At 61.2% G+C, this 54,437-nt stretch carries 60 protein-coding genes and 1 other RNA gene (2 of these 61 cut by a window edge); 35 read left to right on the top strand and 26 right to left on the bottom strand.

Annotation, left to right across the window (positions count from 1 at the left end; genetic code table 11):
• Positions 1–198, bottom strand: partial view of a YdcH family protein gene (locus AC1DLT_RS10640; RefSeq protein ID WP_037077103.1) — the 5' portion only. The gene continues 6 nt to the left of window position 1, outside the view; the window shows 198 of its 204 coding nt (coding positions 1–198); it begins with the start codon at positions 196–198; its stop codon lies beyond the left edge, outside the window.
• Positions 199–428: 230 nt separating this feature from the next.
• Between AC1DLT_RS10640 and AC1DLT_RS10645 the strand changes: the two genes are divergently transcribed.
• Positions 429–605: a YdcH family protein gene (locus AC1DLT_RS10645; protein WP_038544999.1), complete on the top strand. Its 177-nt coding sequence runs from the start codon at positions 429–431 to the stop codon at positions 603–605.
• Positions 606–757: 152 nt separating this feature from the next.
• Here the strand turns inward: AC1DLT_RS10645 and AC1DLT_RS10650 are convergent, their stop codons facing one another.
• Together AC1DLT_RS10650 and AC1DLT_RS10655 are read right to left on the bottom strand one after the other, a co-directional pair.
• Positions 758–1,018 (bottom strand): ArsR/SmtB family transcription factor, encoded by a 261-nt coding sequence (locus AC1DLT_RS10650; RefSeq protein WP_038544997.1) that lies wholly within the window; start codon positions 1,016–1,018, stop codon positions 758–760.
• A gap of 114 nt (positions 1,019–1,132) precedes the next feature.
• Positions 1,133–1,903, bottom strand: a complete 771-nt coding sequence (locus AC1DLT_RS10655; protein WP_477486711.1) for a sulfite exporter TauE/SafE family protein — start codon at positions 1,901–1,903, stop codon at positions 1,133–1,135.
• A 117-nt stretch (positions 1,904–2,020) separates the two neighbouring features.
• Here AC1DLT_RS10655 and AC1DLT_RS10660 point away from each other — a divergent pair, with 117 nt between their 5' ends.
• Positions 2,021–2,674, top strand: coding sequence for a thiamine phosphate synthase (locus AC1DLT_RS10660; RefSeq protein ID WP_247036103.1), 654 nt, complete (start codon positions 2,021–2,023; stop codon positions 2,672–2,674).
• Complete coding sequence (locus tag AC1DLT_RS10665) at positions 2,674–3,819, top strand: tetratricopeptide repeat protein (protein WP_477483249.1); 1,146 nt, start codon at positions 2,674–2,676, stop codon at positions 3,817–3,819. Before AC1DLT_RS10660 ends, AC1DLT_RS10665 begins: the two co-directional genes overlap by 1 nt.
• Positions 3,820–3,930: 111 nt before the next feature.
• On the opposite strand, the gene AC1DLT_RS10670 is transcribed toward AC1DLT_RS10665, so the two are convergent.
• The gene (locus AC1DLT_RS10670) at positions 3,931–4,266 is read right to left on the bottom strand and encodes a hypothetical protein (RefSeq protein ID WP_477486712.1); all 336 of its coding nucleotides are present in this window, start codon (positions 4,264–4,266) and stop codon (positions 3,931–3,933) included.
• 198 nt (positions 4,267–4,464) lie between these two features.
• Between AC1DLT_RS10670 and AC1DLT_RS10675 the strand changes: the two genes are divergently transcribed.
• The 4 genes from AC1DLT_RS10675 (at position 4,465) to AC1DLT_RS10690 (ending at position 7,771) form a co-directional block, all read left to right on the top strand.
• The gene (locus AC1DLT_RS10675; protein ID WP_038544985.1) at positions 4,465–5,265 is read left to right on the top strand and encodes an inositol monophosphatase family protein; all 801 of its coding nucleotides are present in this window, start codon (positions 4,465–4,467) and stop codon (positions 5,263–5,265) included.
• Between the two features lie 136 nt (positions 5,266–5,401).
• The gene (locus AC1DLT_RS10680; RefSeq protein WP_247137427.1) at positions 5,402–6,454 is read left to right on the top strand and encodes a flagellar motor protein MotA; all 1,053 of its coding nucleotides are present in this window, start codon (positions 5,402–5,404) and stop codon (positions 6,452–6,454) included.
• Between the two features lie 3 nt (positions 6,455–6,457).
• Positions 6,458–7,489 carry a peptidoglycan -binding protein gene (locus tag AC1DLT_RS10685; RefSeq protein ID WP_038544979.1) on the top strand — a complete coding sequence of 344 codons (1,032 nt, stop codon included), beginning with the start codon at positions 6,458–6,460 and terminating at the stop codon, positions 7,487–7,489.
• 63 nt (positions 7,490–7,552) lie between these two features.
• Positions 7,553–7,771, top strand: a complete 219-nt coding sequence (locus AC1DLT_RS10690) for a hypothetical protein (protein ID WP_477483095.1) — start codon at positions 7,553–7,555, stop codon at positions 7,769–7,771.
• On the opposite strand, the gene AC1DLT_RS10695 is transcribed toward AC1DLT_RS10690, so the two are convergent.
• Together AC1DLT_RS10695 and AC1DLT_RS10700 are read right to left on the bottom strand one after the other, a co-directional pair.
• A complete protein-coding gene (locus AC1DLT_RS10695) occupies positions 7,768–9,039 on the bottom strand; it encodes a glucoamylase family protein (RefSeq protein ID WP_477486713.1) in 1,272 nt (423 codons plus the stop codon). The genes AC1DLT_RS10690 and AC1DLT_RS10695 overlap by 4 nt on opposite strands.
• A gap of 108 nt (positions 9,040–9,147) precedes the next feature.
• Positions 9,148–10,944: an ABC transporter transmembrane domain-containing protein gene (locus AC1DLT_RS10700; protein WP_477486714.1), complete on the bottom strand. Its 1,797-nt coding sequence runs from the start codon at positions 10,942–10,944 to the stop codon at positions 9,148–9,150.
• A gap of 187 nt (positions 10,945–11,131) precedes the next feature.
• Between AC1DLT_RS10700 and rpmE the strand changes: the two genes are divergently transcribed.
• Positions 11,132–11,353 carry a 50S ribosomal protein L31 gene (gene rpmE / locus AC1DLT_RS10705; protein WP_007775493.1) on the top strand — a complete coding sequence of 74 codons (222 nt, stop codon included), beginning with the start codon at positions 11,132–11,134 and terminating at the stop codon, positions 11,351–11,353.
• 84 nt (positions 11,354–11,437) lie between these two features.
• On the top strand, positions 11,438–12,088 hold the full coding sequence (locus AC1DLT_RS10710) for a P-loop NTPase family protein (protein WP_477486715.1): 651 nt from the start codon (positions 11,438–11,440) through the stop codon (positions 12,086–12,088).
• 68 nt (positions 12,089–12,156) lie between these two features.
• Here the strand turns inward: AC1DLT_RS10710 and rcdA are convergent, their stop codons facing one another.
• The 3 genes from rcdA to AC1DLT_RS10725 all read right to left on the bottom strand — a co-directional run bounded on the left by rcdA (position 12,157) and on the right by AC1DLT_RS10725 (position 14,621).
• Positions 12,157–12,669 (bottom strand): protease adaptor protein RcdA, encoded by a 513-nt coding sequence (gene rcdA / locus AC1DLT_RS10715; RefSeq protein WP_038544967.1) that lies wholly within the window; start codon positions 12,667–12,669, stop codon positions 12,157–12,159.
• Between the two features lie 465 nt (positions 12,670–13,134).
• A complete protein-coding gene (locus tag AC1DLT_RS10720; protein ID WP_477486716.1) occupies positions 13,135–13,326 on the bottom strand; it encodes a DUF1192 domain-containing protein in 192 nt (63 codons plus the stop codon).
• Positions 13,323–14,621, bottom strand: a complete 1,299-nt coding sequence (locus AC1DLT_RS10725) for an MFS transporter (protein WP_477483100.1) — start codon at positions 14,619–14,621, stop codon at positions 13,323–13,325. Before AC1DLT_RS10725 ends, AC1DLT_RS10720 begins: the two co-directional genes overlap by 4 nt.
• A 189-nt stretch (positions 14,622–14,810) precedes the next feature.
• On the opposite strand from AC1DLT_RS10725, the gene AC1DLT_RS10730 reads away from it, so the two are divergent.
• A complete protein-coding gene (locus AC1DLT_RS10730) occupies positions 14,811–14,978 on the top strand; it encodes a hypothetical protein (RefSeq protein WP_167551677.1) in 168 nt (55 codons plus the stop codon).
• Position 14,979: 1 nt separating this feature from the next.
• Here the strand turns inward: AC1DLT_RS10730 and AC1DLT_RS10735 are convergent, their stop codons facing one another.
• The 5 genes from AC1DLT_RS10735 to AC1DLT_RS10755 form a co-directional block, all read right to left on the bottom strand.
• Positions 14,980–15,897, bottom strand: coding sequence for a PhzF family phenazine biosynthesis protein (locus AC1DLT_RS10735; RefSeq protein ID WP_477486717.1), 918 nt, complete (start codon positions 15,895–15,897; stop codon positions 14,980–14,982).
• Positions 15,898–16,008: 111 nt separating this feature from the next.
• Entirely contained in the window at positions 16,009–16,455 is a 447-nt protein-coding gene (locus AC1DLT_RS10740) for a hypothetical protein (protein ID WP_247137433.1), read from the bottom strand.
• Positions 16,456–16,585: 130 nt separating this feature from the next.
• Complete coding sequence (locus tag AC1DLT_RS10745; protein ID WP_477486718.1) at positions 16,586–17,617, bottom strand: class I fructose-bisphosphate aldolase; 1,032 nt, start codon at positions 17,615–17,617, stop codon at positions 16,586–16,588.
• 185 nt (positions 17,618–17,802) lie between these two features.
• Entirely contained in the window at positions 17,803–19,008 is a 1,206-nt protein-coding gene (locus AC1DLT_RS10750) for a phosphoglycerate kinase (protein ID WP_477486719.1), read from the bottom strand.
• 170 nt (positions 19,009–19,178) lie between these two features.
• On the bottom strand, positions 19,179–21,026 hold the full coding sequence (locus AC1DLT_RS10755) for a potassium/proton antiporter (RefSeq protein ID WP_477486720.1): 1,848 nt from the start codon (positions 21,024–21,026) through the stop codon (positions 19,179–19,181).
• A 1,130-nt stretch (positions 21,027–22,156) separates the two neighbouring features.
• Here AC1DLT_RS10755 and AC1DLT_RS10760 point away from each other — a divergent pair.
• Both AC1DLT_RS10760 and AC1DLT_RS10765 read left to right on the top strand, forming a co-directional pair.
• Positions 22,157–22,747, top strand: coding sequence for an SLATT domain-containing protein (locus AC1DLT_RS10760; protein WP_477486919.1), 591 nt, complete (start codon positions 22,157–22,159; stop codon positions 22,745–22,747).
• Positions 22,732–24,066, top strand: a complete 1,335-nt coding sequence (locus AC1DLT_RS10765) for a reverse transcriptase domain-containing protein (RefSeq protein ID WP_477486721.1) — start codon at positions 22,732–22,734, stop codon at positions 24,064–24,066. Before AC1DLT_RS10760 ends, AC1DLT_RS10765 begins: the two co-directional genes overlap by 16 nt.
• A 416-nt stretch (positions 24,067–24,482) precedes the next feature.
• Here the strand turns inward: AC1DLT_RS10765 and gap are convergent, their stop codons facing one another.
• Both gap and tkt read right to left on the bottom strand, forming a co-directional pair.
• Positions 24,483–25,493 (bottom strand): type I glyceraldehyde-3-phosphate dehydrogenase, encoded by a 1,011-nt coding sequence (gene gap, locus AC1DLT_RS10770; RefSeq protein WP_477486722.1) that lies wholly within the window; start codon positions 25,491–25,493, stop codon positions 24,483–24,485.
• A 45-nt stretch (positions 25,494–25,538) separates the two neighbouring features.
• Positions 25,539–27,521 (bottom strand): transketolase, encoded by a 1,983-nt coding sequence (tkt, locus tag AC1DLT_RS10775; protein WP_477486723.1) that lies wholly within the window; start codon positions 27,519–27,521, stop codon positions 25,539–25,541.
• A 342-nt stretch (positions 27,522–27,863) separates the two neighbouring features.
• Here tkt and AC1DLT_RS10780 point away from each other — a divergent pair, with 342 nt between their 5' ends.
• The 9 genes from AC1DLT_RS10780 to AC1DLT_RS10820 all read left to right on the top strand — a co-directional run bounded on the left by AC1DLT_RS10780 (position 27,864) and on the right by AC1DLT_RS10820 (position 35,221).
• The gene (locus AC1DLT_RS10780) at positions 27,864–28,136 is read left to right on the top strand and encodes a DUF4164 domain-containing protein (protein ID WP_038544942.1); all 273 of its coding nucleotides are present in this window, start codon (positions 27,864–27,866) and stop codon (positions 28,134–28,136) included.
• Between the two features lie 25 nt (positions 28,137–28,161).
• The gene (locus tag AC1DLT_RS10785) at positions 28,162–28,539 is read left to right on the top strand and encodes a cell division protein ZapA (RefSeq protein WP_038544939.1); all 378 of its coding nucleotides are present in this window, start codon (positions 28,162–28,164) and stop codon (positions 28,537–28,539) included.
• 64 nt (positions 28,540–28,603) lie between these two features.
• A non-coding RNA gene (ssrS, locus tag AC1DLT_RS10790) (6S RNA) lies at positions 28,604–28,762 on the top strand.
• Between the two features lie 508 nt (positions 28,763–29,270).
• Positions 29,271–30,770, top strand: a complete 1,500-nt coding sequence (locus tag AC1DLT_RS10795; protein WP_477486724.1) for a sensor histidine kinase — start codon at positions 29,271–29,273, stop codon at positions 30,768–30,770.
• Entirely contained in the window at positions 30,767–31,210 is a 444-nt protein-coding gene (locus tag AC1DLT_RS10800; protein ID WP_038544934.1) for a response regulator, read from the top strand. The genes AC1DLT_RS10795 and AC1DLT_RS10800 overlap by 4 nt, the downstream gene beginning before the upstream one ends.
• Before the next feature lie 9 nt (positions 31,211–31,219).
• On the top strand, positions 31,220–32,248 hold the full coding sequence (locus AC1DLT_RS10805; protein ID WP_477486725.1) for a sensor histidine kinase: 1,029 nt from the start codon (positions 31,220–31,222) through the stop codon (positions 32,246–32,248).
• Between the two features lie 263 nt (positions 32,249–32,511).
• Complete coding sequence (locus AC1DLT_RS10810; RefSeq protein ID WP_477486726.1) at positions 32,512–33,795, top strand: hemolysin family protein; 1,284 nt, start codon at positions 32,512–32,514, stop codon at positions 33,793–33,795.
• Positions 33,792–34,394 carry a 5-formyltetrahydrofolate cyclo-ligase gene (locus tag AC1DLT_RS10815; protein ID WP_477486727.1) on the top strand — a complete coding sequence of 201 codons (603 nt, stop codon included), beginning with the start codon at positions 33,792–33,794 and terminating at the stop codon, positions 34,392–34,394. The genes AC1DLT_RS10810 and AC1DLT_RS10815 overlap by 4 nt, the downstream gene beginning before the upstream one ends.
• Before the next feature lie 2 nt (positions 34,395–34,396).
• Complete coding sequence (locus tag AC1DLT_RS10820) at positions 34,397–35,221, top strand: TIGR00282 family metallophosphoesterase (protein ID WP_477486728.1); 825 nt, start codon at positions 34,397–34,399, stop codon at positions 35,219–35,221.
• A 10-nt stretch (positions 35,222–35,231) separates the two neighbouring features.
• On the opposite strand, the gene AC1DLT_RS10825 is transcribed toward AC1DLT_RS10820, so the two are convergent.
• Positions 35,232–35,558, bottom strand: coding sequence for an HNH endonuclease (locus tag AC1DLT_RS10825; RefSeq protein ID WP_477486729.1), 327 nt, complete (start codon positions 35,556–35,558; stop codon positions 35,232–35,234).
• On the bottom strand, positions 35,558–36,157 hold the full coding sequence (locus AC1DLT_RS10830) for a hypothetical protein (RefSeq protein WP_477486730.1): 600 nt from the start codon (positions 36,155–36,157) through the stop codon (positions 35,558–35,560). The genes AC1DLT_RS10825 and AC1DLT_RS10830 overlap by 1 nt, the downstream gene beginning before the upstream one ends.
• A 203-nt stretch (positions 36,158–36,360) precedes the next feature.
• Between AC1DLT_RS10830 and AC1DLT_RS10835 the strand changes: the two genes are divergently transcribed.
• Complete coding sequence (locus AC1DLT_RS10835; RefSeq protein WP_477486731.1) at positions 36,361–38,292, top strand: DEAD/DEAH box helicase; 1,932 nt, start codon at positions 36,361–36,363, stop codon at positions 38,290–38,292.
• Between the two features lie 120 nt (positions 38,293–38,412).
• On the opposite strand, the gene AC1DLT_RS10840 is transcribed toward AC1DLT_RS10835, so the two are convergent.
• A complete protein-coding gene (locus AC1DLT_RS10840) occupies positions 38,413–39,144 on the bottom strand; it encodes a dienelactone hydrolase family protein (protein ID WP_477486732.1) in 732 nt (243 codons plus the stop codon).
• A 200-nt stretch (positions 39,145–39,344) separates the two neighbouring features.
• On the opposite strand from AC1DLT_RS10840, the gene AC1DLT_RS10845 reads away from it, so the two are divergent.
• On the top strand, positions 39,345–40,190 hold the full coding sequence (locus AC1DLT_RS10845; RefSeq protein ID WP_477486733.1) for an MBL fold metallo-hydrolase: 846 nt from the start codon (positions 39,345–39,347) through the stop codon (positions 40,188–40,190).
• Between the two features lie 24 nt (positions 40,191–40,214).
• On the opposite strand, the gene AC1DLT_RS10850 is transcribed toward AC1DLT_RS10845, so the two are convergent.
• Positions 40,215–40,727: a pyridoxamine 5'-phosphate oxidase family protein gene (locus tag AC1DLT_RS10850; RefSeq protein WP_038544913.1), complete on the bottom strand. Its 513-nt coding sequence runs from the start codon at positions 40,725–40,727 to the stop codon at positions 40,215–40,217.
• Positions 40,728–40,906: 179 nt separating this feature from the next.
• On the opposite strand from AC1DLT_RS10850, the gene AC1DLT_RS10855 reads away from it, so the two are divergent.
• Positions 40,907–41,653, top strand: a complete 747-nt coding sequence (locus tag AC1DLT_RS10855; RefSeq protein ID WP_038544911.1) for a YebC/PmpR family DNA-binding transcriptional regulator — start codon at positions 40,907–40,909, stop codon at positions 41,651–41,653.
• A 68-nt stretch (positions 41,654–41,721) separates the two neighbouring features.
• Here the strand turns inward: AC1DLT_RS10855 and AC1DLT_RS10860 are convergent, their stop codons facing one another.
• The 3 genes from AC1DLT_RS10860 to AC1DLT_RS10870 form a co-directional block, all read right to left on the bottom strand.
• Positions 41,722–43,314 (bottom strand): inorganic phosphate transporter, encoded by a 1,593-nt coding sequence (locus AC1DLT_RS10860; protein WP_477486920.1) that lies wholly within the window; start codon positions 43,312–43,314, stop codon positions 41,722–41,724.
• A gap of 86 nt (positions 43,315–43,400) precedes the next feature.
• Positions 43,401–44,408: an LLM class flavin-dependent oxidoreductase gene (locus AC1DLT_RS10865; protein ID WP_038544909.1), complete on the bottom strand. Its 1,008-nt coding sequence runs from the start codon at positions 44,406–44,408 to the stop codon at positions 43,401–43,403.
• Positions 44,409–44,538: 130 nt separating this feature from the next.
• Positions 44,539–45,951: a methyl-accepting chemotaxis protein gene (locus AC1DLT_RS10870; protein WP_477486734.1), complete on the bottom strand. Its 1,413-nt coding sequence runs from the start codon at positions 45,949–45,951 to the stop codon at positions 44,539–44,541.
• Between the two features lie 191 nt (positions 45,952–46,142).
• Here AC1DLT_RS10870 and ruvC point away from each other — a divergent pair, with 191 nt between their 5' ends.
• The 11 genes from ruvC to AC1DLT_RS10925 all read left to right on the top strand — a co-directional run bounded on the left by ruvC (position 46,143) and on the right by AC1DLT_RS10925 (position 51,820).
• Positions 46,143–46,652, top strand: coding sequence for a crossover junction endodeoxyribonuclease RuvC (gene ruvC, locus AC1DLT_RS10875; RefSeq protein WP_038549578.1), 510 nt, complete (start codon positions 46,143–46,145; stop codon positions 46,650–46,652).
• A 55-nt stretch (positions 46,653–46,707) separates the two neighbouring features.
• Positions 46,708–46,968, top strand: coding sequence for an AbrB/MazE/SpoVT family DNA-binding domain-containing protein (locus AC1DLT_RS10880; RefSeq protein WP_247032162.1), 261 nt, complete (start codon positions 46,708–46,710; stop codon positions 46,966–46,968).
• A complete protein-coding gene (locus tag AC1DLT_RS10885; RefSeq protein ID WP_477486735.1) occupies positions 46,949–47,365 on the top strand; it encodes a type II toxin-antitoxin system VapC family toxin in 417 nt (138 codons plus the stop codon). Before AC1DLT_RS10880 ends, AC1DLT_RS10885 begins: the two co-directional genes overlap by 20 nt.
• A gap of 12 nt (positions 47,366–47,377) precedes the next feature.
• Complete coding sequence (ruvA, locus tag AC1DLT_RS10890; protein WP_038544898.1) at positions 47,378–47,995, top strand: Holliday junction branch migration protein RuvA; 618 nt, start codon at positions 47,378–47,380, stop codon at positions 47,993–47,995.
• 57 nt (positions 47,996–48,052) lie between these two features.
• Entirely contained in the window at positions 48,053–48,388 is a 336-nt protein-coding gene (locus tag AC1DLT_RS10895) for an AbrB/MazE/SpoVT family DNA-binding domain-containing protein (RefSeq protein WP_247032166.1), read from the top strand.
• Positions 48,351–48,710, top strand: coding sequence for a PIN domain-containing protein (locus AC1DLT_RS10900; RefSeq protein ID WP_477483122.1), 360 nt, complete (start codon positions 48,351–48,353; stop codon positions 48,708–48,710). The genes AC1DLT_RS10895 and AC1DLT_RS10900 overlap by 38 nt, the downstream gene beginning before the upstream one ends.
• Positions 48,707–49,747 carry a Holliday junction branch migration DNA helicase RuvB gene (gene ruvB / locus AC1DLT_RS10905; protein WP_247032168.1) on the top strand — a complete coding sequence of 347 codons (1,041 nt, stop codon included), beginning with the start codon at positions 48,707–48,709 and terminating at the stop codon, positions 49,745–49,747. The genes AC1DLT_RS10900 and ruvB overlap by 4 nt, the downstream gene beginning before the upstream one ends.
• Positions 49,748–50,644, top strand: a complete 897-nt coding sequence (locus tag AC1DLT_RS10910) for a metallophosphoesterase (protein ID WP_477486736.1) — start codon at positions 49,748–49,750, stop codon at positions 50,642–50,644. It abuts the gene before it with no gap.
• 4 nt (positions 50,645–50,648) lie between these two features.
• Positions 50,649–51,161 (top strand): NUDIX hydrolase, encoded by a 513-nt coding sequence (locus AC1DLT_RS10915; RefSeq protein ID WP_477486737.1) that lies wholly within the window; start codon positions 50,649–50,651, stop codon positions 51,159–51,161.
• Between the two features lie 145 nt (positions 51,162–51,306).
• Positions 51,307–51,462, top strand: coding sequence for a hypothetical protein (locus tag AC1DLT_RS10920; protein ID WP_477486738.1), 156 nt, complete (start codon positions 51,307–51,309; stop codon positions 51,460–51,462).
• Positions 51,455–51,820 (top strand): hypothetical protein, encoded by a 366-nt coding sequence (locus AC1DLT_RS10925; protein WP_038544885.1) that lies wholly within the window; start codon positions 51,455–51,457, stop codon positions 51,818–51,820. The genes AC1DLT_RS10920 and AC1DLT_RS10925 overlap by 8 nt, the downstream gene beginning before the upstream one ends.
• On the opposite strand, the gene AC1DLT_RS10930 is transcribed toward AC1DLT_RS10925, so the two are convergent.
• From AC1DLT_RS10930 to AC1DLT_RS10940, 3 genes are all read right to left on the bottom strand, one after another.
• A complete protein-coding gene (locus tag AC1DLT_RS10930; protein WP_477486739.1) occupies positions 51,804–52,691 on the bottom strand; it encodes an NAD-dependent epimerase/dehydratase family protein in 888 nt (295 codons plus the stop codon). The genes AC1DLT_RS10925 and AC1DLT_RS10930 overlap by 17 nt on opposite strands.
• Positions 52,688–53,500: a glycosyltransferase gene (locus AC1DLT_RS10935; protein ID WP_477486740.1), complete on the bottom strand. Its 813-nt coding sequence runs from the start codon at positions 53,498–53,500 to the stop codon at positions 52,688–52,690. Before AC1DLT_RS10935 ends, AC1DLT_RS10930 begins: the two co-directional genes overlap by 4 nt.
• A gap of 285 nt (positions 53,501–53,785) precedes the next feature.
• A protein-coding gene (locus tag AC1DLT_RS10940; RefSeq protein WP_477486741.1) for an NAD-dependent epimerase/dehydratase family protein crosses the window boundary here: on the bottom strand, positions 53,786–54,437 show its 3' portion. It continues 569 nt past the right edge of the window; 652 of the gene's 1,221 nt are visible here — the last part of the coding sequence; the start codon falls outside the window, past its right edge — the gene reads right to left on this strand; its stop codon occupies positions 53,786–53,788.

Here is a 54,437-nt window from a genome sequence, read left to right on the forward strand (position 1 = left end):
GATAATGTCGGGAACAATCTGATCTTCGAGCTGAGTCATCTTGTCCTTCAGCGACAGTTTCTTCTTTTTCATGCGCTGCACGCGAAGAGCGTCGCAGCCGACCTGGATCATGGCATTGATGGCGGCGTCGTAATCCTCGTGTTCCTGTCGAAGTTTCGCGAGCACCAGCCGGACATCCGCCTGTTCCTGATCTGCCATATTCCAGTCCCCATTCTCACGCCCGGCATTTCAGCGGTCGCCGGCATTCTCCGCAAGCCTCTACCACCAAACCGCGTTAACGGGAAGTTAGACAAGGTCACGAATTTGCCTCCTTGAAACCATGATTTCACCTTCGACAAAGCCAGCCGATCGTGTCACACTTCCTTCGTAAACCTGAAGCCTCGGCATTAGGGAATGCCGTGGTAGGTACTAAGGAAGGAACATGCCACATGACCGTCCAGGCTCATATCGCATCGCTTGAAAAGAAGCATGGTGCTTTGGAGGAGGAGCTCCAGGCAATTCTCGCGTCACCCTCCGCCGACGACCGTGAAATAGCCGATCTCAAGCGGCGTAAGCTGCGCATCAAGGACCAAATGCAGCGCATAAAGGCATCCACGCGTCATTAGTTCCTCAGTAGGAGAACCCGCCGCTCGCCCATTGTTTCATCAGTTAGAGGCGCATAATGAAGGCGGCAAAATAATCCAGAAATATCAATGACAAGGTTCTGGTCGTGGTGCGGGGGACCACAAAATCCAAAAAGATTTAAAAGCCCCGGTCGTCACGACCAGAATTGATCGAGCCACAGGTTCAGCCTGTCGAAGCCCTTGCTATTGACGGAATAGATGCGCCGCGTGCCTTCCGCCGTCACATTCACCAAATTGCTGTCCAGAAGCGCCTTCAAGTGCTGCGACACCGCGGGCCGGCTGATTGGCAGGCCTTGCGCAAGTTCGTTTACGGTTTTCGGGGCGCGCCGCAATTCCTCCAGCAGATACCGCCGGTTAGGATCAGCTATGGCTGCAAAGGGGTCAACGGTTGTCATGCGTTGAACTTACGGTAAACGCCCGGTGACGGCAAGATTTATTGTGCATCGCAACAATATGGATTGCCTTATTTTGCGTTGCTTTTTTAGCGACGCCGCGCCTGCATTGCCGGGTCAGAACGGCAGGCCGTCCCACAGCAGTTTCAATCCCGCACAGAATGCCAGACCGTAAGTCATCGGATAGAAGGTCTCCGCCTTCAGATGCTTGACGATGGCCGCGCCGAGCATGGTCGCGATCAGGGCCACCGGCAGTAGCGTCGCGGATATGGTGAGGTTCTCCGCGTCGAGCGCGCCCAGCAGGAAATAAGGGATGACCTTGACCGCGTTGACGATCGCAAAAAAGCGGATGCTGGCGCCGGTGTAGGATTTCGGATCGAGCCGCATCGGCAGCACGTAGATCTGGAAAGGCGGTCCGCCGGCATGGGCGACGAAACTTGCGTAACCGGACAAGGCGCCCCAGAACGTGGCGGCGGCCGGGCGGTGCGGCAGGGGAGCCCTCGGCTGGTTGGAGCGAGGACCGTAGACCTGCCAGAAATAACGCACGGTAAACAGGAGCGTCGCCGCGGCGATGACGAGGCGCAGCGCATTGTCGGAGACATAGGCCGAGGTCGCCCAACCGAGCGCGATACCGATGATGCCGCCGGGCAGGATCATCAGCAGCGTTCTGGGATCGTTGAAGTTCCGCCAGGACCATAATGCGACGATATCCATGACGATCAGGATCGGCAGGAAGATCGCCGCCGCCTTGACCGGGTCCACGGCGAGCGACATCAGCGGCACACCGAGCAACCCGATGGCGCCGCCAATGCCTCCTTTCGAGAGGCCGACAAGCAGAACGGCGGGGATGGCGAAGGTGAAGAACGCGAAGCTAAGCGTATCGGGCATGAAGACTCAGGCGGGTGATGAGGGAATGGTTGATCCGGCAGGCGGTCCGGTCTATCGAATTTGCGGACAGAAAACGAGTGCGGATTTCATAAGTCGATCCGCCGAACGGGAAGAAACATGACCGGACAGGAAGACCGCTGCCGCCTGGTGCTGATCGTGCCGCAATATGACGATGCCGATCAGCAGGCCAAGGATCTCGAAGCAGCACTTGCCGGCGGCGACGTCGCCTCGGTGATCGTGCCGCAATATGGCCTCGACGACCAGGCGTTCCAGAAGCGCGCGGAGGCACTGGTCGAACTGATCCAGGCGGCGGGTGCTGCCGCGCTGATCTCCGGCGACAGCCGGGTGGCCGGGCGCATCAAGGCGGATGGCCTGCATCTTGGCGGAGACCTCACCGAGCTGGGAGAGGCGATCGAGAAATTCGTGCCGAAGATGATCGTTGGCACCGGCGGGGCGGGCGACCGGCATCAGGCGCTTGCGATCGGCGAACATCGTCCCGACTATATCTTCTTCGGCAAGCTCGACGGTGATATCAAGCCGGAAGCACATCCGAAAAACCTCGCGCTCGGCGAATGGTGGGCATCGATGATCGAGATTCCCTGCATCGTCATGGGCGGCACCGATACCTCCTCGGCGCTTGCCGTCGCGGAGACCGGTGCGGAGTTCGTGGCGCTCAGGGAAGCGGTATTTTCCAACCCCCAGGGCCCCGGCGCCGCGGTCGCCGAAGTCAACGCAATTCTGGACGAAAAAGCGCCACGGTTTGGGGCTTGATGGAGCCCATGCCGTCGAACCGCCTTTCCCGCGTGATTCTCAAAGGGCTGCTGGCGACGTTCATCGCTTCGGCGGCAATGCCTTGCCTTGCGCTGGCGCAGGCGAATTCCAGGGCCGTGACCCGGCCGGTGGAGCCCAATTTCCAGCCGATGAAAAAGGGTCGGGTCGAGATCCAGCCGGTTCCGGGCTCAGCAAAGGGAACCAAGGAGCCAGATGGCCAGCCGAGCGGGATCGTTCCCTCGGGCGGCGTCGAACTCTACCAGCGGATGGGCGCAGCCCTGCCGCCCGCGCCGCCTGAAAAAGCCTATACCGGTACCGTCGACGATGCCTACGGGGCCTACCAGCGCGGGTTATACCTGACGGCGCTCGACAAGGCGCTGACCCGGGCCGGGGCCGGCGATGCAGCGGCCCAAACCCTGGTCGCGGAGATGATGACCAAGGGGCTCGGCATCAAGCGGGATGCGAAGACAGCGGCATACTGGTATCAGAAGGCGGCGGAAGGCGGCGATCCAGCTGCGATGTTCCAGTATGCGCTGCTGCTGATGACCGGCCGGGATGTGCCACGCGACAAGCGGCAAGCCGACGATTTCATGCGCAAGGCGGCAGAGGCCGGCAATGCCTCGGCGCAGTTCAACTGGGCGCAGATCCTGGTTTCCGAAAATCCCGGCGACAAAGGCCTGCGTCTGGCACTGCCCTTCTACGAAAAATCCGCAAGGCAAGGCGTTGCCGATAGCCAATATGCTGTGGCGCAAGTCTATGTGGCGCTGAAGGACCTGCCGGCGGAAAAAAAAGCGCGGGCCCGCGAATGGCTGGAGCGTGCCGCAGATGCCGGTTTCGACACCGCGCAGCTCGACATGGGCCTCTGGATGGTCAACGGCATCGCTGGAGAGCGCAACTACGAAAAGGGTTTCGAATGGCTACGGATCGCGGCCCATCGCGGCAATGTCGTGGCCCAGAACAAGCTCGCCCATCTCTATATCAACGCGCTCGGCACCCGGCCCAATCCGGTCGAGGCGGCAAAATGGTACGTGCTGTCACGCCGCGCCGGCCTGCAGGACCCTGAGCTCGAAGATTTCTATCTCGGGATCAACGAGGAAACTCAGCGCCAGGCGATCGACGCAGCGAACAAGTTCCGGCGTGGGTGAGGCCTGCTCCGGCAAAGCCGGAGCAATCGATCCAGTGAATCGATTGCAGGGCCGAACGCGCTGAGCCAAAGCGAAGCGGCCGGGAGACGGTGCGGCAAATAGCCGGCCCGATCAATTCGCCGACAAAGCGTGGCCGACGATCATCGCGTGACCTCCCGCCAGTAGGGCAATCACGAAGATCCAGAGAGCGATATAAAGTACCGGCCTATCGGCAGCCCTGCGGTCGAAGCGTCGGGTCAGCGCAAAGATCGCGGTCGAGACGAGCGCGGCGGCCGGGATGATCGAGAGCGCGAAGGGGGCCGGTGCATAACGGTCGGGTGTGCCGTCGAGGCCGAAATGTACGGCAAGGTCTGCACCTGGCGTTATCGTGAACCAGGCTGCGAGCGATGCCGCGGCCATGGTGGCAAGCAGCGCGAGGCTCAAGGTCAGCGGCAGCGTAGCCTTCATCCTGCTTCCTCCGTGATACAGCCGGGACAAGATGGACCCAGTTTTGCAGACGTGGTCAATGGCGGCAATGCCCGCATTCCCGCAGACGACTTGAATTTCGCGCTGTTTTATGGTCTTGAAGCCGCCAATCAAAAAATCGCTCATAAAACGCCGTCCCGTCCAGACGACAAGTCGGGACAACCCCCAAGGATTTCCCGCATGGCCCGCTCCGCCCTTCTCAACGTCATGGTTCAGGCTGCCCTCAAGGCAGGCAAGTCGCTCTCCAGGGATTTCGGCGAGGTGCAGAACCTGCAGGTTTCGGTGAAGGGCCCCAGCGATTTCGTGTCCCAGGCGGATCTGAAGGCGGAAAAGATCGTCCGCGACGAGCTGCTGAAATCGCGTCCGACCTACGGTTTCCTCGGTGAGGAAAGCGAAGAGCTGAAGGGCACCGACGGCGCGCATCGCTGGATCGTCGATCCGCTCGACGGCACCACCAACTTCCTGCATGGCATTCCGCAGTTCGCAGTCTCCGTTGCGCTCGAGCGTAATGGTGAAGTGGTTGCCGGCGTCGTGTTCAACCCGGCGACGGACGAGCTGTTCACCGCCGAAAAGGGCGGCGGCGCCTTCATGAACGATCGCCGCATCCGCGTCGCTGCCCGCCGGGTGCTGTCCGACTGCGTGATCGGCTGCGGCATGCCGCATCTCGGCCGCGGCAATCACGGCAAGTTCCTCGTCGAACTGCGCCACGTCATGGGCGAAGTGGCCGGCATGCGCCGCTTCGGCGCGGCGGCTCTCGACCTTGCCTATGTTGCTGCTGGCAGGCTCGACGGCTTTTGGGAAACCGAGCTTTCGCCGTGGGACATGGCGGCCGGTCTGATCCTTATCCGCGAGGCCGGCGGGTTCGTCTCCGACATGAAGGGCACGACCGATATCTTCGGCAGCGGCAATGTCGTGGCAGGCAACGAGCTCATCCAGAAGGCGCTGATCGACGTCGTCAACCGGCCCGTTCCGACCCGCTGAGGCATTTTTGCGCCACCGCCCAGCTTAGCGCTGCAGTACTGAATAGCTGACTGTTTTCCTAAGCTTCTGCACTTCAATTCGTCGCATTTTTCAACTAGCCTCCGGGCCGGCAGACTACCGGAGGCGAAGGCTTATTATGGCGAATGCGACAGTGGACGATTTGGACGCGTCTGAAACGAACCGCGGCGGTTATGCCTATAAACTGTCCAATCCCGCATCGTTTTTATGGACGATGCTGATCTTCCTGATCATCGTCGGTTTCGTCGCGTCGATCCTCTACCGTCAGGCTGCGCATGCGTTTCAGACCAATCCGGGACTGAACGGCCTCATTCTCGGCGTTCTCCTGATCGGCGTGATCCTCGTCTTCAACCAGGTGATCGCCCTGATGCCGGAAGTGCGCTGGTTCAATTCCTTCCGCGCCGCCGGTAACGCCGACAAGGTCGGTCGCGAACCGCGCCTTCTGGCGCCGATGCGCACCCTGATCGGCAGCCGCCGCAGAATGGCGCTGTCCACCAATGCCTTCCGCTCGATCCTCGACACGATCGGCACGCGCCTCGACGAATCACGCGACACCTCGCGCTATCTCATCGGCCTGCTCGTTTTTCTCGGCCTTCTCGGCACGTTCTGGGGCCTCATCCAGACCATCGGCTCGATCAGCAACGTGATCGGGGCTCTCGACCCGAATTCCGGCAGTTCCAACGACGTGCTCGCCGCCATCAAGAGCGGCCTTGCCCAGCCTTTGGCCGGCATGGGCACGGCGTTTTCGTCCTCGCTGCTCGGCCTTTCCGGATCATTGATTCTGGGCTTCCTCGACCTGCAGGCCGGCCGCGCCCAGAATCGCTTCTACACGGAACTCGAAAACTGGCTGTCTTCGGTGACCGATCTCGGATCGGACATGCCGCCGGTCGTCGCCGAAACCCTCGCGAGCGGTTCCTCGGAAGATTTGAGGGCGCTGACGGAGCAGCTGCGTGCGCTCGCATCCGCCCAGACCAAGGGGCCTGTCGACGCCCATCAGAACGAGCGGTCGCTGTCGGCCATGGCCAATCTTGCCGAAGGCATCCAGGGCCTCGTCAAGAACATGCGCAACGAACAACAGATGCTGCGCGACTGGATCGAGGCGCAGCAGGAGGAATCAAAGGCCTTGCGCCGCACGCTCGATCGGCTTTCCGACAAGATCGGGGGGAAGTAAGCGATGGCGCTTGGCAAGAGCCGCCGCCGGGAGCGGGGCGTCGACTATTGGCCGGGTTTCGTGGATGCGCTGTCCACGCTGCTGCTCGCCATCATGTTCCTGCTCACCGTGTTCGTGCTTGCGCAGTTCCTGCTCAGCCGCGAAATCACCGGCCGCGACGAGGTCCTGAACCGGCTGAACAGCCAGATCGCCGAACTGACGGAACTGCTGGCGCTCGAAAAAGGCAATAACCAGGATGTCGAGGATCAGCTTGCCAACCTGCAGTCGTCGCTCGCCACCGCCGAGGCCGACCGCTCGCGCCTGCAGCAGCTTCTAAGCCAGGGCACCGGCAATAGCAGCGCCGCCAATGCCCGCATCGGCGACCTCACCAACCAGCTCAACCAGGAACAACAGTTGAGTGCCCGCGCCGCAAGCCAGGTCGAGCTGCTCAACCAGCAGATCGCGGCGCTGCGGGCCCAGATCGCGGCCGTCGAACAGGCACTGCAGGCCTCAGAGGCCAGAGACTCGTCGTCGCAGGCGCAGATCTCCGATCTCGGCCGGCGCCTCAACGTCGCGCTGGCGCAGCGCGTCCAGGAACTGAACCGCTACCGCTCGGATTTCTTCGGCCGGCTGCGGGAGATCCTGTCTGACCGCGAGAACATCCGTATCGTTGGAGACCGTTTCGTCTTCCAGTCGGAAGTGCTCTTTCCGGTCGGCGGCAACGAGCTCGATCCGGCCGGCCGGGTCGAGATGGACAAGCTTGCGGCGGCGCTGCTCGACCTTGCCAAGGAGATACCGGCCGAGATCAACTGGGTGCTGCGCGTCGACGGTCACACCGACAATTCGCCGCTTACCGGCACCGGCCGTTATCGCGACAACTGGGAGCTTTCCTCGGCCCGCGCCACGTCGGTGGTCAAATACCTGATCTCCAAGGGCGTGCCGGCCAACCGGCTCGTCGCCGCCGGCTTCGGCGAATTCCAGCCGCTCGCCCAGGGCGATACGCCGGACGCCCGCTCCCAGAACCGCCGCATCGAGCTGAAGCTCACCGAGCGGTAAGCCTGGCCATTTTCGTATTCATTGAAGGCCGCTAAATCCAGGCGGCGGGGAAGAACCCAAGGGATGGCCGAAGACAAGCCGGATATGAGCGTCCTTCTGAAGGAGGTCGCGGAAAGCCCGAAACGCGACAACAGCGTCTATCACAAGGCGATGGCCGAGGCGCGCCAGGCGTTCGAAGAGGCGGAGGCTGCTCTCGGCGGGCCGGTCGAGGTGCGGACCAAGACCAAGGTGAAGCGCAACGGCGACTACGTGGTGAAGTGGACGTTCAGGCGCCTGGACTAGGTATTTTCCGCCGCGATGGAATGGGTGGTCGACGTGAAGCCCAGCCGCTCCAGGCCGCGACGCACCTCGGGCGCGTTCATGAACAGGCGCCACAGCAGGCCGGATCGATAATTCTCGATCATCGCGATGATCGGGCCCTGGTCGATGGCAAGATATGTGCCGGCCACCCAGTCTGTCTTCGGCACGAAGGCGTCGACGAAGCCGAATGCGCCGAGCAGTTTGCCATCGCCATACCGAAGCAATGCGCGCATGGCGCTTTCTGCCTCGGCGGGCAAGAAGGGGAAGCTCGACAGGGCCGCGGTGGGGGCGATGACGCCGCGATCGTAGGTCGGCGAATGGGCGCCATACCCTTGCGGTCCGTCGGAGGCGCTGAGGCCCCAGACCCCGGCATCCGCATAATCGGGCACGGTCAGGCAATAGTCGTGGTTGATGCGCGTATGGGCCACGGCCTGGCTCTGGTAGTCGTTGCAATAGCGGTCGCTCAGGCCCCGCGGATCCAGCGCGCAGAACGAATAATGCGAGATGAAGAGCGGGCCGCCATAGGGCTCGCCAAGAGGAAGTTCCGTTCCGAGATAGGTCTCGCCGTTACGCATGGCGCCAGCCCGTGCCCAGCCCGCATGGTAACTCTGGGGCTTGATCGGATGGGTGTCGGAGCCGGCCGCCAGGACATAACAGGACAAGGCTTCGTTCCAGCCGCGGATCGGCAGGTTCATGGCCCATTCGTAGTTCGGGCTCCAGTGCCAGTAGAGGGCTTCATCCTTGCCGCGGGTGAACCAGCTCCATTCCACCTCGTCGAACAATCGCGTGATATCCGCCCGCAATTTCTCTTCCCGAGCGGTCCCACCGGCGAAATATTCCCGCGCGCAGATCAGGCCTTGCATCAGCAGCGTCGTTTCGACGAGGTCGCCGCCGTCGTCGCGTCCGGAGAAGCGGATGACGTCGTTCGTCAAGCCGTCGATGAAATGCGCGAATGCCCCGCGGAAAGTTGGGGAGTGCCTCAGATGATCGATGATGGTCGATATGCGCGCCAGTGCCTGCGAACGGGTGATCCACTGGCGTTCGCAGGCGACGATGATGGCAAGCACCCCAAAGCCGACGCCGCTGACCGATACGATGCCGGGAGAAGGCGCGCCCGAAACGAAGCACTTGTCGAACGGCAGCCCTGATTCGGGATGGGCACCATCCCAGAAGAAGCGAAAGGTTTGGGACTGTATCTTGTCGAGGCAATCGTCGAGGGTTGGGCTGGGCGGCAATTGACTGAAATTCATGATCTCAAGCTTCTGGCGGCAATGGTATCTGCGATACTAGCGGTTCTGCAGTAGGTAGGCACTCGGTGCGCCCGATTTAGACCAAGCGAAACACGTTGGCGTGAAGGATCAGAGCGCCGTGGCGCTCTGCCGTTCGATATCGTGGAACTGCAGCCGTGCAAGCTTGGCATAGAGGCCGCCCTCGGTGATCAGGCTTTGATGGGTGCCTTCTTCGACGATCCGCCCGTCTTCCAGCACGAGGATGCGGTCGGCTTTGAGAACTGTCGCCAGGCGATGCGCGATGACCAGCGTGGTGCGGTTCTCCATCAGCCCGTCGAGCGCCTTCTGGACCAGCGTTTCGCTTTCCGCATCGAGTGCCGAAGTCGCCTCGTCGAGCAGCAGGACCGGAGCGTCCTTGAGGATAGCGCGGGCGATGGCGATGCGCTGGCGCTGGCCGCCGGAAAGGGTGATGCCGCGCTCGCCGGCCATGGTGTCGTAGCCATTGTCGAGCCGCGAGATGAACTCATCTGCCTGGGCGGCTTTTGCCGCGGCGCGGACAGCCTCGCGGCTGGCATCCGGAGCGCTGAAGGCGATGTTATCGTGGATGGAGGCGGCGAAGATGGTCACGTCCTGGGGCACGATCGCGAGGCGGGAACGCAGTTCGGCGAGCCTTGCCTGGCGCAGGTCGATGCCGTCGAGCCTCACCGATCCGGCGGAGGGATCATAAAAGCGCAGCAGCAGCGAGAAGATCGTGCTCTTGCCGGCACCGGACGGCCCGACGATCGCCACCGTCTCGCCGGATTTCACCTTGAACGACAGGGAATTCAATGTGATGGCGCTGACGCGGGCGGGGTATGCGAAGGAGACCGTTTCGAACTCCACTTCACCGCGCGGCGGGGAGGGGAGTGCGACAGGGTTTTCGATATCGCGGATGGCCGGGACTTCCTGCAGCAGTTCGGTCAGCCGCTCGGCGGCGCCGCCAGCTGCGGAAAGCTCGCCCCAGACTTCGGAAAGCTGGCCGAGGGAACTTGCGGCAATCACCGAATAGAGCACGAATTGCCCGAGCGTGCCGGCGGTCATGGTGCCGGCCAGAACGCTCTGGGCGCCGTACCAGAGCACACCAACGATGCTGCCGAAAACAAGCAGAATGCCGAAGCCGGTCAAAAGCGCGCGGGCCTTGATGGCGGTGCGGGCGGCGTCATAGGCGCTTTCCACCGTGCCGCCGTACCGGCCGTTGGCGGTCGCCTCGCCGCCGAAAGCCTGTACGGTACGGGTCGCGCCGATCACTTCGGATGCGAAGGCGGAGGTCTGGGCAAGCGTGTCCTGGGCGGCGCGGGAGCGTTTTCTGACCGAGCGGCCGAAACCCACCAGCGGAAAGACGATCAGCGGGATGGCGCCGAGCACCAGCGCAGAGAGGCGCGGGCTGGTATAGATCATCATTCCCATCGCGCCGAGACAGAGGATGGTGTTGCGCAGAGCCTGCGAGGCCGAGGAGCCGAAGGCGGACTTGATCTGGGTCGTGTCGGCGGTCAGCCGCGAGACGATCTCGCCGGACTGGTTGACGTCGAAGAAGGAGGGCGACAGCGACGTCACATGCGAGAAGACCTCGCGGCGCAGGTCGGCGACGACCCGTTCGCCTATCGTGATGACGTAATAGTAGCGCATGGCGCTTGCGACGGCGAGGAGGGCCGCCAAGGCCAGTAGCATTCCGAAATAGTTGTTGATGAAATGGCCGTCGGACGAGGCAAAACCGTGGTCGACCATGCGGCGCACGGCGAGCGGCAGAGCGAGCGTGGTTGCGGCGGCGAGCGCCAGGAAAACGATTGCCGCGGCGACCATCGAACGATACCGGGCAAGATAGGGAAGGAGCCTTGCGAGCGGTCTTAAGGCTTTGCCTCTCGGCTGGTTTTCTCGGGCGTCTGCCACGTCATCTCCATAGGCTCGAAAGGCTCATTTCTCGGCCTTGCGGGTACTTGTACTTCCGGCGACCTTCCTGTATAGGCTCCGCATCGAATTGGGAAGCCGTGACCAGACCGGTCTGCGGCTTCATTTATTAAAGAGGCCTCTCGCTCGCAATTGCGACAAATGGACCTCGCAGAGCAGGAATATCGACATGAAGGCTGGCATCCATCCGCAGTATCACGTGATCAAAGTGGTCATGACCGACGGCACCGAGTACGAAACCCGCTCTACCTGGGGTTCGGAAGGCGCAACCATGAACCTGGAAATCGACCCCAAGTCCCATCCGGCTTGGACCGGCGGCAATCAGCAGATGCTGGACCGCGGCGGCCGCGTTTCCAAGTTCAACAAGCGTTTCGGCGGCCTCGGCCTCTAATACGCTTCTTGACGGAAGAGTTTCGAAGAGCCTGGCGGAAGCCGGGCTTTTTTCGTTAGCGGTGTTCTGGCGGGGGAGGAGCCGTTGCAAGAGCAATCCGATATTCCGGCCGCATCCCGGCGGATCGTGATCATGGGGAATGGCGGGTCCGGCAAGACTTGGCTGGCACTAAGGCTGGCAGAGTCGCTTAGCCTGTCGCTCGTTCACCTCGACGACGTGCATTGGGAGCCGGGTCGCTACGGAATTGCGCGCGACCGGGCCGTCGTGCACGAGGATGTCCGGTCGATCGCAGCGGGTGAAGCCTGGCTGATCGAAGGCGTCTACGGCCTCTACGTCGGCATCGCCCTGCCGAGGACAACGACGTTGATCTGGCTTGATCTGAGTGAAGACGAGTGCGTGGCGAATATCATGCGCCGCGGCATCCAGGGCGGCGAGAGCCAGGGGTCATTCGACGGGCTGGTCAAATGGGTGTCGGAATACAGGCTTCGAAAGAACAATTGGAACTCGTTCGATGCTCACCTGAAGCTTTATGAAAGCTTCTTGGGCCAGAAGGCGCGGCTGACGAGCCGGGACGAGATCGATGCCTATGCGGAGAGCCTTCTGCCGATGCCAACCGATAAACATGATTGGCTGAAAGCGGCGGCACAGCGGAGCCACCTCACGGCCGATGCGCTCGATGCCGTCATCGAGGCAGTGGAGCGTGCCGAGATGGACCCGAACATTCGAAGGCGTTGACAGAAATGAAAAGGGCCCACGCTTGGCGTCGGCCCTTCGTTTGATCCTATCAAATAGCGCTACGGCAATCAGTTGCCGAAGGCGGTGCGCAGCAGGCTGAGCTGGGCGCGGACGCTGTTTTCGTTGTCCGGCAGGACGGCCGGGTCGGCCGGGCGATAGATCTCGCGATCGAGAATGGCGACCCGGTTCTGGAGGCGCAGCGAACGCTCGACGAGGTCGCGGAAACCTTCCGGCAGGTCGAGCCAGCCCGGAGCATTGCGGTCGACGTTGAAGCCGTCGAGGCGGACCTTGCTCTTTTCCGACATGACCTGCTCGCGGCTCATCTCGCCATTGTTGACGGCGCGTTGCAGAAGCAGCCAGGAGGCCATCTGCATGAGGCGGGTGGTCAGCCGCATGGATTCGGCTGCGTAAAGAACCGATGCCATGCGCGGCAGAACCTTCGACGCGGCGCGTCCCGTCCCGTCAAGGTAGCTCGCGGTCTCCTCGACCAGCGACATACCTTCGGAGTAGAGCGCCTTGAACTGCGAAGACGCAGCGGCACGGCCTGCAAAACTTACGGTATTCAATCCCTGTTCGGACATCGAAATCATCCTGCTCAACGCAATCACATTCAGGCAATGACAACGGCGGATAAAAGTTCCCATGCCGTTCTGACTGATCTGAACATGATACTTATAATGGAAATCCGCAAGGCGTTTCTTAAGGAAAGGTTAATACCCACAAGAAGTGGTAAACAGCCGCCATGTTCCTGAAATGAGACGCATTTTGGCGTCCAATACAACAGTTTGTTTCTGTGGGAAAGCCGGTTGAAACCCTTGCCTCCGCGGTATCGAGGGCAAGGAGCCGGGGCCGGGCCGGCGCGGCCATAAAAAAAAGAGCCGCGGAAAGGCGGCTCTCAAGGTAAAACAGGGAGAAATCAGACCATTCGCCGAATGGTGAAACTGTCTGAGTCCAGGAAGCCTGAACGTTTTTATATTGTTCGATGATGATTAATATAGTCTTAATATTAAGGGGAAATACTTAAAATAATTGGTGGGCGGCGGCGTTCAGGAACGGAACAGACTGTCGGCTGCGCGCCGGCCTGCGGCCTTTTTCTCCTTCTCGGCCTCGATCCGGGCGATCTCCTGCCGCAGCAGATCGATTCGCGATTCGAGCTCGTCCACGGACAGCATGGAGAGGTCGCTGCCGAGTTCGTGGGTGGTGGGTTTCTTCGGTCGTTCGTCGTCGATGAAGCTCATGATGCCTCCTTTCCGGCACTGGTTTCCGGCCTGACACTATCCGGCGTCGAGCCGCCGGTCTTGGCGCGCGGGTCGAGCGACAGGCTCTCGGGCGTGGCAAGCGGCGAGGTCGAGGCCGGTGCGGTCGTGTAGGCGTCGCGCTCGGCGATGGGAACCGGCGCTCGCTGCCGGCTGCGAATGATAGCATAGGCGGCGACCAGAAGATGCGCCCCGGTCGTCACCGCAAACAGTGCATGCGGGCCGGCCCAGGTCATTACCGGGCCGCCGAGCGTCGGGCCGATGATGGTTCCGATCCCATAAAGCAGAAGCAGGCCGCCCGAGACTTTTACGAAGTCCTCGGGAGCGGCAAAGTCGTTGGCATGCGCGACCGCGATCGGATAGAGCGCGTTGGCGGCGGCGCCATAGATCGCTACCAGCACGACGATCTGATAGGTGCCGGTCGGGTGGATGACCAGGATCGCCAGGCCCGCCAGTGCTGCCGCGGCCGAAAGGCCGGCAAGGACGTGGCGGCGGTCCATCCTGTCGGACAGCCGGCCTGCCGGAAACTGCATGATCGCACCGGCAAAGAGGGTGATGCTGACCATCGCCGCCACCGCGCCCTGGTCGAGGCCGGCACGAGTGGCGAAGACGGCGCCGAGCGTGCCGTAGGCGCCGTTGGCGGTGCCGATCAGCAGGATGCCGATGCAGGAGATGGGCGAGTTGCGGAAGAGGCCGCGCAGATCCAGGCGTGCGCGTTTCAGCGGTTGCGGCGAGGCGGCCTTGGATAGAGTGGTGGGCAGCGCTGCGAGGCTGTAGAAAATGCCGCAGATCATGAACAGCGTCGGTGTCGAAATATCCGCGAACGGCACCATCAACTGGCCGCCGACGACGCCGAAAAGAGTGATCGAGATATAGAACGAAAAGATAGTTCCGCGGCTTTCGCTGGTAGCGCGCTCGTTCAGCCAGCTTTCGATGATCATCGAGGTGCCGGCGGTGCAGAAACCGGTGATGGCGCGCAGGACCAGCCAGGTGTTCTGGTCGACCATCAGCCCGGTCAGCAGCACGTTCAGGCAGATCAGCGACAGGAAGCCGGAAAAGGCGCGGACGTGGCCGATGCGGCGCACCACGTTCGGCGCCACGAAGCAGCCGATCACGAAGCCGGAGGCCCATGTGGTGCCGAGCAGGCCGAGCACTTCGTTGGAATAACCTTCCTGCGCGCCCCGCACCGGCAGAAGCAGGCTCTGCAGGCCGTTGCCGAGGAAAAGGAGAAGCGTACCGCAAAGGAGGGCGAGGATTGGAAGGAGGTTTCGTCTCATCTTTGCTACTGTCAGCTCTTTGCGCGAATGCGATCAATCACGGGACCGCAGGCAAGCATTGTTGCATGCGAATGAACCGGGCGTTAACGAAAGCGAAGCGGACTATCTATTCCCCGAATCCCTCCGCATCTATCTGTGGTGGAGCGCAAAAATGTCCAGCCTGTGGCGGATGAGATCGGCAAAGCTTAAATGACAAAGCCAATCGCGGTTCTTCTGATCCTCGCCATGCTGGTGCAGATCATCAAGCCGCTCAATCTTCCAGGTTTAAGGCGCCGGAGCGATTTCTGGAGGCTCGCCGTCGTCGCCTTCGCTGTCTGGAGCATTGCGCTGATCCTGCGCGAATTCACGACTCTCTAATCTAGACATCGATCGAGCCGCGCATGACGGGCACGCAGCGGCCGGTGATGGTGACGTCGGTGACGGTTCCGGCTGCCTTCACCACATCGAGTTCGATGATGCTGCGGCGGCCCATCTCGACACCCTGCTCGATCGTCAGATGCACCGTGGTTTCCGTCTCCGGTGCACGGGTCACCAGGAAGGCTGAGAGGGCGGCGGAGGCACTGCCGGTTGCCGGATCCTCCATGATGTTGTCGAGCGGCGCGAACATGCGGGCGCGGAAGTTCCAGGGCTTTTCCGGGTTGCGGACATAAAGGAAGATGGGGAAGTCGCCTTCGGGACCCTCGTGCTTTGCGGCTGCCTCGTGGAAGACTGTGATGTTCGGCCGGGCGGCGGCAAGTGCTTCGAGACCGTCAAGTTCGGCGATCGCGAAGGCGAGACCGACGGAGGCGAAGACCGGCTTGTGGGCGGTGGTGCGCACATGTTTCGCATCGATCGAAACGCAGCCGGCGATCAGGCCAGGCTCGATCTCCGAGCCGATTTCCAGCGGCCGCGGCGCGCGGATCGTGGCGCCGATCACGCCGGTTGCCTCACGCAGCAGCCGGATTTCCACCAAGCCGGCGATCTCCTCGAACCGGAGCGTATCGGCGACCGGCTTGCCGAAAAGGTCGGCGCGCTGGCCAAGCACATAGGCGGTGCCGACATTGGGGTGGCCGGCAAAGGGGATTTCCATCGTCGGGGTGAAGATGCGTACCCGTGCGCTGTTTTCAGGGTTTTCGGGCGGTAGGACGAAGGTGCTTTCGGCGTAACCGAATTCGATGGCGATGTTCTGCATCTGCCGGTCGGTGAGCCCACGCGCATCCGGCACCACGGCGAGCGGATTGCCGGCGAAACGTTCGCTCGTGAAAACATCGACGGTGACGAAATCGGCGGTCGGCATGGCGAAATTCTCCGGGGGCGATGCCGGATTTAAAACTTCATCAACCGCCATGACCAGCCAATGTTTTTGATCGGCATCATCACGGAAATGAAACCGGCCAGCATCGTCGGCTCAGGCAAGGCCGTGATCCCGCATCGCTTTCTCCTCGTCGCCGGTGATATAGGCGAAAATCCTGGGGGTGCCGTCGGCGACAGTCACCAAATAAAAATTGGTGAACCGCACATTGCCAGCCTCGCCCGCCTTGTTGACATAGGAAAAATCCCAGCCGATTTCGGCAAGCGCATGAAGATCGTTGAGGCAGGTGATCTTCACGCCGGTTATGTCCATACGCTTGCCGCCGACCTCGCGATATCGGGCAAAGCCCTGCGGGATCACTTCGCGGAATGCCGCGTCATTGGCTCCGCCGAACACGGCCTGCGGTGTCGAGCCGACGAAATAGGCGGCGAAGAACGCTGCGATGCCCGCGATATTCACCGACGCCGCATCCTTGAGGGCATCATTGCTGGTCCGGCCGTACTCGTCGAAAAGCCTGCGGACCCTGGTTTCCATTTCCATCATGGCAACCTCCATTCACGCAATGAACGCCGCTTCGCCCTTTCGGTTCAATTGGATTTTGAGGTGGCGACACAACAGAAAGGCCGCTCCGTTGCCGAAGCGGCCTTCTTCCTCCTCCTTGAAAAGGCGCTCCTCAAGCAGCCTTTTCGAGATCCTTCTTCCAGCTTCCCTTGGCGGCGAGGCTGTTCATCTCGGCGCGATGGGTGAAGGCGCGCTGGCCGGCTGCGACATTCTCGGACTTGCCGCCCCAGGCCTTGAGAGCCTGGTCTTGAAGTGCGCGGCCGTAGGAAAAGGTCAGCCCCCAGGGCAGGTCGTAGCCGGAGTTCATCGCCGAAAGATGGGCGGTCGCTTCTTCCGACGACTGACCACCGGAGAGGAAGGCGATGCCCGGAACCGCGGGCGGAACGGTTGCCTTCAGAACCCTGACGGTCCGCTCGGCCACTTCCTCGACCGAGGCCTTGCGGGCCTTCTTGCCGTCGATGACCATGTTCGGCTTCAGGATCATGCCTTCGAGCTTGACACGGGCGTCATAGAGGTCGGCGAAGACGGTACGCAGGACCCATTCGGTCACTTCGGCGCAGGTATCGATGCTGTGGGTCGCCGGTTCGCCATCCATCAGCACTTCCGGCTCGACGATCGGCACGATGCCGGCCTGCTGGCAGAGCGCCGCGTAGCGGGCGAGCGCCTGCGAATTGGCCTTGATCGAGCCCCAGGTCGGCAGCTTCTGCTCGGTGGAGATGGCGATCACGCCGCGCCATTTGGCGAAACGGGCACCGGCTTCATAATATTTGGCGAGCCGCTCGCCGAGGCCGTCGAGGCCCTCGGTGATGGTTTCGCCCGGGAACGCGGCCATCGGCTTGGCGCCGGTATCGACCTTGATACCCGGGATCGACCCGGCGGCCTTGATGATATCGACGAAAGGGGTGCCGTCAGCGGCCTTCTGGTAGAGGGTTTCCTCGTAGAGGATGACGCCCGAGATGCACTTCTTCATGGCGTCGTCGGAGCGGAACAGCATTTCCCGGTAGTCGCGGCGGCTCGTTTCGGTCGATTCGAGATTGATGCTGTCGAAGCGCTTCTTGATGGTGGAGGTCGATTCGTCGGCGGCCAGGAGGCCCTTGCCGTCGGCGACCATCTTCACGGCGATGTCTTCAAGACGTTCAGTCATTTTCGGTTCTCCCAAAGCTCATGAAATGCGGATAACAGAAGTTATTTTAAAGGGAAATCCTACGGTAAGCTATTGAAACGATTGAAATGCTTTCAATCGTTTAAAACATCTAAAATTTTTTAAACCAGTTAACTCGGGAGCGCGCCGCCCTATATGGCACGCGCTCCGTTTCGGAAAATGACAGATCAGGCGGCCTTGATCAGCACTGAGACGCCTGGCAGATCCTTGCCTTCCATCCATTCCAGGAATGCGCCGCCGGCAGTCGAGACATAGGAGAAGTCGTCGGCAGCGCCTGCGTGGTTGAGGGCCGCGACCGTATCGCCGCCGCCTGCGACCGAGGTGAGCTTGCCGGCCCTGGTCTGCTCTGCGGCATGCTTGGCCGCAGCGACCGTCGCCTTGTCGAAAGGCTCGATCTCGAAGGCGCCGAGCGGGCCGTTCCAGACGAGCGTCGAGGCCTTGGAGATCCAGTCGTTGACGGCTGCCACCGACTTCGGCCCGACGTCGAGCATCATGGCGTCAGCCGGGATCGCGTTAATATCGACCACTTCGTTGGCAGCACCTGCCTTGAACTCGCGGGCGACGACGCCGTCGACCGGCAGCACGATAGCGCAATTGGAGGCTTCGGCTTCCGCCATGATCTTGCGGGCCGTGTCGGCAAGGTCATGCTCGCAGAGCGACTTGCCGACATCGATGCCCTGTGCCGCGATGAACGTGTTGGCCATGCCGCCGCCGATCACCAGCGCGTCGACCCGTTTCACGAGGTTCTGCAGCAGGTCGATCTTGGTGGACACCTTGGCGCCGCCGACGATCGCAACGACCGGGCGGGCTGGATTGCCGAGGCCCTTTTCGAGCGCTTCGAGTTCTTCCTGCATGGTGCGGCCGGCATAGGCGGGCAGGTGATGGGCGAGGCCCTCGGTCGAGGCATGGGCGCGGTGGGCGGCGGAGAAGGCGTCGTTGACGAAGATATCGCCGTTCTTTGCGAGCGCCTCGGTGAAGCCGGGGTCGTTCTTTTCCTCACCTTTGTGGAAACGGGTGTTTTCGAGCAGCAGGATATCGCCGTTCTTCATGCCGGCGATCGCCTGTTCGGCTTCCGGGCCGATGCAGTCGGAGGCGAAGAGGATCTTGTGGCCGAGAACCTGGTTGACGGCGGAGACGATCAGCGACAGCGACATGTCGGCGACCGGCTCGCCCTTCGGACGGCCGAAATGGGCAAGCAGGATGACCTTGGCGCCCTTCTTCGACAGTTCCAGAATGGTCGGTGCGACGCGTTCGATGCGGGTCGCATCGGTGACCTTGCCGTCGGCAGAAACGGGAACGTTGAGATCGACGCGCACGAGCACGCGCTTGGCTGCGATATCGGTGAGGTCGTCAAGGGTTTTGAAGGCCGGCATGATGCTAATCCATTTACTCGGAAAGTTCGCAGCGGACCTTACTATGCCTGACCGGCGACGCAAGACGATTGGTTGCAGCCTTCGATATTCCGTCTGTCGCGGATACGCCGCACGCCGATTCTACCGCGATAATGCAGCGGGTGGAGGATTTTATTTGGGCGTTCGCCACTCTACGCTGGCCCCTCGGGCGGCACGGCGCCCGGTTTCACGGGGAGGTGCTTGCCTCGGTATTTGCGGATCAGATCACGGACGCGGTGGGCGATCTCGCGCATGTTAATGAAGATCGGCAGATTGGTCGCCGGCTCCACGGGTTCTAGCGAAATGCCGATGCTGCGGACATGTTCGTGCTCGTCCAGTTCGCGCACGATCAGGATGATCGAACCGAAGCGGATGCGGTCGGCATAATCCGCGCGGCCGCCGAGTCGCGATGTGATCAGGTCGCCGATCGTCATGTTCTGCTCGTTGGCGGAGAGCAGGCCGGGGCCGTAGGCGGCATCGAGCTCCTTGGCGGGCCTCGTCGGCGAGATCGCGAACGCGCCGAAAAATTCCGCGTCGTCCTCGTCGACCGGCACCTGGCTTGCGAAGATGCGGTCGAGCAGCTTCGAATAGGCGGGCGAGATGAACAGGTAGACCTGGTCGTTCTCCTTCAGCCGGCCGGCATATTGGTAACGCATGCTGCGGCCGTCGCGGATGACCAGCGACGGCATGGCCCAGCGGGGGATGCGTTCGCCCTGCAGGATCGGGCTGTCCTTCATGACGCGATAGGAGATCAGCTCGTGATGGGCGGTGCCCGGCAGGTCGAGCTCGATCTTGTCGACGGCGCCGATGCGCGGCGGAATGATGAGGCCGAGCTTGTGGGCGACCGGCTTGATCGTCCAGCCCTGGACGAGAAGGGAGACCAGCACGATGATGAAGGTGGTGTTGAAGAAAAGCTGGCCGTTTTCGACGCCGCTCAAGACCGGCATGATCGCGAGCAGGATGGAGACCGCGCCGCGCAGGCCGACCCAGGCGAGGAAGCTGGTCTCCTGCTGGGTGAAATCATAGGGCAGCAGGCTCAGCCACACGGCGATCGGCCGGGCGACGAAGATCAGGAAGAGCGCCAGCCCGATCGCCGGCAAGAGGATAGCCGGGAATTGCGAAGGCGTCGCGAGCAGGCCGAGCACCAGGAACATGATGATCTGCGCAAGCCAGGTCAGCCCTTCGTTGAAGCGGATGATCTGGGGTTTCGCGAACATCTTGCGATTGCCGGAATAGATGCCGGCGACATAGACCGCCAGGAAGCCGCTGCCACCCATGGCGCCGGTGAAGGAAAAGACGAGAAGCGCCAGCGTCAGCACGAAGATCGGCGCCAGCCCGCGGTCGGAGGTGAAGCGGTTCAGCACCCAGACGATCATCATGCCGCCGAACAGGCCGCAGATGACGCCGAGTCCCATTTCCTCGACGAATAGGAAAAGGAAATGCAGGTCGAGGCCGGAAAGGCCCTGGCCGGTCGCCAGAAGCTCGGCGAGCGCAATCGTCAGGAAGATCGCCATCGGATCGTTGGTGCCGGACTCGACTTCGAGCGTCGAGCGCACCTTGTCGCGGATGTTGATGCCGCTGACGCGCAGCAGGAAGAAGACGGCGGCGGCATCCGTCGAGGCGACGATCGAGCCGAGCAGCAGGCCTTCGAGCCAGTTGAAATTGAGAAGGATCATCGCCCCGAGGGCGAAGATGCCGGTCGTCAGCAGCACCCCAACCGACGCAAGCGTGATCGCCGGAGCCGCGGCAAGGCGGAACGAGTGGATAGGGGTCATGAAGCCGGAATCGAACAGCACGATCGCCAGCGCCAGCGATCCCAGCATGAAGGTGAAGGAATAGTTTTCGAATCGGATGCCGAGGCCATCGACGCCGGCGAGCAGGCCGATCGACAGGAAGATCAGCAGGAGGGGAGCGCCGAAGCGGAAGGCGAGGAGGCTCGAAAGGGCAGCCGCCAGCACCAGGACCGTGCCGACCAGCAGGACGATATAAAAAGCCTCCACCTATAAGTCCCTTCCTTCGCACCTCTTGCCGACACCATCCCCGTCCGCAGCCCCGGAACGGAACTGTGCCACGCCGCAACGCGGCCATGCGAGAATGGGGCAGATCCCGGCCGAGGGCCAGGCGAATCGACTGATCGATTAGGCGGGAACAATTCCGGCAAGAGAAGGGCAGGGGATAAAAAAGACGGACCAGTGCCTTGGTGCCTGAGGCTTTTCACTTTTCTGCCCAGCGTCCCGTCCCAAAACCGGTACCCACTTTTGGGGGCGCTGGATTATCGGAGAGCCCACACGAATGCGGAGCCTCATAGTAAAATAATAGTATGGCTCCGCATTCGCGTGGCCTTCGGCGTTCTTTCGAGGCTTCCGGCCCCTACAGGTGATCATCTCGCCTCGCTGCGTGGCTTCATTCGCGCCCATCCTTTCGGGACAGGCCTGCCACTTGCACGGCTCAACCGAACCGGACATGGCTGTCCGGGGGAGGCTTGATAGGAATGTTCGTCTTTCGACTTGCACTCCATGGCTTTCACCTCTTCCACCATCCCCGCACGTTACGGTTTTGATGAAAGCGCCGGCCCCCGCCTGCCCGCGAACGTCTCGCGAAACACTCCGGCGACGGAAGCGGGAGGATTGTAGGCATGGGTTGGAGGGGTGGGGATGATCGAGGGTGAAAAAATTCGGTTGTAGGTATGGTGTCGCGCGTTGCGGTATCAGGAAGCGAAGGTCATGAATGGCCCCTTTTGGGCCGGTAGCGGACCGACAGCTTATGGGATCGTGATCTTGAAAAGCGGCCGTACTGCAAACAATCTCGAATGGTCGCGATGACGTTCGTTTCTCTTCTTTAAAGCAGATATTACCTGTAGCGTCGGAGTCGACCGCCTTTGGCCGAGTCGAAGTCGCGGCCAGAGGGCATTTATTTGGCCGAGTAACCAAGTTGGCAAAGACATGCACGATATGGTTGAAATCGACGAAAATCGAAGATAAATATTTCGTGTCCGGGCGGAGTGGTGAAAACCACTGATTCACTACTGTGGGTCACTGTTACCAAGACTGGCATGCCTGAGCTTGAAGCTGCACTCCTTGGAGTGCTTAATCGTTATGAAATCTTTGCGTCCGGACACCTTCACCCATTCATGACGGGAATAAAATTGAGCAACGTTGACGACCGCATCTGGATTACCTCCCGTATCAGGATGATCGCTGAGCGAAAAGCCATTCGAAATCAAAATGTTAGTTATCTATCTGTTACATATTATTCCCTATTTACGGTAGTCCTATCAATATTCTCCAAGTTTTACGTGCAAACTTATCCTCTTCTTGAAGAGATTAATCTCTCGGCGTCGGTCATTGTGTTGGTCGCGTCCCTTGTCTCCGGAGGTTTTCGCTTTGAAAGCCGCGCGAATATATTCCGCGAGTGCTACCTAAAACTTCAAAAACTTGAGAGTGTAAGCATAAACCCGGACGAGAGGCTCAACGGGTATCTCGAAATCCTCGAGATATACCCGAATCATTCCGAAAAAGATTACTATGACCTTATTGTCAATCACACGTACTGGGAGGGAAAAGAACTTAATATCGGCGACAAGTCGCTCACTCCCACAAATTATATGTGGCTATCTTATATTTTTCGCCATACCTTCTATTACGTGTCTATCTCGTTTTTGTTCGTAGCACCATTGGTCTTTCTTGCGTGGCCTCTGATCCTTGGATGGGTGTGCAGGTGACCGCGCTCGGCATTTTCACCACCGAGTTCGCGCCACAGCGGCTAGCGGAAATCTTCAACGAACGTATTCTTCACTCTCACACCGTCGGGAAGGATGGGGCTCATCCCTCCGTCTTTGCCCAAACCCTCGATGAGGGAGTACAGCGAATTTCTGACAGGGCACTTGCTGGATCGTACAATTTCACGACATTTAAACAAAAGCTCGTCCTCAAAGGTCCCGACAAGCCACCACGGCAAATTTCTGTTGCAACAGTAAGAGATCGGGTCGCATTACGTGCGCTAACGAATGTTTTGATGTCTGTTTTTCCTGACTCCAGGATCCCACCTGCCCATTATATTATAGACGAAGTCGCTGATTTGATCGCGCCACTTGGAGATGATTACTCGTTCATTCAAATTGATATAAAAAACTTCTATCCCTCCGTGCGCCACGACGAGCTGCTTTGCCGATTAAGAACTCGTATTCGCCATAAGCCGCTCCTCAATCTAATCATGCAAGCGGTTAGCACTCCAACCTCAGCTAGCAAGGAAACACGACCTAACACGATTGGCATCCCGCAGGGCCTCAGCATCTCCAACGTGCTGTCGTCTATATATATGATAAAGTTCGATGAATTCGCCCGGTCGCGGTTTGCATATTTCCGATATGTCGACGACATTTTGATCATATGCCCCACGACACATGCCAAGCGGAACTTTCGTTTGATAAAAGGGCGGTTGGCGAAGATTGGGCTGGAGTGTCATCGCCTCGAAGACAAGACAAAGACTAAAATTGTCCCGCTCTCCCAAGGAGTTGATTATCTTGGCTTCCATCTCGCGCCCGAAGTCACGTCGGTGCGAGAAAGCTCATACCGGCGCATCATTGACAAGGTGATGACGGTGATGACCGGCGTGAAATACAATGCAAATCACGCCAAAATCCTCACTCGCCTAAATCTGAAAATCACCGGATGCATCTTTGATGGCCGAAGAATGGGTTGGATGTTCTTCTTTTCGATGACGGACGACTTAAAGCAGCTCCAGCGGCTGGACAGCTTTATTGCGAAAACATGGCGGCGGTTGGGGAGGGGTCAGTTTGGCTCTCCAAAGCGATTTGTTAAGGCGTACCACGAGATCAATTTTAACCTTACCTCAACTCGTTACATTCCCAGGTTTGACGAATATTCTACCGATCAGAAGATCGACCTGATCGCTACAATGAAGGTCATCGACCGCGCTGTAGTGGCAAACTGGGCTATCGAGCGGATTAATCGCAACTTTTTTCAGCTGATCAGAAAGGAAGTCGCGGAACTCGAAAAGGATATCACGCCGCTCAGTTGAAACGAGATGCGGTCATAAAGCATTCGTATGTGGCCCTTCGCAGTTGTTAACAACCAACGCTAACACTCTGCATTCCCGCTCGACACCCCGACCACATGGAGGTCGATCAGTCGCGACCAGGTGCCCGCCGCTTTCACACCACTGTGCTTCGAACTAGCCGTCGATACCAAACCCGAAATGGTCGTTGCCACGCTCCTAAGCGGATGGGCAGCTTAATACACGAACGAGTTGGACTGAATGGCTGAAATGGAGGTGTAAAGCCGCTATGAGCGCTTCACGGCTGCTGACTTCGCTTCTGCCGCCCATTTGTTGAAGCCAGCGCCTCCCTCACCACCACCCCACAAACAAAAACCCCCTCCCTTGCGGGGAGGGGGCGATATCTTGCCGATGCCGCCCAAAGGCAGCCCCGTCAGGCTTCAGATAAGCTTGGCAAGCGCGACCGACGTGTCGGCCATGCGGTTCGAGAAGCCCCATTCGTTGTCGTACCAGGACAGGATGCGGACAAAATTGCCTTCGAGCACCTTGGTCTGGTCGATCGCGAAGATCGAGGAATGGCTGTCGTGGTTGAAGTCGCGGGAAACGAGCGGTTCTTCGGTGTAGCCGAGGATGCCCTTCAGGGCGCCGTTGGACGCGGCCTTGATCGCTTCGTTGACTTCGGCAACCGAGGTCGTCTTCTTGGCGACGAACTTGAAGTCGACGACCGAGACGTTCGGGGTCGGCACGCGGATCGAGGTGCCGTCGAGCCTGCCCTTGAGGTGCGGAAGCACCAGGCCGACGGCCTTGGCGGCGCCGGTGGAGGTCGGGATCATCGAGAGGGCGGCTGCACGGGCGCGATAGAGGTCCTTGTGCATCGTGTCGAGCGTCGGCTGGTCGCCGGTGTAGGAATGGATCGTGGTCATGAAGCCGTGGTCGATGCCGACGGCATCATCGAGGACCTTGACGACCGGAACCAGGCAGTTGGTGGTGCAGGACGCGTTGGAGATGACCAGGTGTTCCCGGGTCAGCTGATCGTGGTTGACGCCGAAGACGACGGTGAGGTCAGCGCCATCGGCAGGCGCCGAGACGATGACGCGCTTGGCGCCGGCGGTCAGGTGCGCCGCGGCCTTGTCGCGGGCGGTGAAGATGCCCGTGCATTCGAGCGCGATATCGACGCCGAGTTCGCGGTGCGGCAGGGTCGCCGGGTCCTTGATCGCGGTCACCTTGATCGGCTTGCCGCCGCCGACGATGATCGTGTCACCGCTGACTTCGACGCTTGCCGGGAACTTGCCGTGGATCGAGTCGTAACGCAGCAGGTGGGCGTTGGTCTCGACCGGGCCCAGGTCGTTGATGGCGACGACCTCGATATCGGTGCGACCGGATTCGACGATCGCGCGCAGCACGTTGCGGCCGATGCGGCCGAAACCGTTGATGGCAACCTTGACAGTCATTTTACATACTCCCGCTTTTAGCTTGTCTTGGACATTTCAGTTGGATCAGGCGAGCTCTTTTTCGGCTGCGGCAACAACCGCTTCCGCGGTGATGCCGAAGTGCTTGAAGAGGTCCTTGGCAGGGCCCGAGGCCCCGAAGGACTTCATGCCGATGAAGGTACCCTTCGGGCCGATGAAGTGGTCCCAGCCTTCGCGCACGCCGGCTTCGACCGCAATCTTGACCGGCGAGTTGCCGACGACCGCGGTCTGGTAGGATTCCGGCTGGTCGAAGAAGAGTTCGACGCAGGGGACGGAAACGACGCGCGTCGCAATGCCCTTGTCGTCCAGCGTCGCCTGGGCTTTCAGCGCCAGCTCGACTTCCGAACCGGAGGCGAAGATCGTCACCTTGGCGTCGGCCGCGGAGACGAGTTCGTAGGCGCCCTGGGCGCAGAGGTTCTTCTCCTCATAGGTCTTGCGGGCCGGCGCCAGGTTCTGGCGGGTCAGCGCCAGGCCGGACGGGCGGTGCTTTTCCTTCAGCGCCAGCTGCCAGCATTCTGCCGTCTCGGTTTCGTCGGCCGGGCGGAAGATCAAGAGGTTCGGGATGGCGCGCAGGGCTGCGACCTGTTCGACCGGCTGATGGGTCGGGCCGTCTTCGCCGACGCCGATCGAATCATGCGTCCAGACGTGCACGACGCGGATGCCCATCAGGGCTGCGAGGCGGACGGACGGACGGCAATAATCCGAGAAGATCAGGAAGCCGCCGGAATAGGGGATCAGGCCGCCATGCAGCGAGATGCCGTTCATGGCGGCGGCCATGGCGTGTTCGCGGATGCCCCAGTGCATGTAGCGGCCGGAGAAATCGGTCGGGGTGATCGACTTCATCTGGCTGGTCTTGGTGTTGTTCGACGGCGTCAGGTCGGCCGAGCCGCCAAGCGTTTCGATGACCATGCCGTTGATGACTTCGAGCGCGTCCTCGGATGCCTTGCGGGTGGCAACCGTCGGGTTGTTCTCGGCGATCTTCTTCTTGAAGGCGTCGATGGCGCTGTCGAAATTGCCCGGCAGGTCGCCGGCGAAGCGGCGCACGAATTCTGCCTTCTTCTCGGCAGCGGTGGCGGCGAGGCGATCTTCCCAGTCTTTGCGCACCGTGGTCGAGCGCAGGCCGGCCAGGCGCCAGGCATCGAGAACGTCGGCCGGAACGGTGAAGGCTTCCGCTTCCCAGTTCAGCGCATGCCGAGCTGCGGCGATTTCCTCGGCGCCGAGCGGCGAACCGTGAACCTTGTGGGTGCCCTGCTTGTTGGGAGCGCCGAAGCCGATGATGGTTTTGGCTGCGATGAAGGTCGGGCGGTCGGACTTCTGGGCGGCTTCGATCGCAGCCGAAATCTGATCGACGTCATGGCCGTCGATCTCGATCGTGTTCCAGTGGGCGGACTTGAAGCGCATCACCTGGTCGGTCGAGTCCGACAGCGAGACGGCGCCATCGATGGTGATCGAATTGTTGTCCCAGAAGAGCACGAGCTTGTTGAGCTTCAGGTGGCCGGCAAGCGCGATGGCTTCCTGGCTGATGCCTTCCATCAGGCAGCCGTCGCCGCAGAGCGCGTAGGTGAAATGGTTCTGCAGGTCGGAGCCGAACTCCTCTTCCAGCTTGCGCTCGGCGATCGCCATGCCGACGGCATTGGCAATGCCTTGTCCGAGCGGGCCGGTGGTCGTTTCGATGCCCGATGCATGGCCGTATTCCGGGTGGCCGGCGGTCTTGGAGCCGAGCTGGCGGAACTGCTTGATGTCCTCCATCGTCATGTCCTCGTAACCGGTGAGGAACAACAGCGAATAAAGCAGCATCGAACCGTGGCCGGCGGACAGCACGAAACGGTCGCGGTCCGGCCAGAGCGAGTTCTTCGGATCGAATTTCAGGTAGCGGGTGAACAGAACCGTCGCGATGTCGGCAGCGCCCATGGGCAGGCCGGGATGGCCGGAATTGGCCTTCTCTACAGCATCCATGGCGAGGAATCGGATCGCGTTCGCCATCCGGTTATGTTTGTCGAGAGAGGTCATGGCTAATCCGCTTTTTACGGGTGTCGGTCACGGTCCGCGTTGGACCACTTGAAGAGTGGCCCAGGGACCACCTAAGAGCGGGTGATCCTTAGCAGGTGCAACGCGCAAGTCAACAAAAGCGCCATCGCGCCGAAGCCATCATGACGAACTTTCCCGCAGCTGCCGGAATTCTGTGCACCGTGTGGCGAGGGGCAGAAACATAGTTGACGATCCACAGTTAGGACATGTTTGAAGGGTCTCGATTGATTGACCGGCTTGCAGGCGGTGAATAGTCTTCCGGCCTTGTTGGAGAGGTCGATCGTATCGATTCGGCTCATTTCGTGTATCGACAGGAAGCTTCGCATGCCGTCGGAAAAGACGATCGACATGGTGATTTCGGAACTTAAGGCGGCGATCGGCGGTCTTGAGAGCGCCGTCGATGCGCGCATCGAGCGCCAGCGCGAGACCCAGGACGTGGAGGGCGAGGTCCGCCGGGTGCACGCGGACCGGGCGCGGCTCGCGCAGGAGCTCGACCAGTCGCAATTCCGCGCCAATCGACTGGAAGAAGTAAACCGGGAAGTCTCGAGGCGTCTCGTGACGGCGATGGAAACCATCCGCGCCGTGCTCGATCGCTGATGCGCCAGGATCAAAAGGGAATGCCATGGCCCAGGTAACGGTGATGATCGACGGCAAGGCCTATCGCATGGCCTGCGAGGAAGGACAGGAAAGCCACCTGACCGAACTTGCCGATCGATTCGACCGCTACGTAGGGCACCTCAAAAGCCAGTTCGGCGAGATCGGCGATCTGCGCATCACCGTGATGGCCGGCATCATGATCATGGACGAACTTTCGGAGATGACCCGCAAGCTCGGCCTGCTGGAGACCGAGGTCGCGGCACTCAAATCCAACCGCGACGGCGCGCTTGAAACCCAGCAGCGCAACGAGCAGCATGTGGTCTCAGCGCTCGGCGAGCTCGCCTCGCGGCTCGACGGGCTGACCGCCAAGCTCAACGGCCGCACGCCCGCTCCCGTGAACTGATCAAAGTCGATAATAAAGGCTTGCCGCCACTGGTGCGGACCGGCAATCACACATATATTGCCGATGCGATCTGCGCCTCACGACAGGAACCACAATCCCTGGGGCCATACTCGATCCAAAGGGAGCTGTCCCTGGCCAGGCCCGTGGGCTTGGACACACGGCGCCCACCTACGTTTGTAGGCACCCAGGATCGTAAACATCCATCGGTTGCCGCGGATCGCACTTCTCCCTTTTTGACCTGATTGTTTCCGGCTTCCGGCGACAGTGAAGTCGCAGCCGCATGCAAGGCAAAGACCGCCTGGCTTAAACACTCAGCTGCATTCCGGACTGCAGCCGAGAGGCGGGACTGCTGGTTGGGGGGTCTTTCCCGCGCGGCCATCCTTATTGAATATCCGCGATTCGCATATTGACCGGATGATCTATTCTCGCATCTGCTTGTAAAGTGCAGGACGAGCGAAATCGGGTCCGGACTGATCGGCTTGGCTGGCGATTGTTCATCCGGCGGCGACAACTGCGAATGCCGGGCCAGATCTATATTTAAGAATTCTCAAATTTATCCACCATATCGTGGACTTGGCGCCGCGTGGTCACGGTTTGGACGAGACTCTTAATCCTCTTTTCAATCGAGGTGGATCTTCTCGACGTGCACCAATCTATTCTTCGGCCTTCGCTTGACAACGGGGGCCGCGCCCCCAAGTTCTTGCCGTCCCGTTCACTCGCCGGCCGTATCGATGCCCTTTTTGAAATCCACCTTCGCCCGATCTTCGCTGTTGATGCTTCTGGTCGGGGGCGCCATCCTGTTGGCGATCGTGCTGTCCTCCTTCCTCCTGGCACGGACGACGCAGGTCTATTTTGAGGACGTGGTGAAGCTGCGCGAACTTCGAAGTGCTGCCGCGGACATGCAGCTTTTCCTCAGAGCAGCCGAATCCGGCCAGCGTGGTTTCGTCCTGACGCAGGATTCTGAATTCCTGATCCCCTATACGACCGCAAGCACGGTTATTCCGCGACTGCGCGAGCGACTGAAAAGGGCTGCCGGCAAACTGGACGCCGTGCATGTTCCATTTGCCGAACTCAACCCGCTGATCGACGACAAGCTCGCCGAGATGCAGTCGACGGTGGAGATGGTGCAGAAGGGGAATGCCATCGGGGCGATCGAGGTCATCCGGGGCGCCTATGGCCGGCAGTTGATGGAAGGCATCACGACAATCCTCGGCACGCTGCTCCGCGACACGGACGGGCGGATCGGGACCGGGGTCGACGACCTCAATGATTCGGCATCGGCGCTGCAATGGATCACCATCGGCGGCGGCCTGATGATCATCCTCGTCATCGGCGGCGCGATCCTGATCGTCGGCCAGCACGTCCGCGAACTGCAACGGGCGCGCTCCGAGGTCGAGGAGCTCAATGCCGGGCTTGAGGAGCGCGTCAACGAGCGTTCCGAGGATCTGATCCAGGCCAATCGCGAGATCCAGCGTTATGCCTATATCGTCTCGCACGACCTGCGTGCACCGCTGGTCAACATCATGGGTTTCACCAGCGAACTCGACGCGAGCCTCAAGTCGATCAGCACCTATGTGCTGGCCGACGGGACGCCGCTGTCTGAAACTGATGTGAACGATGCCCGTGTCGCGGTCGAGCAGGATCTGCCGGAGGCCATCGCGTTCATCCGCTCGTCCACCAAGAAGATGGACGGGCTGATCAACGCCATCCTGAAGATTTCCCGCGACGGGCGGCGCGAGCTGAAGCCGGAGAGGATCGATCTCGGGGAGCTTCTCGAAGCGACCGCCGCCAGCATCTACCATCAGGTCAGCGAAGCGGGCGGCGAGGTGAATATTTCGGTCGCCCAGGCGCGGGGCCTTATTACCGACCGATTTTCGCTGGAACAGATTTTCGGCAATCTCTTCGACAATGCGGTGAAATACAAACATCCGGATCGGCCGTTGAACCTGTCGGTCAAGGCCATGCCGCTTGGCCGCGCTGCGATGAGAATAGAGGTTGCAGACAATGGCCGGGGCATCGCCCAGGAGGATCACGAGAGGGTTTTCGAGCTTTTCCGCCGCTCGGGCGTTCAGGACCAGCAGGGCGAGGGTATCGGTCTTGCGCATGTGCGTTCACTAGTTAGAAATCTAGGCGGTGAGATTACCGTGACGTCCACATTGGGCGGCGGGACGACGTTCGTCATCCGGTTGCCCACGGATCTGTCCCACTATGTCAGGAGTAACGGCTCATGAAGGCTGCCGGTAAAGAAGTCACCATCGTGATGATCGAAGACGATGAAGGCCATGCGCGCCTGATCGAGAAGAACGTCCGCCGTGCTGGCGTCAACAACGAGATCGTTCCCTTTACGAACGGCAATGCAGCTCTCGACTTTATCCTCGGCGCGGATCGTTCCGGAGACCCAAATCAGGATCGCCATCTGCTGATCCTCCTCGACCTCAACTTGCCGGACATGTCGGGTGTTGACATCCTAGAGAAGGTGAAGTCCAACCCACACTCCAAGCGTTTGCCGGTGGTCATCCTGACGACCACGGACGATGAGCGGGAGATTCAGCGCTGCTACGATCTCGGCGCCAACGTCTACATCACCAAACCGGTGGACTACGACAGTTTTGCGCATGCCATCCGACAACTGGGGCTGTTCTTTGCCGTGATGCAGGTCCCCGGAAGATAACGAGACGTGATGCCGCAAACCATACTCTATGTCGATGATGATCTCGCGCTTGCCAGATTGGCAGAACGCCATTTCGCGCGGGCTGGTTATCAGGTGATCCACGCCGTTGATGCCGCATCGGCAATGGCGGCGGTGGAAAACGGCGGTATCGACGCGATCGTCCTCGACCATTACCTGAAGACCGGAACCGGGCTCGACATCCTTCACAAGCTGAAAGACCAGGACTCGGTCATTCCGGTGATCTACGTCACCGGTTCCAGCGACGCGACGATCGCCATCGATGCGCTGAAGAGCGGCGCATCCGACTATGTCATCAAGACGGTCGGTGAGGAGTTCTGGCCGCTGATGGAAAGCGCGATCGCGCAGGGCATCGCCAATGCCGAATTGCGGCAGGCCAAGGAAAAGGCCGAGCAGGAAATTCGCCTGGGCAAGGAACGCGCCGAGGTTCTGCTCGCCGAGGTTAATCACCGCGTGGCCAACAGCCTGGCGCTGGTCGCGGCACTCATCCGCCTGCAGGTATCCAGCAGCAAGAGCGACGATGTGAAGGCCGCTCTTTCCGAGACGCAGGCGCGCATCAGCGCGATCGCCGGCATGCATCGCAGCCTCTACACGTCCGACGACGTCCGGCATGTGGAGATGGACAAATATCTGGGCACGCTGGTGCGTGAGGTCCAGGGCTCCGTCAACGGCGATGGGGGACCGTCGATCCGCCTCGATGCCGAACCTTTGTCGCTGACCTCCGATCGCGCCGTCTCCGTCGGCATGATCGTCACGGAACTGCTCACCAACGCGCTGAAATATGCCTATCCGGCCGGCACCGAGGGCGAAGTGCGGGTGCTGCTCAAGCGTCAAGACGAGGGCAATGCGCTTCTCGCCGTCGAGGATGACGGGATCGGCTGGCGCGAGGGCGACGTGCCGAAGGGAACCGGGCTCGGCAGCCGCATCGTCAAATCCATGGCCGCGACGCTCGGGTCGACGATCCATTATGTGCCCTCTCTTTCCGGCACCCGCGCCGAACTGACGGTCAGCCTTCAGTAGTTGCGGCGACAGCGACCGGGTCACGGCTTCCGCGGTGCAAACCCTTCATTTTGTTCCAACCATTGCAATGCCCGCATGACGACCCTATGATTTACGCATGCGAGTGAAGGTGCATAGCTCCGAGAACCGGTCCCGGTTTTCCGAACTGTGCGTGAAGCATCGCCGACGAAGCGCTCCGGCGCGGTCGTATGGATGCGGGCCGCTCCCTGGGGCGGCACGTTCGTTTCGCGTGCAGGCATATTGTTCCAATTAAAGAGCTTCTCTTGTTAACCGAAATACTCATCGTCATCGCCCTCACCGTTTTGAACGGTGTCCTCGCGATGTCGGAACTTGCCGTCGTCTCCTCCCGCCCCGTGCGGTTGCGGATCATGGCCGAGCAAGGCAATCGCGGTGCCGCCACAGCCATGCGGCTTGCGGAAGATCCCGGCCGCTTCCTCTCCTCCGTCCAAATCGGCATCACGCTGGTCGGCGTGCTGTCCGGTGCATTCTCGGGCGCCACGCTCGGCGCGCGATTGACCACCTGGTTCGAGGCGCAGGGCATGGCGGACAATCTCGCCGACTGGCTGGGCGTCGGCACCGTCGTAGTCATCATCACTTATCTGTCGCTGATCGTCGGCGAACTGGTGCCGAAGCAGATCGCACTGCGCGCGCCGGAAGCGGTTGCCGCCCGTGTCGCGCCCGCCATGAAAATGCTGGCGACCGTTGGCGCGCCGATCGTCTGGTTCCTCGATATTTCCGGCCGAATCGTCCTCAGCCTGCTTGGCCAGAGGGGCGAGTCGGGCGACCGGGTCACCGACGAGGAAATCCGCACCGTGCTTGCCGAAGCCCAGAGCGCCGGCGTGATCGAGACGGAAGAATCCGCCATGATCTCAGGCGTCATGCGGCTTGCCGACCGCACCGCGCGCGGCCTGATGACGCCGCGGCGCGATGTCGAGGTCATCGATATCGAAGACAATTCGGATGAGATCCGCGAACAGCTGCGTGCCACGCAGCGTTCCCGGCTGCCGATCCGCAACGGCAGTTCCGACGAAATCCTCGGCACGCTGTTCGTCAAGGACGCTTACGACTTCATCGCCGGCGGCAAGATGCTGGATATCCGCGGCATTATGCGCGAAGCGCCCGTCGTCTCGGACCTCACCGGCGCGCTCGACGTCATCCAGGCGCTGCGCCGCGCGCCGGCCCATATGGTGCTCGTCTACGACGAATACGGCCATTTCGAAGGCATCATCACCTCGGGCGACATCCTCGAGGCGATCACCGGCGTGTTCCAGGAGGAAAACGACGAAGAACCTGCGATCGTATCGCGCGACGACGGTTCTTTCCTGATCGCCGGCTGGATGCCGGTCGACGAGTTCTCCGACCAGATGGGGTTTTCGCTCGGGGACGATCCGGGCTACGAGACTGTCGCGGGCTTCGTGCTCGACGAGATGAAACGCCTGCCGGAACTCGGCGAGAGTTTCACCAAGAACGGCTGGACCTTCGAGGTGATCGATCTCGACGGCCGCCGCATCGACAAGCTGCTGGTCAAGCGGTCGGACAAGGTATGACGGACGGCTTGAAGACCAAGGCGGAGCTTCGTGCCGCGCGGCTTGCCGCACGGGATGCCATTGCGCCGGTCGAGCGCATCGAGAAGAGCCTTGTCATTGCATCGCACGGGGCAGAGGCAATCCGCATCGAGCCCGGCGCGATCGTTTCGGGCTTCCTGCCGATCCGCTCGGAAGTCGACGTGCGGCCGCTGATGGCGCATCTCAGGGACCGCAGCGCGCGGCTCTGCGTGCCCGTCATCCTCGACAAGAAAACGATTATCTTTCGCGAACTGGTGCGCGGCGCCGATCTGGAGCCGGGCGTGTTCGGCACCTTCGGCCCGGGGCCGGACGCTGCCGAGCTCGAGCCGCAGGTGATGCTGGTTCCGCTTTCCGCGTTCGATGCCGGCGGGCACCGGATCGGCTATGGCGGCGGTTATTACGACCGGGCGATCCACCGCCTGCAGCAAAAAGGCCTGAACCCGAAGCTGATCGGGATTGCCTTTGACTGCCAGGAAGTGGCATCAGTTCCCTTTGAACCTCACGATATCAGACTAGACGCTATCCTGACGGAGAGCGGTTACCGGCCCTTCGAAGACATGGGCCGCGCACAGATTGGATAAGAATGCGCCTTTTGTTCCTGGGTGACATGGTGGGCAAGACCGGCCGCGTGGCGGTGTGGGAAAAGCTGCCCGGCCTCGTCGCCGACCTGAAGCTCGATTTCGTCATCGTCAACGGCGAGAATGCCGCCGGCGGCTTCGGCATTACCGAGGATATCTTTCTCGAGACGATCAATGCCGGCGCCGACGTGGTGACGACCGGCAACCATGTCTGGGACCAGAAGGAGGCGGTGAGCTTTGCCGGCCGCCACGAGCAATTCCTGCGGCCCGCCAATTACCCCGCCGGCACGCCGGGCAAGGGATCGGGCATCTTCTACGCCCGCAACGGCGCGCGCATTCTGGTCGCCAACATCATGGGCCGGGTATTCATGCATCCCGAGCTCGACGATCCCTTCAAGAGCGCCGAGGCGATCCTCGCCGCTGCTCCATTGAAGGAACAGGCGGACGCGATCATCTTCGATTTTCACGCGGAAGCGACCAGCGAGAAACAGTGCTTCGGGCATTTCGTCGACGGCCGCGCCAGCCTGGTGGTCGGCACCCATACGCATGTGCCGACAGCCGATTTCCAGATCCTCAACGGCGGCACCGGCTACATGTCGGACGCCGGCATGTGCGGCGATTACGATTCATCGCTCGGCATGGACAAGGAAGAACCGCTCAACCGCTTCATCTCGAAAATGCCGAAGGGCCGTTTCGAGGCGGCGACCGGGCCAGCGACGATCTGCGGCCTTGGCATCGAGATTTCCGATACGACAGGGCTTGCAGAAAAGATCGAGCCGCTCCGGATCGGGCCGCGGCTTGCGGAGACGATCCCGTCGTTCTGGCGGTAAAGCTTCGACGTCATCGGCGGCGGTTGCTGCGCTTTGTGCCGTCGTAGAAGCCGGGCGGTTTTTTCGCGACCCATTCGGTGAATTTGCGGATCTCGGGATGGTCGAGAAGAGCCTCGATCGTCGAGTATGACTTTTCGAGTTCCGCCTCGCTGAACAGGGCATGGATCTGCCGGTGGCAGATGCGGTGGAGAAATTGCGTCTGCCGCCCACCCCGGCTCTTGGGGACGAGATGATGCTCATCGCGCTGATCATCGGGGATCAGCCGATTGCACAAGGGGCATATTTCCGGTTCCGGCCGCTCGTACCACGAGACGACGTCTTGTTTGTGCTTTCTCATCATGGTTCACCGGCGCGGATCATCCACCTTTCGAATTCCGCGGCAGTCTTGACGCTATCGTCGAGCACCGCCTCGTAGACAAGCGCACTCGGGGCCGGCTTGCGATCCTTCGGCGTGTTGGCGGCGAATTCGGTCTTGATGACGAGGATGGTTTCCCGCACCTTGTCGGTCAAGCGGGGCAGCAGCGTCTTCAGATGTTTCAGGTCGGGCTGGCGGTCCGGCTGGTCGATGAACCAGATGTCGAGATTCCAGTCTTCGCCCGTCTGCGGCCGGTAGGTGAGGCCAAGATAGAGGCCGTCCGGGTAGTTTTGCGGGTCGATATTCCAGAGGCCGCTGTCGTTGCGGTAGCGCATGGCGCCGACGCGGTTGTCGAGCATCAGTTCGCCGGCGATCTCGGCGACGGTTCGGCGGGCGGCTGGGTCGAGCCTCTCGCAGACCACGGTGATGTCGATATCGCGGCGGACCATGAGGCCGAGTGCCGAGCTTCCGACCCGGACCGGATTTCCGGCCAGGCGCAAGGCATTCTCGAGGCCGAGGGCGCTGACAATCGCGTCGGCCTGAGCCTGCAGTTCGGCCTGCTTTTTCAAAATGCCGGACATGACCTTCTCCGCCTGGGTCCTCCCCACCAATGGAAGATTACGTCAGATATTAAGCTTTTGGCGTCAATAGCGGCCTTGATCGGGGCCTCGCGCTGACATGCTCTTTGACATTTGCGCTGCAAATAAGTAGGAACGGCGCAAGTTCGGCTGCGAGTGTTGCAGCCACAGCGCTTTGTGCGCGAAAATCCGAAAGACAGATTTAGATGACCGATTACAACGGCGCCGTCCCGGCGATCGCCAAGGCGTTGGCGAAACGGGGCTATGTAACGCTGACCCCCGTCCAGAAATCCATGCTCGACCCGGCTCTCATCCATTCCGATGCGCTGGTTTCGGCGCAGACCGGCTCGGGCAAGACCGTTGCCTTCGGGCTCGCGATCGCGCCGACTCTGCTCGGCGACGCGGAAAAATTCGGCCCGGCGCGGCAGCCTTTGGCGCTCGTCATCGCTCCGACCCGCGAACTGGCGATGCAGGTCACCCGCGAGCTGGAATGGCTTTACGAGATGACCGGCGCGGTCATCACCAGCTGCGTCGGCGGCATGGACATCCGCAGCGAACGGCGCGCGCTGGAGCGCGGCGCCCATATCGTCGTCGGTACGCCCGGTCGTCTCTGCGACCATATCCGCCGCAACGCGCTCGACATGTCGGCCCTCAAGGTGGCCGTGCTCGACGAGGCGGACGAGATGCTCGATCTCGGTTTCCGTGAGGATCTGGAATTCATCCTGGAATCGGCGCCCGACGATCGCCGCACTCTGATGTTCTCGGCAACTGTTCCGGCCGCGATCGCCAAGCTTGCCAAAAGCTACCAGCGCGACGCGGTGCGCATCGCGACCTCTGCCGAGGAAAAGCAGCATGTCGATATCGAATACCGCGCGCTCGCCGTTGCGTCGGCCGACCGCGAAAATGCGATCATCAACGTGCTTCGTTATTACGAGTCGACCAACGCGATCGTGTTCTGCTCGACCCGCGCCGCCGTCAACCATCTGACGGCGCGGTTCAACAACCGCAATTTCGCCGTCGTGGCCCTCTCCGGCGAGTTGACGCAGAACGAGCGGACCCATGCGCTGCAGGCGATGCGCGACGGCCGTGCCCGCGTCTGCATCGCGACCGACGTCGCCGCCCGCGGCATCGACCTGCCGGGTCTCGATCTCGTCATCCATGCCGACCTGCCGACCAACCCGGAAACGCTGCTCCATCGCAGCGGCCGCACCGGCCGCGCCGGACGCAAGGGCATCAGCGCCCTGATCGTGCCGGTCAATGCACGCCGCAAGGCCGAGCGCCTGCTTGGCGGCGCCGGCATTTCCGCCACCTGGGCACGCCCGCCGTCCGCCGAAGAGGTGATGCGGCGCGACGACGAGCGTCTGCTGGCCGATCCGATCTTTAGCGAAAATCCGCGCGAGGAAGAACAGGATCTCGTCGCCAAGCTGGTCGAGAGCCACGGCGCGGAAAAGCTGGCGGCCGCGTTCGTCAGCCTTTACCGCACCAAATATTCCGCCCCCGAGGATCTGATCGAGATCTCGGTGCAGCAGGATGCCCGCAAGCCGCGCGAGCGCGCCGGCGAGGGCGATTTCCCGATGACCCCGCGCCCGTCTCGCGACGAGTTCGGCCCCGCAGTGTGGTTCTCGCTGTCGGTCGGCCGCAAGCAGAATGCCGAGCCGCGCTGGCTGATCCCGATGCTCTGCCGCAACGGCAACGTCACCAAGCGGGAAATCGGCGCAATCAAGATGCAGCAGGACGAAACCTTCGTCGAGATCGCTGCCGACCACGCCGACGCCTTCATGCAGGCTGTCGGGAAGGACAAGGCGCTGGAGCGCGGCATCCGCGTTACCCGGCTGACCAGCGCGCCGGACCTCAGCCGTCCCGCGCCGGCCAAGCCTTACGTCAAGAAGTCCTACGACGATCGTCCGAAGGAGCCTCGTGGCGACGACTGGGCGAAGGGCAAGCCGAGGAAGAACACCTCCAACGCGGCTGGCCCTGGCGGCCCCAAGGCAGCCGAGGCACGCGACGGAAAGCCCTTCGCCAAGGATGCGAAGCCGTTCCGCAAGGACGCGCAGCCCTTCAAGAAAGACGACAAGCCTTTCAAGAAGAAGGACAAGCCGAAACTGGCCAACAGCAGCAATTTCGAGCGCCGGAAGTAAAGCTGGACGCTGCGCAAACCCTGTCTGAGGTGGTGCTGCGTCACGGACTGGAATGCTGAACGTTCAATGAGATCAGGGGGCGGCCCGAAGCCGCCCCTCTGTCGTTTCGGTGGGGTCGTCTCAGAGGGTCTCTTCGAACAGCGTCAGCAGGCGCTTGAAGTGACGTTCGGAACCGTCCTTGTCGTAGATGCTGTGGTCTGGCACCGTCCAGCCATGCGCCATGCCGACATAATTCTCGATCGTGTGGTCGACGCCGCCGGTGCGAAATGCTTCGGCGAGCCGAGCCGACTGCTCCGGCGGAAAGCTGTTGTCGACGCCGGCGACGCCGACATAAACGCGTGCCTTGATCCGGTCTGCCAGCCTGTGCGGGCTGTCTTCGGCGTCGCTTGCGAGATTGCCGCCATGGAAGCTGGTGGCTGCCTTGATGCGTTCCGGATAGTAGGCCGCGGCGGTGATCGCCCGGCCGCCGCCCATGCAGTAACCCACGGCGCCGATCGCGCCGGTGGCGCCTTCGGAGGTCAACGCTTCGATGAAGGCTTCTCCATCCTCGGCGGTGAGCGTCTGGGGCGTGGCGCGCATCAGGGCCATCAGCTGCGCCCTGGTGGCTTCTTCGCTGAAGGCCGTCTTCGCATCGAACGGGCCGTAGGCGCCCGAGCGATAGAATAGGTCCGGAATGAGCACGGTATAACCGGCATCGGCGATGCGCTGGCCCATCCAGCAGAGCGCTTCGCGCGGGCCGAAGGCATCCATGTAGAGGATGACGCCCTTGTCGGTTGCAGCACCGTCTGCAGGCTTGATGACGGCGGCTTTGGCCGTGCCGTCCTTCGTCTTGATCTCAATCTCGTGCTTCATGAAATATATCCTCTTGCACTTCCGATGCGGAATGGCGGTGAGACCGGCGCGCGCCGCCATACCTTTCAATAGTCAATTCCATGACCTCGACCAATGACAGAATTGTGAGGCGGCCTTAGACACTTCCCGCTGGACCGGTGTTTCGCATTGCCGCATGTTTTCGCCGGGAATGAGCATGAACGCAGTTCTTTGGGATCAGCATGATGCTACGGGCTCTAGCACTCGGTCTTTCCGGTCTGCTTCTCTCCGCCTTCGCCGCGTTCGCCCAGGACGGCCTGCCTGTCAGCCAGTGCCAGGCGATCGCCCAGAAGCTGCCCGGTGTCACCTTTGCGAGCTTCAACCCGTCCGGCTTGCAGTTCGCCCAGGCAAAAAAGAATTTGGCGCTGGCCGACAGGGAAGAGGTGAAGATCACCTTTGTCGGCCATTCCACCTATTTCATCGAAACCCCTGAAGGGGTCGGCATCGCCACCGACTATAGCGGCGCCTATCGCCCCTCGCGGCTGCCGGACGTGGCAACGATGAACAAGGCGCATTCCACCCATTTTACGCTGAGCCCCGATCCCGGGATCAAACATGTGCTGCACGGCTGGAGCGATGTGCCGGGGGAAAAGGTGCAACACCGTCTGATTGTGGGGGATGTCTACATCCGCAATGTCATGTCGGATATCCGCAACTGGGGCGGCGGCATCGAGGAAAACGGCAATTCGATCTTCATCTTCGAGGTCGCGGGCCTCTGCATCGGCCATCTCGGCCACCTGCATTTCGAGCTGAACGAGGCCCAGTATACCGAGATCGGCCGCCTCGATATCCTGATGGTTCCGGTCGACGGCGGCCTGACGATGGGCGCGGACAGCATGAGCCGGGTGGTGCAGCGGCTGCGGTCTTCGCTCATCCTGCCGATGCACCGCTGGGGGCCGCCGCTCGACAATTTCATCGCCATGTTCGACGCCAAGTTCGACATCGCCTATGCCAAGGATAAGACGATCCGGGTGTCGATGCGCAGCCTGCCGAAAAAGCCGACGATACTGGTGCCACAGGGGCTCTGATCAGCCCAGCGGCCTTATTCTCGTTCAGTGGAACTGCGGGAAGGCGAGGTGCTGCTTGACGCCGACATCCGGCATCTTCTCGTCCTTCAGATTGGCCTTGGCGATTTCCCAGCCGAATTTCAGCGTACTGTCGGTGGAGGCCCAGATTTCCGCGTCGTCGACCTTGAAGGCGAGCAGGGTCAGTAGCGGGTCTTCCTTGCCGCGCTCGTACCAGGCCGAGGTCACGGCGCTCCAGTATTCGTCGATCTTGGCGCGGTCGTTACGGATCTCCAGCGTGCCGGAAAGGCAGGCGTGGTAGTCGTGGTTCTTGCCGACGACGCAGAAATGCGCGCGGCTGCCGGCGCGGATGGCGCGTACAAGATCCGTATCACTCTTGGTGAAGAACCAGATCGTGCTCGATTTCGGATCGGCATTCGGCGCCATCGGCTGGAAGTGCATATGCGAGCCCTCGATGCCGAGCATGCCGGCATGGATGTTGTTGATCTCGTCCCAGAGCTGGCGTTCGGGCGCTTCACGGGCTTCGGTAAGGCTTGCCATCGATTGTCTCCTTGTTGTTCATCTGCGTGAACAAACAGCAAGGCTTTGGCTTTGTTCCTGCTTGTTTCGGCGAGGCGGCATCAGAAAAGCCTCGTCTTACCCAGGAAATGCCCTTGAATGGCTCCGGCTTCGAAATTATAAGGCGCCATTCCAGAACAAGTTAAAGTGTCAGGGGTGCCATGGCTGGCCATTCACAGTTCAAAAACATCATGCACCGCAAGGGCAAGCAGGATTCGATCCGGTCGAAGATGTTTTCCAAGCTTGCGCGCGAAATCACCGTTGCCGCCAAGACGGGTCTGCCTGATCCGACCATGAACGCGGCGCTTCGCCTGGCGATCCAGAACGCCAAGGCGCAGTCGATGCCCAAGGACAATATCGACCGGGCGATCAAGAAGGCTGCCGGTTCCGACGGAGAGAACTACGATTCCGTCCGTTACGAAGGTTACGGCCCGGGCGGCACCGCCGTCATCGTCGAGGCGCTGACCGACAACCGCAACCGCACGGCCTCCAACGTCCGCTCGACCTTCACCAAGGCTGGCGGTGTACTCGGTGAAACCGGCTCGGTTTCCTTCTCCTTCGACCATGTCGGCGAAATCACCTACAAGGCGAGCGTCGGCGATGCGGACAAGGTGATGGAAGCGGCGATCGAGGCTGGTGCCGACGACGTGACCACCGACGAGGACGGCCACACGATCATCTGCGCGTTCGAAAGCCTCGGCGAAGTGTCCAAGGCGCTCGAAGCGACGCTCGGCGAGGCCCAGACCGTCAAGGTGATCTGGCGGCCGCAGAACACGATCGAGGTGGATGAGGAGAAAGCACAGTCGCTGCTGAAGCTCATCGACAACCTGGAAGACGACGACGACGTGCAGAGCGTCTATTCGAACTTCGAAGTCTCCGAAGAAGTCATGGCCAAGCTTTCGGCCTGAATTTAGAGCCGATCTCGATACAAAAACGGCACCCGATCGGGGTGCCGTTTGCATTTCAGGGCTCACGCTCAGAAGATCTGGCGCAGGGCCACGTAGAGTACGAACGCGATAGCGATCGAGGCCGGCAGCGTCAGCACCCAGGCGAGCAACATGTTGCGCACCGTCGACCACTGCAGTCCCGACCCGTTCGCCGCCATGGTGCCCGCCACGCCCGACGAGAGCACATGGGTGGTGGAGACCGGCAGGCCGAGATGGTCGGCAGCACCAATCGTCACCATCGCGACGACTTCCGCCGAAGCACCCTGGCCATAGGTCAGGTGGGTCTTGCCGATCTTCTCGCCGACCGTTACGACGATGCGTTTCCAGCCGACCATGGTGCCGAGGCCAAGCGCCAGCGCGACGGCGACCTTGACCCAGAGCGGGATGAACTTCGTGGCGTTGTCGACGGCCTGATGGTAGGCCTTGACGGCGTCGAGATCAGCGCCTTGCATCGGCAGCAGCTTGTTCTTACCGATCAGCTTCAGCGCCTCGCCGATCAGATAGACGTCGTTGCGGATGTTGCCGACCAGCGAGGTCGGAACCGCTTCGAGCGTCGGGAATTTCGAGATCTGCTCGCTTGAGGCGTGGATGAACCGCTGTAGCGCCAGCGTCGTCGTGTCGTTCCAGGTCTTGTTCTTGACCGCATTGGCGACTTCCGCCCGGGCGTTGGTTACCGTGACCCCCGGCTTGACGTATTTCTGCAGCGCCGTCTCGACATTCGTCGAGGCCTGTTCGTAGGCATGCAGGTATTGCGCATCGGGGGTGCGGTTGAGCGCAAAGGCGGTCGGTACAAGGCCGATCAGGATGAGCATGATCAGGCCCATGCCTTTCTGGCCGTCGTTGGAGCCGTGCGCGAAGCTGACGCCGGTGCAGGTGAAGATCAGCAGGCTGCGGATCCACAAGGGTGGCGGCTTGTTGCCCTTCGGCTCTTCGTAAAGCGCCTTGTTGCGGACGAGCACCTTCATGACGAGAAGGAGGATCGCCGCAAGCCCGAACCCGATCAGGGGAGAGATCAGCAGCGACAGGCCGATATTGCTCGCCTGCGACCAGTCGACGCCGCTGGTGGCGGTGCCCTGCGGCGCCAGGAACTGGTTCGCCAGGCCGACGCCGATGATTGAGCCGATCAGCGTATGCGAGCTGGAGGAGGGCAGGCCGAGATACCAGGTGCCGAGGTTCCAGATGATGGCGGCGACGAGGAGCGCGAAGACCATCGCGAGGCCAGAGCCGGAACCGACCTGCAGGATCAGTTCCACCGGCAGCAGCGCCAGGATCCCGAAGGCGACCGCGCCACTTGAGAGCAGCACGCCAAGGAAATTGAAGAAGCCCGACCAGACGACTGCCAGTTCCGCCGGCATGGAGCGGGTGTAGATGACGGTTGCCACGGCATTGGCGGTATCGTGGAAGCCGTTGACGAACTCGAAGCCGAGCGCGATCAAAAGCGCAAGGCCGAGCAGCGCCCAAGGAACCGAACTGGCGACCGAAAGGTCGTTCGCCAGCGCGTACCCGACATAACCCAGGCCGCCGATCAGCACGACGCCGAACAGGGGAATGAACCATTTTCCGAGTGAACTCGGGTTTTCCAGAGGGTGGTAGGACGCAGAAACACTGGGTTTGGAAGCGATGGCGTCTGTCACGTTTCGGTACTCCGCGTTTGCCAGGATTAACAAAAGCTAACTCTGGTCGGTGAACCTCTTGTGACGCCCGCTTCCTAGGCGGGGATGGGCTGCTTCTCCATCATCGGCAACGTCGCGAACAACTCGACCGAGCGCAGTCGTGCGTCGACATCGTGGATCGGCATCGAGATGATCAGTTCGTCGGCGCCGGTTTCCCGCAGGAAATCCCTCAGCTTTGCCTCGACCGTCGCAACCGAGCCGACCGCCGCGTAACGCAGCGTGTGCTCGACGTTCATCTTTTCCATCGGCGTCCAGAAACCTTCCATGCTATCGAGCGGTTTCGGGAAGCGGGTGCGGACGTTCTTGCGCAGGTTGACGAACTGCTGCTGCGACGAGGTGAAGGCGCGCTCCGCTTCGGCATCCGTTTCCGCCGCGACGCCCATGACGCCGACCATCATGTAGGGTTTATCGAGTTGGAGCGACGGCTTAAAACGGTCGCGGTAGATCGAGATCGCTTCCATCAGCATGTCGGGCGCAAAATGCGAGGCAAACGCATAGGGCAGGCCGAGGGCGGCTGCGAGATGGGCACTGTAAATGCTCGATCCGAGCAGCCAGATCGGCACGTGCGCATCCATGCCCGGCACGGCAAGCAGGCCCTGGTCCTTTTCCGGCGTACCGAGCAGGCGCTGCAGCTCGAGGATGTCATGCGGGAAACTTTCGGCGCCGGCATCGAGATTGCGGCGGAGCGCGCTTGCGGTGCGCATGTCGGTTCCCGGCGCCCGGCCGAGACCGAGATCGACGCGGCCGGGCAACAGCGCTTCCAGCGTGCCGAACTGTTCGGCGATGACCAGCGGCGAATGATTGGGCAGCATGATGCCGCCGGAGCCGACGCGGATGGTCTTGGTGGCAGCGCCCACATGGCCGATGACAATCGCGGTTGCGGCGCTGGCAATGCCCGGCATGCCGTGATGTTCGGCGAGCCAGACCCGTTTGTAACCCTGCTCCTCGGCCTTGATTGCCAGGCGGCGGGACTGGTCGAGCGCATCGCTTACGGAATAACCTTCACCGACGGGTGAAAGATCGAGAATGGAAAAGGGGATCATCGGCACGTCCTGGAGGCGGAATAACTGACAGAGTGTTCCACTTATCTAGGCAGGCACGTCCAGAAATACGACCCCGAGGTCGACAGAAAAGCGCCGCTCGAAAGAGTCGTGACCGACGCCCCCTCCGACATCACGATTTGACCAGCCGCAGGTGCGAACCGGGTTTTGCGGGTTTGAGGCTTTCCGGCACCGTCACTCCTCCCGCGTTGAGGATGGTGACGGGCGTGAAACGTCCCGCATGGTGGTCGATCGTACCGATCTCGTGGTTCATGCGGCCGAGCTTCGCCGTCAACGCATCGAGCGCCCCGATCTGGTCTCGGCTCGCCTTGGCAAGCGTCGTCATCGTGGTCCTGACGGCTGCGATCGCTTCGATCTCCTTGCCAGAGCTTGCCGCAAGCGCCGCCACGTGGCGATCAACGGCGTCCGCATAGATCGTGATCGCATCCAGCTCTCCACCGGCCTTCTCGACGGACTTGCCGCCGAGTTCGGCCGCTTCCGCCGACCTGCGTGACAGGCCGGAGATGTCCTTGGCGGCCTCTGCGGCGCGCTCTGCAAGTCCGCGGATTTCCTCGGCCACGGTCTTGAAATCGACCTCGGCCTCCCCCGAATGAGCCGCTTCGACGCCGGCATTGAGAGCGAGCATATTGGCCTGGAAGGCGATCTCCCGGATGTTGGCTGCGGCGGGCTCGATCTTGAGCGATGCCTTGCGGATTGCTTCCATCGCCACCGTTGCCGCTTGCATCATCTCCTTCGGCGGGCGCAGGTCGAGCCGGGCATTGTGGGCGATGTCGGCCGCGTGCTGTGCCTGCAGCTTTCTCGCCTTGAGCGTTTCGGCAAGCGAACCGACATCCGCGGCGGTCTTGGCGATGGCTGCCGTCAGGCGGCCACCGGCCTCGGCCGTTGCCGCCATGTCGGCGCAGGCCTCGGCACAGTCCTTATGAAGGTCGCGGGCGCCGCTGCCGATCATTCCGAGCACGTCTTCCAGGATTGTCAGGGCGTGGTTGAAATCGGCGCGCAAGCCCTCGTATCTGTCGGGGAACGGCATATCGATCCGGACGGTAAGATCGCCGACCGCCAGGCGCCGCAGGCCGCCGTCGAGCGCTTCCACCACGGTCTTCAGATCGTGTGCCTCGTCTCCGGCGGCCTCGAGGTCGCGCATGCGGGTTTCAGCCGCAGCCGTCTCCTGCCGCTCGCGCTCTTCTTCGTCTTCGACAAGGCGGGTGAGATGGTCGCGGCAGAGCCGCTCCAGCGCCCGTGAGATGGATCCGATTTCATCTGTGCGGGCCAGATGCTCGCGCGGCACCGCCGTCTTGCCGGCGGCGATCTCCGAGACGGTTCCCGCGATTGTCCGCAACGGATTGATGAGCGCGCCGGCAAGCGAGATGGTGACGAGGGTCAGCGTTATCAGCGACGCGGCGATGCCCAGCATTTCGAAAGGCGTCAGTCCGTCGGCGACATAAAAGAGGAGCCCGGCGAGAATCCCATTCTGCGTCAGCACAAGCCCGATCACCTTGACGGAAAGGGAATGATATTTGCCTATCATGGCTGCCTCCTCACATTGCGTTCAAGCCGCGATTTGCAACGCGCGAGGCGCCGGGGCGTTGCCGACCGGCGACCCGAAAGGGAGCAAACCTTCCCGATATGGTTACCCGTAGGTTAACGGCGCAGCGTTCGCGTTTTCGGTTTGTTCACATTATCGTGGCACTGGTTGGGGCATCAGGATAGGGTATGGGCATGACAGGCACGATTCGCATCATCGGCATCGATCCGGGGCTTCGACGCACCGGCTGGGGCATTATCGAGACGCTCGGCAACAGCCTGAAATTCGTCGCCTCGGGCACCGTGACCTCCGACGGCGACCTGGATCTCGCCTCCCGTCTCTGCCAATTGCACGACGGATTGGCGGAAGTGGTGCATGCCTACCAGCCGCACGAGGCGGCCGTGGAGCAGACCTTCGTCAACAAGGATGCGGTCGCAACGCTGAAGCTCGGCCAGGCGAGGGGCGTCGTCATGCTGGTGCCGGCACGGGCCGGGCTGCCGGTCGCCGAATATGCGCCGAACGCCGTCAAGAAATCGGTCATCGGCGTCGGCCACGGCGAAAAGCAGCAGATCCACATGATGTTGAAGATCCTGATGCCGAAGGCGGAGTTCAAAGGCAACGACGCTGCCGACGCGCTGGCGATTGCCATCTGCCACGCCCATAACCGCGGTGGCCAGCGCATGCGCGCCGCACTCGCCGGCTAGTTTGTTCTTGACTTGTTCTGGTTTGGCCGATAAGTAATACCTCAGAGGTATTACCATGCGCGTCACCGAAAAAGGCCAGGTTACGATCCCCAAGGAAATCCGCGACCGATTGAAGATCGGACCGGGATCGGAGGTGGATTTTGTCGTGTCTGATGACGGCGTGAGGCTTGTCAGGCTCGACGACAGCAGGCAGGACTACAAGAGCTTCGAAGAATGGGCGGACAGCGTCAAAGGCACCTGGGATCTCGGCGGCATGACGACCGATGAGTACATCGACTGGCTTCGGGGACCGCGCGATGACCTCGACCGTCGTTGATACGAATGTGCTGATCGATATGCTTGGGCCTGCCACTCCGGCGCGGAACTGGTCGCTCGGTGCATTGAAACGATGCGCGGAAGAGGGCGAACTTATCCTCAACCCGGTCATCTGGTCAGAACTGTCGGCATCGYCGCTGAGTGAGCTCGAGATCACCCTAGCATTCGGCTGGCTCGGTATGAAGCGCGAGACCCTGTCTTATGATGCGGCGTTCCAGGCGGGCAAGGCGCATTTTTCCTACCGCAGGTCCGGCGGACTTCGCGAACGAACCCTGCCGGATTTCCTGATCGGCGCCCATGCCGTGGTCCGTTCCCATCGTCTCCTGACCCGTGATGCAGCCCGTTACCGCGCCTATTTCCCTTCGCTCGACATCATCTCCCCCGAAACCCATCCCTGACGGACATCTTTCATGATCGGCAAGCTCAAAGGCACTATCGACGAGATCGGCGACGACTATGTGCTCGTCGACGTTCATGGCGTCTGTTACGAGGTCTTCTGCTCGTCGCGGGTGCTGTCGAAGATGGGTTCGGTCGGCGAAGCGGTGGTGTTGTTCATCGAGACCTATGTCCGTGAGGATCAGTTCAAGCTTTTCGGCTTCCTGAGCGCGCTGGAGCGGGAATGGTTCAACCTGCTGCAGAGCGTGCAAGGCGTCGGCGCCAAGGTGGCGCTCGCGGTGCTCTCGACCCTGACGCCGTCTGAGCTCGCCAACGCCATTGCCCTTCAGGACAAGACGACGGTTTCGCGTGCGCCCGGCGTCGGGCCGAAGGTCGCGGTGCGTATCGTCACCGAACTCAAGAACAAGGCGCCCGCTTTTGCCGGCGAGGCTTCGGGCAATATCGGCCTCAAGCAGGAGCTCGGCGAGGGGGTTGCCGCAGCGCCGGTCGCCGATGCGGTCTCGGCGCTCACCAATCTCGGTTATTCGCGCGACCAGGCCGCGAATGCGGTTGCAGCAGCGCTCAAGAACGGTGGAGAGGGGGGCGATAGCGCCAGACTTATCCGGCTGGGGCTGAAGGAACTGGCTCGGTGATTCCTTGCTTTTTCCAGAATCCTTACTAAGATAAAAATGTAAGGAATGGAGGTGCTCATGGGCTACGGCGCAAAATTGACCTCTAAAGGTCAGACGACAATTCCAATCGAAATCAGGAAATATCTCAATCTTAGTCCCGGTGATCAAATGGACTTCATCATTGAAAATGGTGAGGTCAAATTAAGGGCCAAGACGCGGAGCGTCATGGAGTTTGCGGGTATTCTCGGCCATGCTCCCAACGGCGTCCACTTGACCGTCGAAGAAATGAGCGACGCCGCGGCGCAAGCGGCGGCAGATGATGATCGGAGGATCATGCGTGATTGGCATCGATACGAACGTACTCCTCCGGTTTCTGATGACGGACGACCCGAAACAGTACGAAAGCGCAGTTGAGTTCTTTCGTTCAAGATCGGCAGAAAATCCGGCTTATATCTCGCTCTTCGTTTTCGCCGAAGCATGTTGGGTCATGCGGAAAAGTTACGGCTATAAGAACCAAGAGATTGCGTCCGTGTTTCGAGGACTATTGGAAAGCCGAGAGCTCGTCTTTGAGGATTCGGATTTCATAGAGACCATGTTTTTGGCCGATGGCTTCGGCAAGTTCGACGTCGCAGACTATTTGATCGCTGAGCTCGCAAAAAGAATTGGCTGTTCAAAAACGGTGACTTTCGACAAAACTGCTGCACGATATGTACCCGGAATGGAACTTCTCGCATGAGTGAACCCGCCCGCCTGATAACGCCGGAAAAGCGGGGCGAAGACCTGGATATGACGCTGCGCCCGCAGTCGCTGGACGAGTTCACCGGCCAGGCGGAGGCGCGAGCCAACCTCAAGGTCTTCATCGAGGCGGCGAAGAACCGTGGCGAAGCGCTGGATCACGTGCTGTTCGTTGGTCCGCCGGGGCTTGGCAAGACGACGCTGGCGCAGATCATGGCCAAGGAACTCGGCGTCAATTTCCGCTCGACATCCGGCCCGGTCATCGCCAAGGCTGGCGATCTTGCGGCCCTGCTCACCAATCTCGAAGAGCGGGACGTGCTCTTTATCGACGAAATCCACCGGCTTAACCCGGCAGTCGAGGAAATCCTCTATCCGGCGATGGAGGATTTCCAGCTCGACCTGATCATCGGTGAAGGTCCGTCGGCGCGATCGGTGAAGATCGACCTTTCGAAGTTCACGCTGGTTGCCGCCACCACCCGGGCCGGTCTGCTCACCACGCCGCTGCGCGACCGGTTCGGCATTCCCATCCGGTTGTCCTTCTATACGGTCGATGAGCTGGAATTGATCGTCCGGCGCGGTGCGCGGCTGATGAGCCTTTCGATGACCGATGCAGGCGCCCGCGAGATCGCAAGGCGGGCCCGTGGAACGCCGCGCATCGCCGGGCGGCTGTTGCGCCGGGTGCGCGATTTCGCCGAAGTGGCGAGAGCCGAAGCGGTGACGAAGGAGATCGCCGACGAGGCTCTGACCCGGCTGCTGGTCGACAATATGGGTCTCGACCAGCTCGATAAGCGGTATCTCAACATGATCGCCGTCAATTTCGGTGGCGGGCCGGTCGGCATCGAGACGATCGCCGCCGGCCTGTCGGAACCACGCGATGCGATCGAGGACATCATCGAACCCTACATGATCCAGCAGGGTTTCATCCAGCGCACGCCGCGGGGCCGCGTTTTGACCGCAAATGCGTGGAAACATCTCGGACTCCAGCCGCCCAAGGATCTCGAGGCGGCGCAGTTCCGGATGTTCACCGAGGATGATTGATTGATTTCCCGCCGCGGGTTCCTGACGTCTTTTACGGGCGGTGTTGCGGCGTTTCTGGCGCTGGCCGGCTATGCGGTGGCCGAGCCGCTGGTGCGGCTAAGGGTCGCCCGGAATGCGCTGACGCCGCCCGGCTGGACGCCGGGGCTGAAGCTTCGGATCGTCGCGCTTGCGGATTTCCATGCCTGCAAGCCCTGGATGCCCGTCGAGAGGATCGCCTCGATCTGCGAAGCCGCCAATGCGCTTGAACCGGACGTCATTCTGCTGCTCGGCGATTATGTTTCCGGCATGCGCTTCATCACCGATCATGTGCCGCCGGATGCCTGGGCCGGCGCGCTTTCGAGCCTGAAGGCGCCGCTCGGTACCCATGCTATCCTCGGTAATCACGACTGGTGGCAGGACAGCGAGGTTCAGGCGAGCGGCGAGGGCATCCCGTTTGGCCGCAAGGCGCTGGAAGCAGCGGGCATTCCCGTCTACAGCAATCGGGCGGCGCGGTTCGAGAAGGATGGCCGGCCTTTTTGGCTGGCCGGCATCGAAGACCAGATCGCCCTTCTTCCGGACGAAAAAACCCGCCATTGGACGCGCGGCAAGGATGACCTTCCGGCCACATTGGCGCAGATAACGGATGATGCCCCGGTCATCCTGATGGCGCATGAGCCGGACATCTTTCCAACCGTACCGGATCGCATATCGCTCACCCTCTCCGGTCACATGCATGGCGGGCAGGTGCGGCTGTTCGGTTGGGCCCCGATCGTTCCTTCCCGCTACGGCAGTCGTTATCTCTACGGGCATGTGCAGGAAAGCGGCCGCAATATCATCATATCGGGCGGACTCGGCTGTTCCGGCCTGCCCGTCCGCTTCGGCGCGCCGCCCGAAATCAACGTGATCGATCTGGGATAATCACATGGCAGGCCGCACTCGCATCCGCATCAAGACGAAGAGCAAGCGCATTTTCCAGATGCGGATCGCCGGGCTCGGGTTCCGGGACGGTCATGTGCTGGTGCACCGCGCCGTGGACGAGGCATTCTGGACGTTTCCCGGTGGGCGGGCGGAGATCGGCGAGACCTCGGAAGAGACGCTGAGACGCGAGATGGTCGAGGAGATCGGCGTCGAGGTGACGATCGGGCGGCTGCTCTGGTCGGTCGAGAATTTCTTCCACTACGAAGACCGCGACTGGCACGAGCTCGGTTATTATTACCTGATGGATATCCCGGAGACGTTTCCGTTTCATCCGACGGACATCGTCCATCGGATCAAGGACGAACACGATCTGGAATTCAAATGGGTACCGGCGACAACCGAGGCTCTCCGGGCACTCGACATCCCGCCTTACTTCATCGCCGAGGAGATCGAGAACCTACCGGTCAGTCCGCGCCATCTCGTCTGGCGCGACGGCGATCTGGATCTGAAATCCTAGTTCGCCTTTTGGGCATTCCAGCGGGTTTGAAAGGCCGCGGCCGTGGATCGTCGGCTGTCGTGCCAACTGACGCCTGAGCCGCCCTGGCGTGCCGGCTGGAACATCTGCGCATTGCTTTCCGTTTCTCCTGCGAAAGGAGAACGTCATGCGGAAGATCGAGATCGGAAACAAGGTCGGACGGACCTGGGGGCGAGCCGAGGCCAAGGGCAAGACGATCAAGCGCAAGGCGGATGCCGATGAGCCCGCGTTCCTCATCCGCGTTCTCCAGAGTCAGTCCGAGCTGAGGAAGACCCATGGATAGCGAAATCCCGGATCACATCCCGCCCGCCGAGGTGGCGCAGGCCGCCGAAAAAGGCTTGAAGCTCCGCTCCCAGTACCGCCGCGGCGGCACGATGGTTGGGGTAGCGCGAGCCCGCGACCTCAAGAACCGCAAATCGATCTCGGAAAAGACGGTGCGGCGGATGGTGAGCTACTTCTCCCGCCACAAGGCGGACAAGCGGGCCGAGAATTTCGGCGACGACGACAATCCGTCCACCGGCTACATCGCCTGGCTGCTCTGGGGCGGCGATGCGGGCCAAAAATGGGCCGAGGAGCATAAGAAGGCGATCGAAAAGGCAAAGAACGACGCAAAGATGCGGCGCTTCACGCAGTCGCATTGAGAGTGGCTGCAAGATCCGCGATCGTCTGCCGCAGGAGCGGCGCGCCGCCCGGCTGCCAGCCGAGTGCCCTCAGTTTGTCCGTCGACATGACGTTGACGATGCCGCGATCTGCCGGGGGCGGCAGGTTGTGATGAGATACCGGCAGATGGCTGAGGATTTCAGGCGTATCGGTCAGAACGTCCGATGCGTTAAAGGCGTGGCCGGCGATCTTACCGGTCTCTGTTTCCAGCATGAGGCGAACGGCGGCGGCGACATCGCTGCCGTGGATCTCCGTTCCCGCACGCGACGGAACTGGCCGGCCGGCCAGGTAATCCGCAAAGAGCGCGTCCCATTTGTTGGGGCGCAGATTGCCGTAGACGCCGGTGAGCCGGAGAGACGAGGTGGCAAAACCGGGGGCCGAAAGTTCTGCCAGTGCTCCCTCGGTCCAGAGTTTGATCTCGCCATAGAGGCTGCCGGGCTTCAAAGCGAGATCTTCGTCAAGCACCGTTCCTGCCGGTTGTCCGTCATAGACGGCCCTGCTCGAGAGGAAGACAGCCCGGCGGGTGCCCGCCTTCCTGGCTGTCTCGAACAGCTTCACGGTACCGTCGAGGTTCAGCCGCTGGAAGCGATCGGGATCATCGCCTTCGCCGCCGCGGTATTTTCCGGGCAGATGGTCGAATGCCGCATGGACGAAGAAATAGGCCTCGTCGAAGGCGTCGATCTGGTCGAGGGCGGGATCGAGCGAAAGGGACACGAACTCGACGGGTTTGGAAAAGAAGCCGGGCGCTGGCGGATTGCGCCCTCCGACAATGACCGGATAGCCGGCATCAAGCAGACCTTCGACGATGTAGCGGCCGACCAAACCTGTTCCGCCGGAGATCAGCACCTTCATGGCGTTTCTCCCGGTTTCGGCAGCGAGGAGAGGGCGGGGATTTCGCGATCCTCGTAAAATGCATGCCAGAGGTCGATCAGCGGCCGCAGCCGGTCGGCCTTCGGATGATCCTTCTCCCACGGCTTCTCATACTGGTAATGCAGCACGCCGATGCTCTCCCAGTTCCAGAGGTCGGGCATGTTGAACCAGACGTATTGCAGCATGTTCATGAAGACCGGCAGGCCGTGCCAATCCGGGAAGAAGGTTTCCAGAAACGTCTGGTCGGTGCGCCGCCAGAAGGCGTCCGGCTGGTCGAGCGTCGCGAGCATCCTGTAAAATGTCTCGGCAGACGGTTTGGCGACGAAGACGCCGGAGTTCAGGCGGTGGAAGTCGGAGAGGTTTTCGTAGACGTTCGGGGCGGCCGAGAATTCCGGATAGGCAAACAGCTTGTCGATCGGCTTCAGCGCCAGCGCGTCGGCATCGATGAAGACGCAGGTTTCGTATTCGATGAGCTGCCAGAGTCGAAGCTTGCAGAAATTGTCGAGCGGCGTGTGAAAGTCCGGTTTGCGGCCTTTGGTGAAGGGCGCGGCGCCATGCAGGTTTCTTCGCGCATGCCGGTCGTTGAAGGCTTCGGAGAGGGGCAGATGTTCGACCTCGACCAACCGGCAGCCGAGGGTTTCGAGCGGGGCCAGCGCTGAGCGCTCGACGCCGCCGGTGTGGAGGACGACGATATCGGCCTCAGTGCCGGTGCGGCGGATGGAGCGGGCCAGCGCGGTGGCGCCCATGGAGTAGTCGGCATTGGTGACCAGGGTGACGAAGGCGTTGGTCATGAGGCAGACTTCCGTAGGATCAACGCTGTTGTTCCGCAGCCCCCCTCATCCGCCTGCCGGCACCTTCTCCCCGGTGGGGAGAAGAGGTATGCCGCGCGCATTTCCTTCAACCAAATGCGCCGGCAGATGGGGTCGCGGCCCATCCGCGAATCTCTTCTCCCCTCGGGGAGAAGGTGCCGGCAGGCGGATGAGGGGGCCCTACGGCACAACCTTCCGACTATCCGCACAGCAGGCCTGTTTGATAGGGAAGGCCCCGACGGGCGATGCGGCGCAAACCTCATTTCTTCACGACACCGACTTCAACCTCACACCCTCCGGGTCATGTTCCACCTTCGCAGCAATGTCTCTCGTCCAGGCGGAGACGGCGGGAACGCGTGATCTATCAACGCGGTAGGCGTATTTCTTCGCGACGTCGACGATCTCGCCCAGCAGTCCTTCGCCGAGCGTGGTCGGTTCGAGGCCGAGGCCGAGGAATTTTTCGTTCCTCACCACCAGCTCGTTTTCCGGCGCTTCCTTGCGCGGGTTCGGCAGCCAGGCGATCCTCGAACCGGTCATTTTCGAGATCATCTCGGCAAGATCGCGCACCCGATGGGTCTCGGTCATCTGGTTGAAGATCTCGACGCGACTGCTCCGTGCCGGCGGATTGGTCAGTGCGATCTCGATGCAGCGGACCGAATCCTGGATGTGGATGAAGGCGCGGGTCTGGCCGCCGGTGCCGTGGACGGTGAGCGGGTAACCGATCGCCGCCTGGATGAGAAAACGATTCAAGACCGTCCCGTAATCCCCGTCATAGTCGAATCTATTGATCAGTTGCGGGTGGCGGCGGGTCTGTTCGGTGTGGGTGCCCCAGACGATGCCCTGGTGCAGGTCGGTGATCCGCAATCCGTCGTTCTTCGCGTAGAACTGGAAGAGTTGCTGATCGAGGCATTTGGTCATG

Source organism: Neorhizobium sp. 05N33 (genome assembly GCF_056397445.1).

Coding starts and splice junctions, on each gene's coding strand:
- AC1DLT_RS10800 (WP_038544934.1), top strand. CDS start 30,767: ATGAAGGCTGCCGGTAAAGAAGTCACCATCGTGATGATCGAAGACGAT.
- ruvB (WP_247032168.1), top strand. CDS start 48,707: ATGAGTGAACCCGCCCGCCTGATAACGCCGGAAAAGCGGGGCGAAGAC.
- AC1DLT_RS10725 (WP_477483100.1), bottom strand. CDS start 14,621: ATGAGACGAAACCTCCTTCCAATCCTCGCCCTCCTTTGCGGTACGCTT.
- AC1DLT_RS10655 (WP_477486711.1), bottom strand. CDS start 1,903: ATGCCCGATACGCTTAGCTTCGCGTTCTTCACCTTCGCCATCCCCGCC.
- AC1DLT_RS10795 (WP_477486724.1), top strand. CDS start 29,271: ATGCCCTTTTTGAAATCCACCTTCGCCCGATCTTCGCTGTTGATGCTT.
- AC1DLT_RS10845 (WP_477486733.1), top strand. CDS start 39,345: ATGATGCTACGGGCTCTAGCACTCGGTCTTTCCGGTCTGCTTCTCTCC.
- AC1DLT_RS10900 (WP_477483122.1), top strand. CDS start 48,351: ATGACGGACGACCCGAAACAGTACGAAAGCGCAGTTGAGTTCTTTCGT.
- AC1DLT_RS10895 (WP_247032166.1), top strand. CDS start 48,053: ATGGGCTACGGCGCAAAATTGACCTCTAAAGGTCAGACGACAATTCCA.
- AC1DLT_RS10825 (WP_477486729.1), bottom strand. CDS start 35,558: ATGAGAAAGCACAAACAAGACGTCGTCTCGTGGTACGAGCGGCCGGAA.
- AC1DLT_RS10840 (WP_477486732.1), bottom strand. CDS start 39,144: ATGAAGCACGAGATTGAGATCAAGACGAAGGACGGCACGGCCAAAGCC.
- AC1DLT_RS10880 (WP_247032162.1), top strand. CDS start 46,708: ATGCGCGTCACCGAAAAAGGCCAGGTTACGATCCCCAAGGAAATCCGC.
- AC1DLT_RS10930 (WP_477486739.1), bottom strand. CDS start 52,691: ATGAAGGTGCTGATCTCCGGCGGAACAGGTTTGGTCGGCCGCTACATC.
- AC1DLT_RS10650 (WP_038544997.1), bottom strand. CDS start 1,018: ATGACAACCGTTGACCCCTTTGCAGCCATAGCTGATCCTAACCGGCGG.
- AC1DLT_RS10665 (WP_477483249.1), top strand. CDS start 2,674: ATGGAGCCCATGCCGTCGAACCGCCTTTCCCGCGTGATTCTCAAAGGG.
- AC1DLT_RS10670 (WP_477486712.1), bottom strand. CDS start 4,266: ATGAAGGCTACGCTGCCGCTGACCTTGAGCCTCGCGCTGCTTGCCACC.
- ruvC (WP_038549578.1), top strand. CDS start 46,143: ATGACAGGCACGATTCGCATCATCGGCATCGATCCGGGGCTTCGACGC.
- gap (WP_477486722.1), bottom strand. CDS start 25,493: ATGACTGTCAAGGTTGCCATCAACGGTTTCGGCCGCATCGGCCGCAAC.
- AC1DLT_RS10870 (WP_477486734.1), bottom strand. CDS start 45,951: ATGATAGGCAAATATCATTCCCTTTCCGTCAAGGTGATCGGGCTTGTG.
- AC1DLT_RS10645 (WP_038544999.1), top strand. CDS start 429: ATGACCGTCCAGGCTCATATCGCATCGCTTGAAAAGAAGCATGGTGCT.
- AC1DLT_RS10680 (WP_247137427.1), top strand. CDS start 5,402: ATGGCGAATGCGACAGTGGACGATTTGGACGCGTCTGAAACGAACCGC.
- AC1DLT_RS10760 (WP_477486919.1), top strand. CDS start 22,157: ATGACGGGAATAAAATTGAGCAACGTTGACGACCGCATCTGGATTACC.
- AC1DLT_RS10865 (WP_038544909.1), bottom strand. CDS start 44,408: ATGATCCCCTTTTCCATTCTCGATCTTTCACCCGTCGGTGAAGGTTAT.
- tkt (WP_477486723.1), bottom strand. CDS start 27,521: ATGACCTCTCTCGACAAACATAACCGGATGGCGAACGCGATCCGATTC.
- rcdA (WP_038544967.1), bottom strand. CDS start 12,669: ATGTCCGAACAGGGATTGAATACCGTAAGTTTTGCAGGCCGTGCCGCT.
- AC1DLT_RS10805 (WP_477486725.1), top strand. CDS start 31,220: ATGCCGCAAACCATACTCTATGTCGATGATGATCTCGCGCTTGCCAGA.
- AC1DLT_RS10815 (WP_477486727.1), top strand. CDS start 33,792: ATGACGGACGGCTTGAAGACCAAGGCGGAGCTTCGTGCCGCGCGGCTT.
- AC1DLT_RS10850 (WP_038544913.1), bottom strand. CDS start 40,727: ATGGCAAGCCTTACCGAAGCCCGTGAAGCGCCCGAACGCCAGCTCTGG.
- rpmE (WP_007775493.1), top strand. CDS start 11,132: ATGAAGGCTGGCATCCATCCGCAGTATCACGTGATCAAAGTGGTCATG.
- AC1DLT_RS10925 (WP_038544885.1), top strand. CDS start 51,455: ATGGATAGCGAAATCCCGGATCACATCCCGCCCGCCGAGGTGGCGCAG.
- ruvA (WP_038544898.1), top strand. CDS start 47,378: ATGATCGGCAAGCTCAAAGGCACTATCGACGAGATCGGCGACGACTAT.
- AC1DLT_RS10745 (WP_477486718.1), bottom strand. CDS start 17,617: ATGACTGAACGTCTTGAAGACATCGCCGTGAAGATGGTCGCCGACGGC.
- AC1DLT_RS10935 (WP_477486740.1), bottom strand. CDS start 53,500: ATGACCAACGCCTTCGTCACCCTGGTCACCAATGCCGACTACTCCATG.
- AC1DLT_RS10835 (WP_477486731.1), top strand. CDS start 36,361: ATGACCGATTACAACGGCGCCGTCCCGGCGATCGCCAAGGCGTTGGCG.
- AC1DLT_RS10750 (WP_477486719.1), bottom strand. CDS start 19,008: ATGCCGGCCTTCAAAACCCTTGACGACCTCACCGATATCGCAGCCAAG.
- AC1DLT_RS10740 (WP_247137433.1), bottom strand. CDS start 16,455: ATGATGGAAATGGAAACCAGGGTCCGCAGGCTTTTCGACGAGTACGGC.
- AC1DLT_RS10915 (WP_477486737.1), top strand. CDS start 50,649: ATGGCAGGCCGCACTCGCATCCGCATCAAGACGAAGAGCAAGCGCATT.
- AC1DLT_RS10685 (WP_038544979.1), top strand. CDS start 6,458: ATGGCGCTTGGCAAGAGCCGCCGCCGGGAGCGGGGCGTCGACTATTGG.
- AC1DLT_RS10920 (WP_477486738.1), top strand. CDS start 51,307: ATGCGGAAGATCGAGATCGGAAACAAGGTCGGACGGACCTGGGGGCGA.
- AC1DLT_RS10675 (WP_038544985.1), top strand. CDS start 4,465: ATGGCCCGCTCCGCCCTTCTCAACGTCATGGTTCAGGCTGCCCTCAAG.
- AC1DLT_RS10820 (WP_477486728.1), top strand. CDS start 34,397: ATGCGCCTTTTGTTCCTGGGTGACATGGTGGGCAAGACCGGCCGCGTG.
- AC1DLT_RS10780 (WP_038544942.1), top strand. CDS start 27,864: ATGCCGTCGGAAAAGACGATCGACATGGTGATTTCGGAACTTAAGGCG.
- AC1DLT_RS10855 (WP_038544911.1), top strand. CDS start 40,907: ATGGCTGGCCATTCACAGTTCAAAAACATCATGCACCGCAAGGGCAAG.
- AC1DLT_RS10735 (WP_477486717.1), bottom strand. CDS start 15,897: ATGCCGACCGCCGATTTCGTCACCGTCGATGTTTTCACGAGCGAACGT.
- AC1DLT_RS10730 (WP_167551677.1), top strand. CDS start 14,811: ATGACAAAGCCAATCGCGGTTCTTCTGATCCTCGCCATGCTGGTGCAG.
- AC1DLT_RS10830 (WP_477486730.1), bottom strand. CDS start 36,157: ATGTCCGGCATTTTGAAAAAGCAGGCCGAACTGCAGGCTCAGGCCGAC.
- AC1DLT_RS10660 (WP_247036103.1), top strand. CDS start 2,021: ATGACCGGACAGGAAGACCGCTGCCGCCTGGTGCTGATCGTGCCGCAA.
- AC1DLT_RS10695 (WP_477486713.1), bottom strand. CDS start 9,039: ATGAATTTCAGTCAATTGCCGCCCAGCCCAACCCTCGACGATTGCCTC.
- AC1DLT_RS10690 (WP_477483095.1), top strand. CDS start 7,553: ATGGCCGAAGACAAGCCGGATATGAGCGTCCTTCTGAAGGAGGTCGCG.
- AC1DLT_RS10720 (WP_477486716.1), bottom strand. CDS start 13,326: ATGAGCTTCATCGACGACGAACGACCGAAGAAACCCACCACCCACGAA.
- AC1DLT_RS10765 (WP_477486721.1), top strand. CDS start 22,732: ATGGGTGTGCAGGTGACCGCGCTCGGCATTTTCACCACCGAGTTCGCG.
- AC1DLT_RS10785 (WP_038544939.1), top strand. CDS start 28,162: ATGGCCCAGGTAACGGTGATGATCGACGGCAAGGCCTATCGCATGGCC.